The organism is Thermomonas sp., from assembly GCF_046293095.1.
Classification (GTDB): Bacteria; Pseudomonadota; Gammaproteobacteria; order Xanthomonadales; family Xanthomonadaceae; genus Thermomonas.
The window spans coordinates 1-55897 of sequence record NZ_JBKBPN010000006.1; the positions used below are offsets into that span (position 1 = coordinate 1).

Here is a 55897-nt window from a genome sequence, read left to right on the forward strand (position 1 = left end):
GGTAGCGTCGCGTTGATGACGTCCCCGTCCGCCACGCCACCCGATGCCCCCACGCCCCGGCCGTTCGTCGTGCCCTGCCGTCGCTTGGGCATGGACGCGCCCTGGCGCTGGCTGCGGCTTGGATGGCGGGACCTGCGGCGGGCGCCGGGGCTGAGCCTGCTGTTCGGCGCGTTGATCGTGGCGGTCAGCCTGCTGGTCAGTGCGCTGGCATGGTGGCTGGGCCGGTTCGCGCTGCTGGCCACGCTGCTGTCCGGTTTCGTGTTCGTGGCGCCGATGCTGGCGGTGGGCCTGTATTGCGTCAGCCGCGGACTGGAACGCGGCGAGACCCCGCGCCTGCGGCAGTCGTTTTCGCTGGCGCGCCGCGTGGCGGGCCAGGCCGGCATCTACGCGCTGGGGCAGGGCGTGGTCATCCTGCTGTGGTCGCGCGCCGGGATGATGTTGAACGCGCTGTGGCCGATCGAACAGGGCGACCGGTTGGCGCTGCTGGAATACCTGACGCTGGGGAGTGGCGTCGGCGCGGTGTTCGCCACCGTCACCTTCGCCATTTCGGCGTTTTCCTTGCCGATGGTGGCGGACCGTGACGTCGATATGGTGACTGCCTGCGTGTCCAGCGTGAACGCGGTGCTGCGCAACAAGCCGGTGATGCTGCTGTGGGCGGCGCTGCTGGTGGCGATCACCGTGCTGGCCTTCGCCACCGCCTTCCTGGGATTGGCGGTGGCGATGCCGTGGCTGGCCTACGCGACCTGGCACGCCTACCGGGATACCCTGAATCCGGAGGGCTGGCCCGCGCTCGACTGAGCGCGGGCTGCTTCCATCAGCGCAGGGTCGGCGCGGGCTGCGCCAGGCCGCGGGCGATGGCGTCGTCGATCAGCCCACGGGTCTTGCCGTCGGCGGCACGGGCCGCGCGCTCGATGTCATGGCCCAGTGCGTCCATGTCTTGGCCGATCGCCTGCATGGGTGCGGCGGCCAGCTGCATGCGGTCGCCGACCTCGCGCAGGCGTTCGCCTTCCGCCTGCATGCGGGCCGACTCGGCCTGCAGCTGCGCATTCTGCGCCTGCAGCTGCGCGGACAGCGCCTCGGATTGTGCGGACAGGGCATCGTGCTGGCGCTCCAGTTCGGCCCGTTCCGACGCATCGGCCTTGCGCATGCGATGCGCCAGCCGGGCCTGCTCGGCCGCCAGTCCGGCCTGGCGCCGTGCCAGTGTCGCAATGCGTTCCGCGGCGGCCTCCATGGTGGGGGAGGGGGTCGGCTTCGGCGCCCTGTCCATGTCCGCCTGCAAGGCCTGCAGACGCGCCTGATGGGGCGCCATCCTGGCCTGCAGGGACTCCATCCGCGCGTTCAGTGCATTCACCGGCGACCAGGCGGCTTCCACCTGGGAGAGCAAGGCCGGGTCGCGCAGCACGACGTGCTTGCCGCCCTTGCGCACCAGCAGGAAGTCGCCGTCGATGCGGCTGCGGGCGGCTTCCAGGGCGGCCCGGTCGTCGCCGTCACCGGAGAACATCGTGCGGGTTTCGCCCTTGCGCACGAGCGTGTAACCGCTGCCGTCGGCATGGTGCAGCGACACGTCTGCGGGCGGGGCCGGCGGGGCTGGCGGCGCCATCGGCGGGGCCGGCGGCAGCGGTGCGGGCGGCGGCAGCGGTGCGGGCGGCGGCGGGGCGTCCGGAGCGTGCAGGGCGCCGTTGGGTGCCGGCGGGGGCACCGGCAACGCCGGCGGCGCGGGGGGCGCCAAGTGCTGAGGCGCGGGAGGCGCGACGGGCGTCTGGGCATGGGCGTAGAGCGCCGCGCCGGCCAGAGCCAGGCCGAGCAGCGGCAGGCTGGCAATCGAGAGCAGCTGGCCGCGGGCAAGGGCGGGGGCGGTGCGTGGGCGGAGCAGGTGCTGGATGCGGGACATGAGCAGGCCTCCTTGGGCGGCGGGTGCGAAACGGGGGGCGACAGGGCATGCAGCGTCGAAGCTGCGATCAAGCTCGGACAGCGCCAGTGCCAGCCGGCGCCGATCCCCGAGGGCCTCGGCGGCGAGATCGTCGGCGATCAGCTCGCGCTCCTGGCGGATGCGGCGGGACAGCCACCAGACCACGGGGTGATAGAACAGCAGGGCTTCGGCCGCGCCCTGCAGCAGGTTGACCAGGTAATCGTGGCGGCGGATGTGGGCCAGTTCATGGGCGATCAGCGCTTCCAGCAGCGGCGCCGGCATGCGGGCCGCCAGCGCTGCCGGCAGCAGCACCATCGGCCGCCACCAGCCGATGGCCAGCGGGGTCGTCGTGCCGTCGGTCAGGCTGAGCGGGATCGCGCCCCGCAGGCCCACCGCCGCGGCCAACCGGTCGGCGGCGGCTTGCCACGGGCCGTCGGGATCGGCCCAGGCATGGATGCGCAGGCGGTGGATCCACCACAGCCCGCCGGCCATGCGCAGCGACAGCACCAGCACACCAGCCGCCCAACCGGCGACCAGCCACGGCAGCGCCCTCGACCCGTCCATCGACGCGGCATCGGCCAGCGTGGTCCAGCGCAGCGGGACAGCGGATGCGGCAAGGGGCGAATGGCCGGCGGCGACCGGCGAGGCCAATGGGGCCGCGTCCGGTGCCAGCAGGATGGCCAGGGTCATCAGGGGCAGCAGCAGCGCCAGCGCCAGCGCGGCGCAGGCCACGGCATAGCGGATCTGCGGGCGCGCGTTGCGCAGCGCGGCCAGCACCAGCGCCGCCAGCAGGCCCAGCAGCGCGCCTTGCCAGAGGAAGTGCAGCAGGCTGGCGCCCAGGGCGGGTACGAAAGCAGGCAGGAGATCATGCATCGCGGTGCTCCTCCAGGAAGCGCTGGATTTCCGCGCGCTCCTCGTCGCTGACCCGGTTCCCGCGCAGGGCGGCCATCACCAGCGCCTTGCCCGAGCCGGCAAACGCCTTGTGGATGAGGTCGTCCAACAATTTCCCCTGCAGTGAGCTTTGCGCCTGTACCGGGGCATAGACATGGGCGCGCTGGCGCTCGTCGCGCTGGAGCAGGCCCTTGCCGTGCATGATCTGCAGCAGCCGCAGGACGTTGGCGTAGGACAGCGCGGGACGTTCGCGCTGCTGGGCTTCGTGGACCTGGCGTGCGGTGCTGGGTCCCAGCGCCCACAGGGTGCGCAGGACCTCCAGTTCGGCGGGCGTGGGCTTGGGCAGGCGGGGCGTCGGCATCGGCGTGGTCCAGCAGGGGTGCGTGATGGTGGGATGCTGCCCGGACTAGAAAGGTTTGTCTAGAAAATATTGTCTATTTCGGACGGACGGTACGGGCGGCGTTCAGCCTGTCGTGGCTGGGTGCGGCGTGCCGGGTGTATGGTTTGGCCCGGATTCCCGGAGAGGCGGCACGAGGACGGCGATGGCGACCGGTTGGGCAGGCGATGGCGCGGTGCAGGAACAGATCGATGCGACCGTGCAGGACGGCATCGCGCGGGCACGCAGCCGCTTGCCCAGTGGGTCCGGGTTGGAGCATTGCGAGGACTGCGATGCGCCGATCCCCGAGGGGCGTCGCCAGGCGATTCCCGGCGTGCGCCTGTGCGTGGCCTGCCAGCAGGCCCGCGACGCGGAGGAGGCGGCTTTTGCCGGCTACAACCGGCGCGGCAGCAAGGACAGCCAGCTGCGCTGAACCCGCCACGCCCGGCGCGAGGCCGGGCGTGTGCGTGTTGAGGCGGAGCGGGGCGTCAGTCGATGGTGAATGCCAGGATCAGGCCCAGCAAGGCCGGCAGGATCATGGCGTCGCCGTTCTCGTAGCGGCCGTACTGGTAGCGCCCGTAGTAACCGTCGCTGTAGCCGCGCTCGAACCCTTGGCGGAAGTAGTAGCGGTAGTCGCTCAGCGCTACATACGGTCCGTAGTAACCATAGCTGCCGTCAATCCAAGCGTAGTTGGCGCGGTAGTCGAACCGCCAGCGGTCGGCGCGATCGGCCCGCCCGGCGTACCAGCCCTCGCGGTAGCCGTCGCGCACCGCCTGGCGGAGCAGTTCGGCGCCGTAGCGGTTGGTGCTGTACCAGCGGCCGTCGTAGCCATAGCGGTAGTTGTAGGGGGTGTAGAAGTACGGGTCGCGGACATCGAACCGGTAGGCATCCCAGCGGGCCTGCGCGGCCAGCCAGCGGCGCCAGTAGTCCTGCTGGTAGCGGTATTGCGCGTGCCGGCGCTGGCGTTCCAGCGCATGGCGTTGGCGTTCGTACTCATTCCTGCGCCGATCTTCCTCGTGCTGCCACTGGGCCTGCTGGCGACGCGCGGCTTCGAAGCGTTCGCGCTGCTGCTCCGGGGACACGCGATCCCGGCGGTCTTCCCGCCAATCCCGGTCGCGGCCGCGCCCATCGTCGCCACGCCAGTCCGGGCGCCCGTCATCGCGGCGGACTTGCTCGCGTTGGCGCTGGGCCTCCTGTTCGCGGGCGCGGGCGATCACGTCGGCCTGTGGGCTGGCGGCCTCGGGTCGCTCGCTGTCCGGTGCGCGCAGCCGCCGTTGCCAGTCGGCACGGCCGCTGCGTTCCACGGTGGGCAGGCCTGGCTCCGACCGCGGGCGTTCGAAACGCGGGCGCGGCAAGGAATCGGCGGTCGGGGGTGTGTCGATACTGCGCCCGGCGCGCTCGCCGAAGCGTTCCTGGCGCTGCTCGCGTTGGCGTTCCTGCTGCTGGCGCGCCAGCTGGCCCCAGTTCTCGCGGCGCTCGCTGTCGCCGTCCGGGGCCGATAGGGTTGCCGGCAGGGGCAGCTGGACGGGACGAGGCTGGGCGATGCGCGGCTCGAAGCGATGCTGGGGTGAGATGCCCGATTCCACGGACGGCTGGGGCGTGATGCGCGGCGCCGGGGCCGGCATCGGCATGGGCGTGGCCAAGGGAGCTGGCGCCACGGCCTCAGCCTGCGGCGTGCTGGACTGGGTGCGGCGTTGCCACCGCTCCGCACGTCGGTCTTGCCGGTCCTGCAGGTCCTGCTGCGCTGCCAGCGCGGGGAGCAGCGTGCTGCCGGCCAGCAGGAGGCCCAGCAGGGCGTTCGGCCAGCGGGGCAGTGTGGAGATGCGGTTCATGGTGGTCGTCCCCGGCGCGCGACCCATTCGCGGCCTGTGCGCAGTTAGCGGCGTGCGCGATGAATCGCGGCTGAGGTTCGCGGGCGCGCCGGGCGGTTGCTGGCAGGCATTCAGTTTGGCGGCGTGGTTGCCGTGACCAACGGCAGACCCTGCCGGTGGCGCCGCCGTGCGATGGTAACGGCATTGCCCCACGGGACGTCCGCCATGCCGATGCAACGCCGCCTCCTTTCCCTGCCGCTGTTGCTGGCCGCATGTGCGGCGGGACCGGCGGTGGCCGCCGAGCAACCGCCGCTGACCCCCACCACCGCGGCCACGGGCTTGCCGCGCACGCCCGAGCAGGCGGCCACGACGATCGAGCAGGCCGAGCTGTCGTTCCGGGTGGATCCGGCGCGCCAGTGGCTGGACGGCGACGCGACCTTGCGCCTGCGCGTGGCACGCGACGTCGCGCGGCTGGTGGTGGACCTGGACCGCAACTACGCCATCGAGCAGGTCGAGATCGATGGCACCCCGGTGGATGCCGCGCATTGGCGCAATCCCGAAGGCCGCATGCAGGTGGACCTGCCGCGCCCGCTGGCGGCCGGCGGGCGCGCCACCCTGCGGATCCGTTACGCCGGGCATCCGCACGTGGCCAGCAAGGCGCCGTGGGATGGCGGCATTGTCTGGGCCACCGCGCCGACCGGCGAGCCATGGATCGCCACGGCGGTGCAGGGCGAGGGCTGCGACCTGCTGTGGCCGTGCATCGACCATCCGATGGGCAAGCCGGAGGTGGTGGTGCAGCACGTCACCGTGCCTGCGCCGCTGGTGGCGGCGGGCAACGGCATTGCCGAGGGCATGGACGAGCGCGACGGCTGGCGCACGTACCACTGGCGCGCCAAGCTGCCCGACACCTACGCCATCGCGCTCAACATCGGGCCCTATGAACTCCTGCAGGCCGATTACGCCTCCCGCTACGGCAACACCATCCCGCTGCGCTTCTGGTACCTGAAAGGCAACAAGGCCAAGGCCGAAGGGCTGTTCGCCGAGTTCGCGCCGATGCTGGACTTCTTCGAGGACATGATCGGGCCATACCCGTTCGCCGACGAGAAGATGGGCGTGGTGGAAACGCCGCACCTCGGCATGGAACACCAGACCATCAACGCCTATGGCAACGGCTACCGCAAGGCGGAAACGGGCTACGACTGGCTGCTGCAGCACGAATTCGCCCACGAGTGGTTCGGCAACCAGCTGACCAACGTGGACTGGGACGACTTCTGGCTGCACGAGGGCTATGGCACCTACATGCAGCCGCTCTACCTGCAGTGGCTGCGCGGCGACATGGAGTACATGGCGGCGCTGATGAAGATGCGCGCCACGCTGATGCTGCGCCACCCGGTGGTGGCCGGCCGCAGCATGGTGGAGAAGGATGTCTCCAGCGCCGACCGCGGCCCCGGCAATGACGTCTACTACAAGGGCGCGCTGATGCTGCACACGCTGCGCGGACTGATCGGCGACGATGCCTTCTTTCGCGCGACCCGTGAACTCGTGTACGGCACCGACGCGCCGCGTCCCGGCAATTTCAAGCCGCGCTATGCGTCTACCACTGATTACATCGCGCTGGTGAACCGCATCACCGGCAAGGACTATGGCTGGTTCTTCGACGTCTACCTGCGGTCGGTCAAGCTGCCGGAACTGGTGGCGACCCGCGATGCCGCCGGCCTGGCGCTGCAGTGGAAGACCGAGGGTGACAAGCCGTTCCCGATGCCGGTGCAGGTGCGCATTGGCAACCGCGTGTTGGACGTGCCGATGGTCGGCGGGCGCGGCCGGGTGGCGCTGGCAGCGGGTGAGAGTTACACCCTCGACCCGCATTCGAAGGTGCTGCGCGACCTGCCCTACATGGCCGATTACCAGCGCGACACGGCCGAGCGGGCCGCGGCGGCCAAGCGCTGAACGCGGCATCGGCCACGCCGGAGGACCCGCGCGGCCGCCTGCCCGGTTACCAGTGCACCCCGCGCATCAGCGCGGCGAAAGCGATCTGTTCCTGGCTGGGCGTTTCATCGCGCAGCGCCTTCTTGTCGCCCTTCGCGGCCGCGGAATCCGGGAACAGCTCGAATGCAGTGCTCATCACTGCCTCGTAGGCCTTCGGCGCCAGGGCATTGACCAGCGCGGCGAAAATGCCCAGCCGCGTGGCGATCCGGCTGGGCTTCTCGATGATGCCCTTCACCACCAGGTCGGCCGCTTCGTCCGGCGTCAGCGTGGGCACGCTGTCATACATCTTGGTTGGCGCGATCATCGGCGTCTTCACCAGCGGCATGTTGATGGTGGTGAAGCTGATGCCCTTGCCGGACAGTTCGCCCTGCGCGCAGCGGCTGAACGCGTCCAGAGCGGCCTTGCTGGCGACGTAGGCGGAGAACCGCGGCGAGTTCGCCAGCACGCCGATCGAGCTGATGTTAATGATGTGGCCCTTGCGCCGCTGCACCATCGTGGGCATGAAGCCCAGGATCAGGCGGATGCTGCCGAAGTAGTTCAGCTGCATCGTCCGCTCGAAGTCGTGGAAGCGGTCGTAGCTCAGCTCGATGGAACGGCGGATCGAGCGCCCGGCGTTGTTCACCAGGATGTCGACGTGGCCGTGTTCCTTGAGGATCGTGGCCACCAGCCGGTCGCAGTCCGCCATGTCGGCCAGGTCGGCGGTGTACGCGAACACCTTGCCGCCCGCCGCTTTCATTTCGTCGCGCGCCTTGAACAGCTCCTCCTCGCCGCGCGCCACGATGACGGTAGTCGCACCCGCGGCCGCCACCTTCTGCGCGGTGGCAAGGCCGATGCCCGAGGAGCCGCCGGTGATCACCACCACCTTGCCCTTGACCTTGCTCTTCAGGCTGCGGTCGATGAACAGGTCCGGGTCGAGGTGGCGCTCCCAGTAGTCCCACAGCCGCCACGCGTAGTCCTCCAGGCGCGGCACCACGATGCCGCTGCCCTTGAGCGCGCGTTCCGCCTCGCGGTTATCGAAGCGGGTGGGGTAGGTGATGAACTTGAGCGTTTCCTTCGGGATCCTGAAGTCGCGCAGCAGCATGGCGATGAACCGCCGCACCGGCGGCAGGCTGCCCACCGCCATGCGCACGCTGCCCGGCAGGAACGCGAACATGCGCGCGTCGATGCGCATCGTCATCTCCGGCGCGTGGCCGGCACGGGCGAAGGTGTTCAGCACCTCGCCGACGCGCAGCGGCTCGGGATCGGTGAGGTGGAAGCAGTGGCCGTCCAGGCGCGGCTTGTGGGCGATATGGTCCATCGCATCGGCGACGAAATCCACCGGCACGATGTTGACCCGGCCGCCCTCGATGCCCAGCGTCGGCATCCACGGCGGCAGCGTCTGCCGCAGCTTCTTGAGGAAGGTGAAGAAGTAGTAGGGGCCGTCGATCTTGTCGATCTCGCCGGTCTTCGAATGGCCCACCACCATGCCCGGGCGGTAGATCCGCCATTTGATCCGGGTCTCCGCGCGCACCAGGCCCTCGGAGTCGTGCTTGGTGCGCAGGTAGGCATCATCCAGGCCTTCGGCCTCGTCGAACATGTCCTCGCGGAACACGCCGGGGTACATGCCGGCCGCGGCGATCGAGCTGGTGTGGTGGAAGCAGCCCACCTTCAGCGCGGCGGCCAGGTCCAGCGCGTTGCGGGTGCCGTCTATATTGGCTGCATGCATCGCCTCCGGCGTTGCGGCCATGTCGTAGATCGCGGCCAGGTGGAAAAAGTGCTTGACCTTGCCGGACAGGCTGCGCAACTGCGCGGCGGACAGGCCGCACTTCGGCGCGGTCATCTCGCCGGCCACCGGCAGCACGCGCTTGCGGTCCCAGCCGCGCTGCTTGGCCAGCGCCTCGAACTTCTTCATCGAGTCCTTGCGCACCAGCACGTGGATCGTGCCTTTGCGCTTGAGCAGGTTGTCGATCAGAAAGCGGCCGATGAACCCGGTGCCGCCGGTCACGAAATAAGCCATTGCGCATCCCCTTCAGGCTTGCCAGGCGCGTTGCGCGCCCGCGTGCCGCTACGTTGCCAGAGCCGCGCGCGCACGACAATTCCCCGCCGTATTGACCCGTCCGGGGGTGCGTGGTGAGATGACGGCCTCATTGCAAGGGGGAATGCCATGGCCGACCTGAAAGCCCTGTTCGAGCAAGCCGCCAAGGATGTGCATGCACTGGCGGAACGACCGGACAACGACACCCTGTTGCGCCTCTACGCGCTCTACAAGCAGGGATCGGAAGGCGACGTCAGCGGCCCCAAGCCGGGCTTCTTCGATTTCGTGGGTACCGCCAAGTACGAGGCGTGGGCGAAGCTGAAGGGCACCGCGCAGGAGGAGGCGATGCGCAAGTACGTGGACCTGGTGAAGAAACTGACCGCCTGAGGATGCTGCGCATGGCCAGGCAGACCCGCCAGCGCATCCTCGATGCGTCCCTGTCGATGTTCAACGCACAGGGCGAGCCCAACGTCACCACCAACCACATCGCCGACGAGCTGGAGATCAGCCCGGGCAACCTGTACTACCACTTCCGCAACAAGGACGACATCATCGAGCAGCTGTTCGCCGGCTACGAGGCGCGGATGGATGCCGCCCTGTCGGCGCCGGCAGGGCGGCTGCCGGAGCTTGAGGATGTCTGGCTGCAGCTGCACCTGGTTTTCGAGTGCATCTGGGACTACCGCTTCCTGTACCGCGATCTGGTGGATATCCTCAGCCGCAACCGCCGTCTGCGGCTGCGCTTCGCCCGCATCCTGAAACGCGCGGACGAGCAGGCGCATATGGTCATGCGCGGTCTGGTGCAGGCCGGAGTGATGCGTGCCTCCGCCGACGAGTTGGACGCCGCCGCCACCAATATCCTGGTCATCGCCACGTTCTGGATGAACTATGCCGCTGCGCGCGGCGACAAGGACGAGCATGCCTCGATCCGCGACGGTATCGTCCAGGTGATGATGCTGATCGCGCCGTTCCTGCGCGATGCCGAGCGCGTCCATCTCAACACGCTGACGCGCGCCTACCTCGACTGACCCCGAGCCGCGGGCGGTCAGCGCGCCGACGGTTTCCTCACGCGCGCCACCGTTGCGCGCAGCAGACGGCGTGCGGCCGGAAACAGCCCCAGCGCCGCCAGCCACACGTGGCGGCCGCTGGGCGTGAACAGGGCTGCACGCTGGCTGGCGGGATTCCGGCGGTCGGTCATGGCGGCTCCGGAGGATGGATTGCGAGCAGGCTGCGGCCGCCCCGTGGAGCAAACACACTACCGCCCCCTTGCCAGCCGTCGCGGCGCGCAGGATGCTGGGAACCACGTTTTCAACAGGGGGCATTGCCGCATGGCCAGCAAGAAATCCGCCGCGTCCACCTGGGCGCCGTTTCCCCACGACGCCAAGCCCTTCGCCTATGCCGGCGACGCGCTGAAGAAGATGTGGCCCAAGCTGCATGCGGGCGACTGCGAGCCTTATCCCGATGCCAAGCGGGCGGCCGCCCTGCTGAAGGCGGCGGGCAAGGCGGCGCCGAAGCTGGATGCCGACGCGCTGGCGGCGGCCCTACAGGAGGCGTGGCGGGCGTTCCATCGCGGCGATTTCCAGGCGGCGTTCGAGGCCGGTGAAGCGCTGGGACCGGTGGGGGGCTCGGTGGCGGTGAAGGCGCTTGGGATCCATGCCACCTACCTCGTCGATGACGAAGACGAGAGGCTCAAGCGCTTCGAGCGTGCCGCCGCGCTGGCGGAGGCGGCGATCGCGGCACTACCGGACGAGGCCAACAGCCACTATCGGCATGCCTTTGCGTTGGGCCGGTACAGCCAGGGGCTGTCGATCACCAAGGCGCTGAAGCTGGGCATTGCCGGCAAGGTGCGTGCATCGCTGGATGCCGCGCTCGACCTGGCGCCGAAGCACGCCGAGGCGCATACCGCGCTGGCGCTGTACCACGCCGAGATCATCGGCAAGATCGGCGCGATGATCGGCGGCCTGACCTACGGGGCCAAGGCCAGCGAGGCGGAAAAGCACATCAGGGAAGCGCTGAAGCTCACGCCGGCGTCGCCGATCGCGCACATCGAGTACGGCAACGTCCTGTTGCTGCTGGATCCGCGCCGCAACGAGGATGCAGCAGCCGAGGCCTACGAGCAGGCAGCCAATGCCAAGCCGCTGGATGCCATGGAGGCGCTGGACGCGGCCTACGCAAGCGCGCAGTTGGAGTAGGGGAAGCGCCCGGCGTTGCTTCGGTCCCACCGCAGGGCATTCCGGACGGTGGTCGCTGGTCAGTGCCTCAGTACGTCCTGCACTGCTTGAAGCGCACCGGCCGCTGGCTGCCCGCGGGGGGTTGCAACTGCAGGCGCGAGGATGCCAGCTCCGGATAGCGCTCCAGCAAGGGGCACAACGCCGGGATCGGGTCGCCGGTTTCGGAGGCGAGATAGACCAGCAGGGTGGATTGCGTGGACCACAGCGCGCGGTCGATGCCGGGCAGCGTGGAAATGGTGTTGGCCACTTCGCGACGACGCTGTTCGAGGGCTTCGGGATCGGTGGGGACCGGCGTGCTTTCCTGCGCTGCCGAGGCGGTCGAGGTGCCTGCCGCCGGCGTAGTGGCGGTATGTACAGGCGGTGGTGGCAGGGCATCGGCGTCCTGCGGTGGCGTCTGCAGGGCCTGGGCCAGCATCCAGGCCAGCAGGCCGATGATCGCGGCACCGCCCCAGGCCAGACCGATGTGCTGGCGCAGGGAGGCAGGGATATGTGAGGTGGAGGCCGATTCGCCGGCATTGCCCAGGTAGGGCCTGACCTCCGGCCACAGCTGCTGGCCGTCGATCAATTCGATGTTCTGTTGCCGTGCGATCCGCCTGGCTTCGTCATCGAACTGGCCGGGGGTCACCACGATGACATGCTGTGCACCGCGCAGGGTGGCTGACTGGGCCAGCCCCAGCAGCGCCTGCACCCCGACCACCGATGCGCTGCCGTATTTGCAGGACAGCAGGGTGCGGCTGCCATCCCGCTCCAGCACGATGTCATTGCCGTCGGTGGGGATTCCATCGGCAGGCAGCCCTTCGTCGGCGGCCGGGTGATACCCGCGGGCGCGCAGGACCTGCAGTACCAGCCGGGCGAACTCCCGCCACCGCAGCTTGCCCAGCTCGTCGGCGGTGCGTTGCCTGGTTTCCCGGGGCAGCCGGGCCATCTGGGTATGGCGCAGCCAAGCCGTCAGGCCAAGGCCGGACAGGACGAATACAAGCAGGGCAATCGCGATGGGAAGCATGGAAGGTGAAATCGCTTGCGGCCAGAGGGGGCGCCACTATACCGGCTGATACGCCAAAGGCGGGGCGGAACAGGCCAACGGGCGGTTGTGGCATGGCGGCCGGCGATCATTCCGCCTCATCCGCCAGCAATAAAAACGCCCCGGCGGGGGGGGGGCCGGGGCGTCGGGTGGTGGTCCGATCGAGGGGCTCAGGTGCTGCTGGCCGGGGACTCGGTCTGCGGCGCGGTGTTCGGGGTGGCCCGACGCGATCCGGCCGGTTTGCGCGCCGTCTTCGCTGCCTTGGTGGCCTTGGTTGCCTTGCGCGCCTGCTTGGCGGGTGCCTTGGGCGTGGCCTTGGCGGCCCGGGTGGTCCCGGGCGCCTTGGCCGGTTTGCGCGACGGAGCGCCCACATTGGCCTTGCGTACGGCTTCGGTCAGGCGCTCGACGCGCTCGGTCAGTGCGTTGATGTCGTCGCGGCCAGGCACGCCCAGCTTCACCAGCGCACGCTGCACGCGATCCTCGAAGACCTTCTCCAGTTTGTCCCAGGTGTCGGCGGCGCGTTCGCGGGCCTGGCCGACGCGGTCTTCGACGACGTCACGTACCGCGGTGGCACGGTGCCCCGCGATCTTGCGCGCGGTCTGCTCCAGCGACAGGCCATCGCGCACCAGGGTCTCGAACAGCTTGCTGCCTTCGGCCTGCGCGCGGTTGAACGCACCCATGCCGGCCAGCCAGATCTGCTGGGCGGATTCGGTGATTGATTTCGCGCCGGGCGCAAAGCGGGGCTTGCCAGCTGTCTGCTTGCGCGGGCTGCCCTTGCTGGTGGTCTTGCCGGCGGTTTTCTTGAGCTTGGCCATGGCTGTCTTCCCTTGCGTCGTGGCGACGCATGCTGTGATTGGATGGGCCGCAGGTTCGCGTGGATGTCTAGAGCATTCACACCATGTGGCGGCGGTCCAGCGCATGCTGGATATCGTCCAGCGCGCGGCCCAGGCTGGCGGTGGCATCGGTGGTCCGCGGCGCCGGCGGCAGATGCGCCACGATCGAGCGCGGCCGATCGGCGATGACGTCCTCGCGCAGGTGGATGCCGTGGCGCGCAAGGACGGGCTCCAGCTGCGCGCGGCGCTTGCGCAGGTCGTCCAGTGTGTTGCGGTACGCCAGCTGCGAAATCCGCCGCCGCGCCGAGAAGCTGAAAATGTTGGTGTAGAACAGTTCGCGGTCGGCGGCATTCGGCTCGAATACCACCTGGTCGATCTGCGGATACTGCTGCGGGTAGCGCGCCAGCCCTACCTGCATGCGGGATTGCAGCATGGTGCGCAACGTCTGCGACAGCACGCCGGGCAGGCCGCCTTGGGCGATGCGGCGGTCGCTGAAGCGATGCGCCTGTGCGGATTCGCCGGCGTCGGTGCCCGGGTTGAATGGCACCAGAGGATTGATGCCAAGCAGCAGGTCGACGCCGCGGTCCAGCACGATGGAGGCGTGCATGGTGCGGCGCAGGGCGCCATCGACGATGTGGCGGATGCGCCCTTGCTTGTCCCGCAACTCCACCGGTGGATACAGGCCAGGCAGTGCGGCGCTGGCCTGTACGGCGCGCGAAATCGGCACGTCATCCCAGCCCTTGTCACCGAAGCGCACCGCTTCGCCGCTGTCCAGGTCGACCCCGATCACATACAGCGGTCGCGCGAGCTTGCGGAAGTCATTGCTGCGTCCGCGGCGGGTGAATATATCGCGCAGGAAGTGCTCGACCGCATCGTTGTCGAACAGGCCGGTTGGCACCAGGCTGCCGGCGCGGGTCAGCAGGTCCGACCAGCGCGAGTCGGTGCGGCCGGACCACGCGTCGCGCATCAGCCGCGAAGCCAGGCCCGGCAGCGAAGCCGCCCGCTTGAGATATTCACCCAGCGCCGGGCGCAGAAAAGTTTCCGGCCGGAAGCGCACGTCGCTGCTGTCGCCGGTGATGAAAATCCGGCACAGCTCCGCGGTATCCATGCCGTTGGCCAGGCCGGCGGCGAAGAACGCGCCGGAGCTGACACCGACGTAGCAATCCAGGCGCGTCAAATCGAGGCCATCGCAGGCCTCGTCCAGCGCCCGCAACGCGCCCAGCTCGTACATCGCCCCCACCGGACCGCCGCCGGCGATCGCCAGGCCGATGCGCGGCGCGCTGCGGGTGGGACGGGCGGCATGGGCGGCGTGCAGGGAGAGCATGCAACAGACTCGCGAGGGCAGAGCCCGAGTGTAGCCCAGCGGGCTGGAGCCATGTGTCAGGCAGGGACGGGCACACTACAGGCATGCACAGCCGGTCCGACTTGCATGCCCGTCTGGCGCGTCGCCTTGCCCTGCATGGTCGCCTGTTCGATCCTGCGGTCGAGCCGCGCAACCTTCTGCCGTGGCTGAAGCCCTTGCAGGCCTGGCAGGCGCGCCGGCTGGAAACCAGTTTCTCCGCCTTCCTGCGCGACCCGGAGCGGCGCCCGGCCGCCCGTTTCTTCCTCGACGAGGTCTACGGCGATCAGGATTTCCGCCAGCGCGATGCGGACATCGCCAGGGTAGTGCCGATGATGCAGCGCGTGTTGCCCGCTGCACTGCTGGAAACGCTGGCAGATGCCATCGCGCTGGCGGCGCTGAGCCATGCCTTCGATCTGCGGATGGCGGCGGCCTTGCATGCACTGGCCCCTGCGTCCCATCCGCTGAACGTTGCGCTGTATGCGCAGGCCTATCGTCGCGTCGGCCATCCGCGCCTGCGCGCCCGCCAGATCGCTCTGATTGACGCGGTGGGACAGGGGCTGTCCGAAGCGGTACGCATGCCCGGGGTGGGAGCGCTGTTGCGGGTATCCCGGTTGCCGGCGCGCGCGGCCGGGCTGGGGACGCTGCAGTCCTTCCTGGAACGCGGATTCGCCGCCATCGTGCAGCTTGACGACATCGGGGCGTTCCTGGCTGCCATCCGGGGCCAGGAAACGCGGGTCATGCAGCGTCTGTTGGCCGGCCAGGCCGACCCCTTCCGGCTGTAAACGGACGTCAGCGGGCCCCGAAGACCAGCAGGGCCGCCAGGGCGCCGGCCAGCAGCAAGGCGCTGACCAGCAGCCACGGGATGCGCCGCGTCCAGTGCCGCGCCGCCGTGGGCACCGTGGCCTCGCTCTCCGCCGGTGCCCGCCCACCGTGGGCGGGCATGGCGGACGCGGCCGGTGGCGGGCCTTCCAGCACGAACCGATGCTGTACGTCAAAGACGATCTGATCGCCGTTGCGCAGCACCGCCTCGCGGACCGGATGTCCGTTCACCATCACCTCCTGCGCCGTCTGCCGCAACAGGACGCTGCCATTCCACGGCTCCAGCAGGGCATGCCGGGAAGCGATGCCGGTACCTTCGATGCGCAGGTCGGCATCGGCCGCGCTGCCCACCCGGCAGGGCTTTTCCAGGCCCACGCAGCGGCCGTGGAATGGGCCACCGATGCCACGCAGCGTCAATCGCAGATGGCCTGCGGGGATGCGGGGCGGTGTGCCGGGTGGCGGCAGGCGGTCATCGACGCCAGCCTGCAGGAGCAGTTCGCTGCCCTCGGCGTGGATGCTGTCGCCGGCGCGGAGCATGGCCACCTGGTGGACCGGACGGCCATTGACATGCACGCCGCGCACCCCTTCGGCCACCGTCATCCAGATACCGCGCCGGTCATTGCACAGGTGCAGCACCGCGTTCCCATTGCTGTCCACCGGGCCGATGCCGGCAGGCGTGCGTCCCAGCGCGTGGACGCCGGGATCCAGTCTCAGGTCGGGGTGGGTTCCATCGCAAAAGCGCAGGCGCAGGTCGTTCATCGCCGCGGAATCTAGCACGGGTCGAACCGCTGCCTGCTGTTCCTGCGCCTTGGTACGCGGCAGAATGCGCCGACGTCCGCCACCGCCCCGTTGCCAATGTCCCGTATCGATATCCGCCACGCCCATTCCATGCCCAAAGCACAAGCCCGCAAGGCGATCGACGAGATCGCGGGGAAACTGCACGAGCGCTTCCAGGTGGACTGTGGCTGGGACGGAGACGTGCTGAATTTCTCGCGCTCGGGCATCGATGGCCACATCGTCCTCGGGGAGCGTGAGCTGCACGTCAAGGCCAAGCTGGGCTTCCTGGCCGCGATGTTCAAGGACCCGATCGAATCCGAAATCCTGCGGGTGCTCAAGGAAAAGTTCTGATCTCGCGTCCGCGCGGGTGGCCCGGCGTGCACGCGCCTGCCGCGTAGGTTGCCGGCGTAACCAAGCGCCACGTGCGTGTTGCGCTGCGGCATACTGGGATCTGCCTCCTAGGAGCCTCCCGAGATGTCGCGCGCCTACAACTTCAGCCCAGGTCCTGCCATGTTGCCCGAGCCGGTGTTGCGGCAGGCGCAGGCCACATTGCTGGAATACGGGGAGGTCGGGGCCTCAATCCTGGAGATCAGCCACCGCGGGGCCGATTTTCTTGCCGTGGCGCGCCAGGCCGAAGCCGATCTGCGTACGCTGCTGGCGATCCCCGACGACTACGCGGTGCTGTTTACCTCGGGCGGCGCGACCACGGTGCAAGCACTGCTGCCGCTGAATTTCGCCGCGCCCGGCCAGGCCTGCGACTACGTGGTCAGCGGCCACTGGGGCAAGACCGCACTGAAGCAGGCCGCGCCCTGCGCGAATGCGCGCATCGCCGCCAGCAGCGAGGCCGGCGGGTTCCGCGACGTGCCGCCGCGCGAGCAGTGGCAGCTGTCGCCCGACGCGGCCTATGTCCACGTCACCGCCAACGAGACCATCCACGGCGTCGAGTGGCGCGACATCCCGGCCGTGGGCAACGCGCCGCTGGTGGCTGATTTCAGCTCCTCGATCGCTTCCGAACCGCTGGATGTCAGCCGGTTCGGGCTGATCTATGCCGGTGCCCAGAAGAACCTCGGGCCGGTGGGCATCACCGTGGTGATCGTGCGGCGCGATCTGTTGGAGCGCGTCGGCCAACCGCGTGCCCCGATCCTGGACTATCGCGCCATCGCGGCCGCAGAGTCCATGCTCAACACCCCGCCCAGCTGGAACTGGTACGTGCTGGGCCTGACCGTGCAGTGGATGCTGGAGCAAGGCGGGGTGGCCGAGTTCGCCCGCCGCAATGCCCGCAAGGCGGCGTTGCTCTACGACGCCATCGACGGCTCTGGCGGCTTCTACCGCAACGAGGTGGCGCCAGCGGCGCGCTCGCGCATGAACGTGCCGTTCTTCCTGCACGATCCGGCGCTGGATGCCCTGTTCCTGAGCGAGGCCAAGCAGGCCGGGCTGATCGGTCTGAAAGGCCATCGCGTGCTCGGTGGCATGCGGGCTTCGCTCTACAACGCCATGCCCGAAGCCGGCGTACAGGCGCTGTTGGAGTTTATGCACGGATTCCGGAATGCCCATGGCTAAGGACCGCAACAGGCCGGCGGGCAAGGCCGAGGCGGCCCGCAGCAAGCGGCGGAACGGTACGGACAAGGCCGGGTCTGCCGGGGCCGTCAAGGCACGCAAGGCCGCGTCCGTCGTACCGGCTGCGCCAGATCTGGCGCAGGTGCGCGCACGGATCGACGGGATCGACCAGCAGATCCAGGCGTTGATCGCCGAGCGGGCGCGCTGGGCGCACCAGGTGGGCAAGGCCAAGGGCAAGCTTGCGGCGGCGGTGGACTACTACCGGCCGGAGCGTGAAGCGCAGGTGTTGCGCCGGGTGGTGGACCGCAACGACGGCCCGCTGTCGGACGAGGTGCTGGTGCGGCTGTTCCGCGAGGTCATGTCGGCCTGCCTGGCCCAGCAGGAGCCGCTGAAGATCGGCTACCTCGGCCCCGAGGGTACCTTCAGCCAGCAGGCCGCGCACAAGCATTTCGGGCACTCGGCCCACGGACTGCCGCTGGGCAGCATCGAGGAGGTGTTCCAGGAAGTGGCGGCCGGCCATGCGGACTTCGGCGTGGTGCCGGTGGAGAACTCGGGGCAGGGCACCATCCAGGTGACGCTGGACATGTTCCTGACTTCGCCGCTGCGGATCTGTGGCGAGGTGGAGTTGCGCGTGCACCAGTACCTGCTGTCGCGCAGCGGTCGGCTGGAGGATGTCACCCGCATCTTCGGCCATCCGCAGGCGCTGGCGCAGGCCGCCGGCTGGTTGCGCACGCACCTGCCGGGCGTGGAGAAAGTGCCGGTATCGAGCAATGCCGAAGGCGCCCGGCGCGCGCGCAACGCTGACGATGCCGCCGCCATCGCCGGCGAAGCGGCCGCTGTGGTCTACGGCCTGCGCCAGATCGCAGGGCCGATCGAGGACCGCAGCGACAACACGACCCGGTTCCTGGTGATTGGCCGCCAGCCGTTCCCGCCGTCCGGCAACGACCGCACGTCGCTGCTGGTGTTCATCCGCGACCGCCCCGGCGCGCTGTACGGCGTGCTGGAACCGCTGGCCCGCCGCGGCATCAGCATGAGCCGCATCGAGTCGCGTCCGGAGCACGGGCGCAAATGGCAGTACGCCTTCTTCATCGACGTGGCCGGCCACTGCGAGGAGTCGCCGCTGAAGGACGCACTGGACGAAATCGCGGCGCAGGGTGACGCGGTGCGCGTGCTGGGCTCCTATCCGGTGGCCATTGCATGACCGATTTCGAAGCCCTGGCGCAGCCGGGCATCCGCGGCCTGCGCGCCTACGATCCGGGCCACGACCTGGTGGCGCTGCGGCGTGCCGCGGCGCGGCCGCCGCTGGAGCTGGGCTCCAATGAAAACCCCTACGGGCCCAGTCCATTGGCGCTGCGCGCGGCCATCGCTGCGCTGGCGGCCGCGCACGTCTATCCCGATCCACTGGGGGGCGACCTTAAGCGCGCGTTGGCGCGGCACCACGGCGTGGAGGCCGCGCAGGTGCTGCTGGGCAACGGCTCGCATGAATTGCTGATGCAGCTGGCGCAGGTGTTCGCTGGCCCGGGCGACGAGGTGGTGGCCTCGCAGTATGGCTTCGCCGTGTATGCGCTGGCCGCGCAGGCCGCGGGCGCGACGCTGCGCCTGGCGCCGGCCTTGCCGCGCGATGCCGCGATGCCGCGCGGCCACGACCTTGCCGCGCTGCGCGCCGCGATCACGCCGCGCACCCGGCTGGTGTACCTGGCCAATCCGAACAACCCCACCGGCACGTGGTATGCGGGCGAGGACTTCGCAGGCTTCCTTGCCACCGTGCCGGCGGACGTGCTGGTGGTGGTCGACGAAGCGTATGAGGAATTCGTCGACGCGCCGGACTACGCCAGTGCGCTGCCGCTGCTGCCGCGGCATCCGAACCTGGTCGTCACCCGCACCTTCAGCAAGGCTTTTGCCCTGGCGGGACTCCGGGTCGGCTACGCGCTGGCCCACCCGGGGCTGCTGGCGGTGATGGAGCGCGTGCGCGAGAGCTTCAACGTCAATGCGCCGGCGCTGGCGGCAGCCGAGGCCGCGCTGGACGACACGGCGCACCTGCAGGCCTCGGTGGAGGCCAACCGCGAGCAACGGGAGGCGCTGGCCGCTGCACTGCGCGCGCGCGGCTTTGACGTTGCGCCCTCGCAGACCAATTTCCTGCTGGTCCGCTGCGGCGAGACGACGGCCCGCATCGAGGCCGGGCTGCTGGCGCGCGGCGTGATCCTGCGCCCGATGGTCGGATACGGCTTGGCCGATTGTTTGCGGATCACCGTGGGCACGGCGGACGGCAACGCGCGGCTGCTGGCCGCGCTGGACGAGGTGATGGCGTGAGCGGAACGATGGATTGGGTGGCGCGCGCGGGCGCGCCGCTGCGCGGGACGCTGGCGATCCCCGGGGACAAATCGGTGTCGCACCGGGCAGTGATGCTGGCGGCGCTGGCCGACGGCGTGTCCACGATCGACGGCTTCCTGGAGGGCGAGGACACCCGCGCTACCGCGGCGATCTTCGCGCGGTTGGGCGTGCGCATCGAGACGCCGTCGCCGTCGCGGCGGATCGTCCACGGGGTGGGTATCGACGGCCTGCGCGCGCCGGACGGCCCGCTGGACTGCGGCAACGCCGGCACCGGCATGCGCCTGCTGGCGGGCCTGCTGGCCGCACAGCGCTTCGATTCGGTGCTGGTCGGCGACACGTCGCTCTCGAAGCGGCCCATGCGGCGCGTTACCGTGCCGCTGGCAAGGATGGGCGCGCGTATCGATACGGAAGAGGGTGGCACGCCGCCGCTGCGTATCCACGGCGGGCAGGCGCTGGTCGGCATTGACCACACGCTGGAAATCGCCAGCGCGCAGGTGAAGTCCGCGCTCCTGCTGGCGGGGCTGTACGCCAGCGGTGACACCGTGGTGCGCGAACCGCACCCCACCCGCGATTACACCGAGCGGATGCTGGCCGCGTTCGGCGTCGACATCGCCTTCGCGCCCGGCATCGCCCGCCTGCGCGGTGGCCAGCGCCTGCGCGCGACCGACGTGGCGGTGCCGGCCGATTTCTCGTCGGCGGCGTTCTTCCTGGTGGCCGCCAGCATCGTGCCCGGGTCCGAGCTGCGACTGCGGCAGGTGGGTTTGAATCCGCGCCGTACCGGCCTGCTGCAGGTGCTGCGGATGATGGGCGCGGACATTCGCGAGGAAAACGCCGGCAACCATGGTGGCGAGCCGGTCGCGGACCTGGTGGTGTGCCATGCGCCTTTGCGCGGCATCGAGGTGCCCGAGGCGCTAGTGCCCGACATGATCGACGAGTTCCCGGTGCTGTTCGCGGCTGCCGCCTGCGCCGACGGGCCAACCGTGGTGCGCGGCGCGGCCGAGCTGCGGGTCAAGGAGTCGGACCGGCTGGCCAGCATGGCCGCCGGCCTGTGTGCGCTTGGCCTGCGCATCGACGAAACGCCGGATGGCGCCACGATCTTCCCCGGCGCGTTGCAGGGCGGCGCAGTGCAGAGCCACGACGACCACCGCATCGCGATGGCGTTCGCGGTGGCCGCGCAGCGCGCCGCGGGCGAGGTCAGGATCCGCGACGTGGCGAACGTCGCCACCTCGTTCCCCGGCTTCGATGCCCTGGCGCGCGGCGCAGGTTTCGGCCTGGACGTGGCCAGCTAAACAGAGAGGCGCCCCGGAGCCGATGCCTTGCCGGGACGCCTTGGCGAGGGCCTGCCGGCGGCCAGCGGGCCGCCGGGAGCCTTCAGTTGCTGGTGACGGCGACGCCCTTGCCCTTCACGTCCTTGCCGCAGTCGTCGATGTCGCTCTGGGTCATTGTGGCGTAGGGCTTGAACGCCGGGATCGAGGCCGCCAGGGTCTGCTGGCTGGCCAGCAGCGCGGGCAGGCGGTGGCAGAGTTTCAGCGCTTCGGCTTCGATCTTCTTGCCCTCGGCTTCCATGCGCGCTTCGAAGTCCTTCTCCGCTTCGTTACCGCCGAAGATCACCCCGAACACGCCGCCGACCGCCTTGCCAGCCAGATCGGCGCCCTGGGAGCCGATGGCCATGCCGGCCTCCGCGATGCCCAGGATCTGCGCGCGGTAGTCCAGCAGCAGGCGGCGCTGCGCCGCATCCACCGGGACCGCCTTGCCTTCGATCAGCAGGTCGCCCTGCGGCGTCAGTTCGGCCTTGGGTAGCCCGTTGGCGTGGTGCTGTAGCCTCTTGCCATTGATGTTGATGTTGATATCGCCGTTGAGGCTGAGGTTGCCCTCGTGCAGTTCCTTGCGGGCTTCGTCCAGCGCGCGGTCCACCTGGCGGGCCAGGAAGCCCTTGGGGGCGGGCGGCGCCGTCGGGGCCGGCGGGGCGGGCGGCGCCGGCATGCTGCAGGCCATCAGGGGCGTGCACAGGGCGAGCGCGGCGGCGAGGGTGAGGGCGGATTTCATGGCCGGTGTCTCCGGGGTCAGCGGGTGGCGAATTCGCGGCGGACGCCGTCTTCGCAGTCGTCGATGTCGTCGCGTTCGAGGGTGGCGTAGGGACGGAACTGCGGCAGGCTGGCGGAGAGCCGCTGCTGGGATTCCATCACCCGCGGCAGCAACCGGCAGATCCCACGCACCGCCGGCTCCACTTCCTGGCGGACGGTGCGCTCGATGCGGCGTTCCAGGCTGCCGGTCATCGCGCCGAACATCAGCCCGATCCACGAGCCGTCGACTGCGGTGAGTGCGGCTTCGGCGCCACGCTGGCCGATATCGATGCCGGCCTTGGTAATTTCCACCACCAGTCCGCGATAGGCCAGCAGCTCGCGGCGCTGGCGCGCATCGATCGGCTGCGCGTTGCCGTCGATCAGGAAATCGCCGGCCGGGGTGATCTCCGCCCGCGCCAGGTTCGCCGTGGCCGTGCGGGCCTTGCGGTCGCCGTCCATGCCGAAGTGCAGGCTGTCGCGGTCAAGCTGCAGGTTGCCGGTATCGAGATCCTGCTTCGCCTTGGCCATCTCGACGCGCATTTCCTTGCGCGCATCGGCCAGTTCGCGGTGGATCTCGCCGCCGATGCCGGTGTCCGCGCCTTGGGCGGGCTGGGCCTGCGCTGCCAGCGGCAGCAGCAGGCACAGGGCGGCGGGCAGGAGAGGGGTCTTGGTCATGGTCGTGGCTTCTGGTCGGCGTGCGGGTCAGTTGTCGTCGCGCCAGCGGCGCAGGCGGATGGACGAAGCGATCATCGCGATGCCGGCGACCACGCCGACCCACAGCTGCGGCGCGCGTAGCACCGAGTAGATCGCTTCCAGCATCGCCATGTGGTCGCCGAGGTGGCCGGCCTTCAGGCCCTGCATGTCCATCGCGGGGATCCAGGTGCCGGGGAACACGCCGCCCAACAAATGCGCCACCACGTGCTTCCAGAACCAGCTGCTGTCGAGGTTGAACAGGTGCATCAGGTCGAACCAGCTGATGAACACGCCCGCGAACACCGGGATCATGATCGCCCACAGGAACGGCTTGCTCTTGGACCACACCGAGCAGAGCATCAGCCAGCCCACGCTGGGCAGCGCCCACAGCGCGTACACCGGGATCGCCGCGATCGCCACGCCAGCGTTGGCCAGCAGGTTGTCCGGGCTCCACAGCAGCGCGAACGGGTTGCCGTGGTGAAGCAGGACGAACAGGCTCATGACGACCAGGAAGGCGACCATGCAGGCGATGCCCACGGCGATCGACAGGGCGGGCGCTACCAGCAGCGCGCTGGCCGCCTTCGACAGGACGGTGTCGCGGTCGGACACGGGCAGCGACTTCCAGAACAGCACGCTGCGGTCCTTGCGCTCGTCGTACAGGCTGCCAAGGCAGTAGAAGAACACCACGAAGCCCAGCACCAGCAGGGGCCAGAACATCGCAGAGGCGGTGCTCAGGCTGATCCCGTCGGCCAGCTTCTGCATGTCCTCGGGCGTCATCTTGTCGGTGAGCAGGCGCAGGTCGAGGCCGTTGATGACCACCTGGCCGTCCACCTGGATACCACCACGCTCGGACACCGTCCGGCGCAGGCCGACCTCGGCCATCACCAGCGCCATGAAGGTCAGCACCAGGGAGATACCGCCGGCCCAGACCGGCGCCCACAGGAAGCCACCCTTGTGCTCCCAGAATTCGCGGCGCAGCAGCAGCTTCAGCTTGTGGGTGGGGTGGGGCGGGGTGCGCGGCACGGCGGACTTGCCGGCATCCATGCCCACGACGTCATTGGTGGCGTTCATGCGTAGGTTCCTTTCATGGTGGCGACGAACAGGTCGGCCAGGCCAGGCGTGCGGGTCTCGCCCAGTTCGTCCAGGCGGCGGCGGTCGGCGCCATCGAACAGCATCACGGTCTTGCCGAACGGCAGGCTGCGTTCATCGATGGGGCCCAGGGCGCGCGCGGCCTCGAGCTTGGCGACGTCCACCAGGACCTCGGTGTAGCGCTCGCCCAATGTCTCCATCGGTGCGTCGAGGACGATCTTGCCGTCGCGGATGAACATCACGTCGGTGAGGATGTGCTCGATCTCCTCGACCTGGTGGGTGGTGACGACGATGGTCTTGTCCTCGTCGAAATAGTCCTCCAGCAGGCGCTGGTAGAACTGCTTGCGGTAGAGGATGTCTAGGCCCAGGGTGGGCTCGTCCAGCACCAGCAGCTTGGCGTCGATGGCCATCACCAGCGCCAGGTGCAGCTGCACGATCATGCCCTTGGACATTTCGCGCACCTTCAGCCCGGGCTTCAGCTGGGTGCCTTCCAGGAAGCGGTGGCACTTGGCGGCATCGAAGCGCGGGTGCACCCCGGCGACGAATTCGATGGCCTGCGCCACCGTGATCCAGCGCGGCAGCACCGCCACGTCGGCGATGAAGCAGACATCGTTCATCAGCGCGTCGCGCTGGGTGCGCGGGTCCTTGCCCAGCACCTTCAGCTCGCCGTCGAAGGGGATCAGGCCGAGGATCGCCTTGAGCGCGGTGGTCTTGCCGGCGCCGTTGGGGCCGATCAGGCCGACGATGCGGCCGGCCGGGATTTCGAACGTGGTGCCGTCGAGGGCGACCTTGTTTTTGTAGGCCTTGCGCAGGCCGCGGGCGGAAATGACGGAGTCGGTCATGGCAGTACTCACTTCGGCCCCCACTTCTGCTGCGGATCCAGCAGTTCTTCGATGCTCAGGCCCAGGCGCTGGATGCGTTCCATCACCAGCGGCCATTCCTCGCGCAGGAAACGCTCGCGTTCGCTCTGCAGCAGGCGCGCATTGGCGCCATCCGTGACGTACATGCCCAGTCCCCTTCGTTTCTCGACGAGTTGTTCGTCCGCGAGCTCCTGGTAGGCGCGCGAGACGGTGATCGGATTCAGTTGGTACTCGGCCGCCACCTGGCGGACCGAGGGCAGCGCATCGCCCGGCTTGAGGACCCCGTCGAGCATCATGGCCACGACGCGCTCCTTGAGCTGGCGGTAGATCGGAGCGCTATCGCTCCATTCGACGGCACCCATGTGTCAGCTCCGCGGCAGGAAGAAAGAGAAGAACGGCATGCGCACCGACTGGTAGGCGTGGCGGGCGGCCGGGCGGAGATCGCTGGAGGCGGCGGTGAAGTCGCCGGCCGCATCCGCCTGCATCGCAGCCATGCCTTGCAGGGCCTGGACATTGGGCGGGGCGGGAACGCTGGCCAGCAGCGCGGCGGTCAACAAGATGCTGCAAGCCAGCGCGGCGGTCAGGGTGTTGTGGAGCTTGCGGTTCATGGTGAACGTCCTGCTCTGGGGGTTCGGTGTTGTAGTCAACTATAACACTGCAAATCTCCCCGTCAAGCGATCTGTGACCCAACCGATGGCATAGGCCGCGGCTTGCCGGGCGACGTGCCTGAACCCCCATGCGACCGGTGTCCCCGCAGGATTGCCGGGCGCGGCAGCGCGGACCACAATAGGCGCCTTCTTGCGCTTAACGCCGTCCCGATGCTGGAGACCGTCTTGTCGAAGTTGTCCCTGCGCGCACTTGCTGCGCTGTTCGTTGCTGCGGTACTGACCAGCCCGGTTCTTGCGCAGGGTGCCGCGTCGCTCTCCAGTGAGCGCGACAAGGTGGGCTACATGCTGGGGCAGGATGTTGCGCACTCCATCGGCCCGGGCCTGCCCGATCTGGATCTGGCAACGTTCCGCCAGGCGGTGGAGATGGTGCTGGCGGGCAACAAGCCAGAACTTGCCCCGGAGGAAGCACGTCAGATCTCGCAGACACTGCTGGCCAATATCGGTGCGCGCAAGGCCGGCAAGCCGCCGGCAGCGATCGATCGAGCCAAGGCAGGGCTGCTGGCAGGTACCAACATCGGTCGGTCGCTGACCAGGTTCCGCGGCGAGTTCGACGTGCCGATGTTCATGCGCGGCTTGCAGGACGGTGCCGATCCGGCGCGCACGCCGGCGCTGGATGCTGCCGAGACCAGCCGTGTCCGCAGCGCGCTTTCGGCCCGCATCGCCGCCGCGGAAGCCGCCGAGCGCAAGGCCCAGGGCGCGGCGGCGTCCAGCCGTGAGCAGGAATTCCTTGCCCGCAACAAACTCGTCAAGGGTGTGTTCACGACACCCAGTGGCCTGCAGTACATGATCCTGCGCCAGGGCGATGGCGTGCGTCCAAAGCCGGGCCAGCGGGTGAAGGTGCATTACGTCGGCACCCTGCTGGACGGCAAGAAATTCGACAGTTCCTACGATCGTGGCCAGCCCGCCGAGTTCGGGCTCGACCAGGTCATCAAGGGCTGGAGCGAAGGCGTGGCGATGATGCCGGTCGGCGCCAAGTACCGGTTCTGGATCCCCGCCGCGCTGGGCTATGGTGAGAGCGGGGCGGGCACCGATATTCCGCCCAATGCCACCCTGGTGTTCGACGTGGAACTGCTGGGCGTCGAATGAGTCCAACCTGATCGTGTGTCCGCCGGCGCCCGTCGCCGTTCCCTTTTCGCACCCCGGAGTTGCCTGCTGATGAAGCCTTTTGTCCGTCCCGCCATTCTTGCCGCCGCTGCGTTGCTGGCCCTGTCCGCCTGCAAGGGCGAGCACAAGCCCGTCGACGTCTCCTCCACTGCCTCCGAAGCGGGCAAACCTGCCTCCGAGAAGACCGGCTATCCGGGCCTGCCCACCGAGAAGGAGCAGGTCAGCTACACCATCGGCATGGCGATGGGCAAGCAACTGTCCGAGATCAAGGACGAGGTGAACGTCGATACCGTGGTCAAGGCCCTGCGCACCCAGATGGAAGGCGGCAAGGCGCTGATCAATGACGAGCAGGCGCAGCAGATCATGCAGGCGTTCGGCCAGAGGATGCAGGCCAAACAGATCGCCAAGATGATGGAAGAAGCCAAGGCCAATGCGGAGAAGGGCGAGAAGTTCCTGGCCGAGAACGGCAAGAAGCCTGGCGTGGTGACCACTGCGTCGGGCCTGCAGTACCAGGTCATCACCGAGGGCAAGGGCGCCAAGCCCGGCGCCGGTGATGGCGTGAAGGTCCATTACAAGGGCATGCTTCTGGATGGCACCGAGTTCGACAGCTCCTACAAGCGCGGTGAGCCGGCCGTGCTGCCGCTGCAGGGCGTCATTCCGGGCTGGTCCGAGGGCCTGCAACTGATGCCGGTGGGCAGCAAGTACAAGTTCTGGATCCCGGCCAAGCTTGCCTATGGCGAGCAGGCACCGCCGATGATCGGCCCGAACCAGACGCTCGAGTTCGAAGTCGAGCTGCTGGACATCGTGAAGGCGCCGTCCGGCAAGTAAGCCTCCGCGACACACGGGGGACGTATCCTTGCGATGCGTCCCCTTTTTCTTTGGCCTTACGGATACCCCCATGCGCGTCTGTATTTTCGGCACCGGCTATGTTGGCCTTGTCACCGGCACCTGCCTGGCCGAGGTCGGCCATGACGTGGTCTGCATCGACATTGATGCGGCCAAGGTCGATGGCCTCAACGCCGGCGTGGTCCCGATCTACGAGCCGGGTCTGGCGCCGATGGTGCAGGCCAACCACGGCGCCGGGCGGCTGCGCTTCAGCACCGATGCGGCTGAGGGCGTCGCGCACGGCGATGTACTGTTCATCGCGGTGGGTACGCCACCGGACGAGGACGGCAGCGCCGACCTGCAGTACGTGCTGGCGGTCGCCCGCACCATCGGCCGGCACATCGAACGGCCGGCGGTGGTGGTCAACAAGTCCACCGTGCCGGTGGGCACCGCCGACAGGGTGCGCGCCACGATCGCGGCGGAACTGGTGGCGCGCGGGACGGACATCGCCTTTGACGTGGTGTCGAACCCGGAATTCTTGAAAGAGGGCGCCGCGGTCGAGGACTGCATGCGGCCCGATCGCATCGTCATCGGGACAGACAGCGCTGCGGCGCTGGAGAAGCTGAAGCGCCTGTATGCGCCATTCAACCGCAACCACGACCGCATCGTGGCGATGGATGTGCGCTCGGCGGAGCTGACCAAGTACGCCGCCAACGCCATGCTGGCGACCAAGATCAGCTTCATGAACGAAATCGCCAACATCGCCGAGCAGGTGGGTGCGGACGTGGAGATGGTGCGCAAGGGCATCGGCTCCGATCCACGGATCGGTTGGCACTTCATCTACCCGGGCGCGGGCTATGGCGGCTCCTGCTTTCCCAAGGATGTGCAGGCATTGGCCCGGACCGCCCAGCAGCACGGCGTGCAACCGCGCCTGCTGGCCGCGGTGGAGGCGGTCAATGCGGCGCAGAAGCAGCATTTGTTTGAGTTGATGGTGCGCCATTACGGCAGGGCCGAAGCCCTGCGCGGCAAGACCGTCGCGGTCTGGGGGCTGGCGTTCAAGCCCAATACCGATGACATGCGCGAGGCGTCCAGCCGCACGTTGCTGGCCCAGCTGTGGGACGCCGGAGTGCGGGTGCAGGCATTCGATCCCGAGGCAATGCCCGAAAGCCGCCGCATCTTTGGCGAACGCGAGGATCTGCTGCTGTGCGATTCGGCCGAAGCCGCGCTGCAGGGGGCCGATGCGCTGGTGGTGGTGACCGAATGGAAGCAGTTCCGTAGCCCGGATTTCACCCGCCTTGCGGCGTCGCTGGGCGACAAGGTGGTCTTCGACGGCCGCAACCTTTACGACCCGGCGGAACCCGAAGCGGTGGGCCTGGCGTATTACGGCATCGGCCGCGGTCGTTCGCTGCGGCGGGAGGCACCATGACGAATGCACTCGAGCAGCGGTTGGTGGATCTGGAAACGCGCCTGGCGTTCCAGGAGCATGCCCTGCAAGAGCTCAGTGACGCCCTGGCCGCAGCGCGCAGCGAGGAAGCCGCCAATGCCCTGCGCCTGCATTGGGCGCTGGACGAACTACGCCAGCTGCGCCGAGCGCTGGCCGCTAGTCCAGTGACCGGCGATGCCGCCAGCGAACCGCCCCCTCCGCACTACTGATCTGTACCCGACACCATGAGCAATTCCCTTCGCGACCAGCTGTTGGGGCTGGGTTTCAAGGACGCCCCCAAGCCTGCCCAACGGCCCAAGCAGGAGGCCCGCAGGCTGCACGCCGGGCAGGCTGGCAAGCCGGCGGCGTCCGGTAAGCCGCCGGCGCGCACGCAGCAGAAACAGCGCTCCCGTGAGGACATCGACCTGGCCAAGGCCTATGCGATCCGCGCCCAGAAAGAGAAGGAAGAGCGCATCGAGGCCGAGCGGCTGAAGCAGGAGGAAGCCCGCCTGCGCCGCGAGGCCAAGGCCCGGCTGGAAGTGTTCCTGCAGGGCAAGGCGCTCAATGCCGCCGATGCCGAGCACGTCCGCCATTTCGAGTATGGCGGCAAGATCAAGCGTGTCCACGTCACCGCCGACCAGCTCAAGGCCCTCAATGCCGGCGCGCTTGGCGTCGTCCAGGTGAACGGACGGTATGTACTGGTGGATGCCGCCACACTGGCGGAGGCGGAGGCCATCTTCGCGCCGGCGGTGGCGTTGAAGGTCGACCCGGACGCGCCGGCCGCGGACGACCCGTACGCCGACCCCAAGTACCAGGTGCCCGACGATCTGATGTGGTGACCCGCCCGGCAGGCGCTCCAAAGCCGGCAGGGCATTGGCGTCTGCCGGACGTTGCCATCGGTGGCCTGGGCCGGCGTTACTCGGGGTCGTAGTCCAGATTCGAGGACAGCCAGCGCTCGGCCTGCGCCAGCGCCACGCCCTTGCGCCGCGCGTAGTCCGCCACCTGTTCCTTCGAGACGCGCCCGACCACGAAGTAGCGGCTGTCGGGATGGCTGAAGTAGTAGCCCGACACGCTCGCCGCCGGACTCATGGCGAAGTGCTCGGTGAGCGTGATGCCGGCGGACGCGGGAGCCCCCAGCAGATCGAACAGCACCTGCTTCTCGCTGTGCTCCGGGCAGGCCGGGTAACCGGGCGCCGGTCGGATGCCGCGGTAGGCCTCGGCGACCAATGCTGCGTTGTCCAGCGCCTCGTCGGGCGCGTAGCCCCAGAACTCGGTGCGCACGCGCTGGTGCAAGCGTTCGGCGAAGGCCTCGGCCAGCCGGTCCGCCAGCGCCTTGAGCAGGATCGCGCTGTAGTCGTCGTGGGCCGCCTCGAAGCGCGCCACGTGGGGTTCGATTCCCAGCCCGGCGGTCACCGCGAAGGCGCCGATCCAGTCCTGATGGCCGCTGTCGCGTGGTGCGATGAAGTCGGCCAGGCACAGGTTGGGGCGGTCAACGGGCTTGTCGGCCTGCTGGCGCAGGAAGCGCAGCCAGTGCTCGCCGTCGCGGGCCTGCAGCACCACGTCATCGCCCATGCTGTTGGCCGGCCACAGGCCGAACACGCCTTTCGCGGTCAGCCACTTGCCCGCGACGATGCGGTCGAGCAGGGCGCGCGCGTCGCGGTAGAGCTCGGTGGCCTGCGTGCCCACTACCGGGTCGGTGAGGATCGCAGGGAAGCTGCCGGCCAGTTCCCAGGCGTTGAAGAAGGGCGACCAGTCGATCCAGTCGACCAGCTCCGCCAGCGGGTAGTCGTCCAGTACGTGCACGCCGGGCTGCCGCGGCGTGGGGGGGACGTAGCTGGCCCAGTCCGGCCGGAACGCCCGCGCACGCGCCTGTTCCAGCGATACCAGCCGCTTGCCGTCGCCGCGCTGGCGGTGGCGCTGGCGCACGTCGGCGTAGTCGTTGGCCGCTGCCTGCACGAAGTCGCCGCGCAGCTCAGGACTCATCAGTGACTGCGCCACGCCAACCGCACGCGAGGCGTCCTTCACCCAGATCGTGGGCGCCTCGTAGTGCGGGTCGATCTTCAGCGCGGTGTGCGCCCGCGAGGTGGTGGCGCCGCCAATCAACAGCGGGATGGTGAAGCCCTGCCGCTGCATTTCCTTCGCGACGTGGCTCATTTCTTCCAGTGACGGCGTGATCAGGCCGGACAGGCCGATCATGTCCGCGCCAGCCTCGCGCGCGGTGTCCAGGATCTTCTGTGCCGGCACCATCACCCCGAGATCGATGACCTCGAAGTTGTTGCAAGCCAGCACCACGCCGACGATGTTCTTGCCGATGTCGTGCACGTCGCCCTTGACCGTGGCCATCACGATCCTGCCGTTGTTCCTGCCGGCATCGCCGGTGCGCAGTTTCTCGGCTTCGATATAGGGCAGAAGATGGGCCACCGCCTTCTTCATCACCCGCGCCGATTTCACCACCTGTGGCAGGAACATCTTGCCGGCGCCGAATAGGTCGCCGACGACGTTCATCCCGGCCATCAGCGGGCCTTCGATCACGTCGAGCGGGCGGGCGGCGGCCTGGCGGGCTTCCTCGGTGTCGGCCTCGACGTACTGGTCGATGCCGTGCACCAATGCATGGGACAGGCGGGCTTCAACCGGCTGCTGGCGCCACGCCAGGTCCTCGGTTTTCTTTTCGCCTTTTTTCTTCTTGTAGTTGTCGGCGATCTCCAGCAGGCGTTCGGTGGCGTCCGGCCGCCGGTTCAGCACCACGTCCTCCACCCGTTCGCGCAGCAGCGGGTCCAGGTCGTCGTAGATCGGCAGCGCACCGGCGTTGACGATGCCCATGTCCATGCCGGCGCGGATGGCGTGGTAAAGGAACACGGCATGGATCGCCTGCCGCACCGGCTCGTTGCCGCGGAAGCTGAAGCTGACGTTGGAGACACCCCCTGAAACATGGCAGTGCGGGAAGCGCCGGCGCAGCGCGCGGGTGGCTTCGATGAAATCGACTGCGTAGTTGTTGTGCTCTTCGATCCCGGTGGCGATCGCGAAGCAGTTGGGATCGAAGATGATGTCTTCGGGCGGGAAGCCGATCTCCCGGGTCAACAGCCTATAGGCACGCGTGCTGATCTCGATCTTGCGTTGCGCGGTGTCGGCCTGGCCTTCCTCGTCGAAGGCCATCACCACCACCGCCGCGCCGTAGCGGCGCACCAGCCGCGCCTGCCGTAGGAACTCGGCCTGGCCTTCCTTCAGCGAGATCGAGTTGACAATCCCCTTGCCCTGCAGGCACTTCAGGCCGGCTTCGATCACCTCCCACCTGGAGGAGTCCACCATCACCGGGACGCGGGCGATGTCGGGCTCGGCAGCAATCAGGTGGAGGAAATCCACCATGGCCTTGGTCGAGTCCAGCAGGCCCTCGTCCATGTTGACGTCGAGGACCTGCGCACCGTTCTCCACCTGTTGGCGGGCCACCGCCACCGCCTCGTCGTAGCGGCCTTCCAGGATCAGCTTCTTGAACTGCGCGCTGCCGGTGACGTTGGTGCGTTCGCCAACATTGATGAAATTGGAGTCCGGCGTGATGACCAGCGGCTCCAGCCCGGACAGCCGCGTATGGCGGGGCAGGACGGTCATGCACCCGCCTCCATGGAGATGGCGTCCAGCGTGGGCACCGCGCGTGGCGGCAGGTCGCGCACCGCTGCCGCGATGGCGTGGATATGCTCAGGCGTAGTGCCGCAACAGCCCCCGACGATGTTCAGCAGGCCCGACGCCGCGAAACCGCGCAGCACCTGCGCCATGTCTTCCGGCGTTTCATCATAGCCGCCGAAGGCATTCGGCAAGCCGGCGTTGGGGTGGGTGCTGACATGGGTATCCGCGATGCGCGCCAGCACGTCCACGTGCTGGCGAAGGTCCTTGGCGCCCAGCGCGCAGTTGAGACCGATCGCCAGCGGCTGCGCATGCCGCAGGGAGTACCAGAACGCCTCGGCGGTCTGCCCGGAGAGCGTCCGTCCCGACGCGTCGGTGATGGTGCCGGAGATCATCACCGGCAGCCTGGCGCCGATCTCCTCGAACACCTCGTCGATCGCGAACAGCGCGGCCTTCGCGTTCAGTGTGTCGAACACGGTTTCCACCATCAGGATGTCCGCGCCGCCCTCGGCGAGGCCGCGTGCGGCGTCGCGATAGGCGTCGGCTAATGCGTCGAAGTTGGTTGCGCGGAAGCCCGGGCGATTGACGTCCGGCGACAGCGAGGCGGTGCGGCTGGTCGGGCCCAGCACGCCGACCACGAAGCGCGGATGGCCGGGGGCGCGGGCCTCGGCGGCATCGCATTCGAGGCGCGCCAGCCGCGCACCCTCGCGATTCAGCTCGCGGACCAGGTGCTGCAGGCGGTAATCCGCCAGGGAGATGGACGTCGAGTTGAAGGTGTTGGTTTCCAGCAGGTCCGCACCGGCCTCGAGGTAGGCGCGATGGATGCCGCGGATGATGTCCGGGCGTGTCAGCGACAGCAGGTCGTTGTTGCCGCGCTGGTCATGCCCGGTGCAGCCGCAGCCGGGGCCGTGCGCATGGCCGGCGGGCGCGGCCAGGGCATCGAAACCCTGCGCGAAGCGCTCGCCGCGGTAGTCGGCTTCCTCCAGCCCGTGGCGCTGGATCATGGTGCCCATTGCGCCGTCCAGGATCAGGATGCGGCGGGCCAGCGCGGCTTCCAGCGCGGCGACGCGGGCCGGATCTTTCCAGGGCAGGATCATCGACGCACGCCTCTTACGGCTTCACGCCGGTCAGCGAGATCACCTCGAAATGCGGCGGCCGGCGCTCGCGCGTTACCGTTTCGCAATTGGCGATCGTCAGCCCCGCCTTCTGGGCGAACTTGCGCAGCTCCTTCTGGGTGAACCCGAGGTTCACATGGCCATAGGCCTGCACCACGCTGCGGTGTTCGTGGCGGGCCAGGCTGGACAGCAGCAGGCGGCCGCCCGGTCGCAGTACGCGTGCGGCCTCCGCCACCGCCTGCGCGGGCCGGGCCGCATAGGTCAGGGCGTGCATCAGCACCACCAGATCGAAGCTGGCATCGGGGAAGGGCAGGGCATGCATGTCGCCTTCCAGCACTTCGACATTGTCGAAGCGGCGCAGGCGTTCGCTGGCCGCCGCGACCACCCGCTGGCTGGAGTCGATGCAGACATAGCGGTCGGCATGCGGGCTGAGCAGCTCGGCCAGCACGCCGTCGCCGGAGGCGATGTCCAGCACGTCGCCGGGCCACAGCAGCGGAAGCGCGGTGCGCGCCAGCGCTTCCCAGGTGCGCCCCGGTGAGTAGTGGCGCTCCATGTCGCCGGCCACGCTGTCGGCCCAGTTCTGATCGGCCGCGCGCATGGCCAGCACCGCCGGCACGCGCTCGGCGTCCTGGCGCAGCAGCGGGTCGTCGCTGCCGGCGCGGATGGATTGCCACAGCGTACGCAGGGCGGAGTCCACCGCGGCGTCATCGAACCGGTAGTACGCAGACACCCCGGCGCGGCGATCGCGGACCAGGCCGGCTTCCTTCAGTTTGGCGAGATGGGTGGACACCCGCGGCTGCGCCAGCTGGGTGATGGCGGACAGTTCCGCGACCGTCAGCTCCTCGCTTTCCAGCAGCGCCAGCAGGCGCACGCGGGTGGCGTCGGCGAACACCTTGAGGCGTGCGGACCAGCCTTCCAGATCCATAAATATCTTTCCATCGCGATTTAAAGATAATTGTGGCGCGATGGTGTGCCGCGGTCAAGTCGAGGGGCGAGTGGCGTGCCCGGGCAGTGCTGGGCGTTTTGCCTTTGCCGCCGTGCGGAACGCCCAGTGTAAAGACCAGCATCCGGCGATTCGAATCGTCCCGGCAGCAAAGTGCCCACGCCGCCAGGCATGGCTACGGTTCGGCGCGCCGCGGGGCTACAATGCCGCTTCTTCGGAAAGACGCAGAGAGGCGGGTCGTGGATTTCGGATTCAGCGAAGAGCAATTGATGTTGCAGGACGTGGCGCGACGCATCGCGCGCGAGAAAATCGCGCCCAGCGCCGAGCACCACGACCGCACCGGCGAGTTCCCCCTCGACAACATCCGGGCCCTGGGCGAGAACGGCCTGATGGGCATCGAGGTGCCGGCCGAATACGGTGGCGCCGGCATGGATTCGATCAGCTACGTGTTGGCAATGATCGAAGTGGCGGCCGCCGACGCCGCCCACAGCACCATCCTGTCCGTCAACAATTCGCTGTTCTGCAACGGCATCCTGACCTTCGGCACCGAGGCGCAGAAGCAGAAGTACGTGCGCGCCATCGCCGAGGGCCGCGAGATCGGCGCGTTTGCACTGACCGAGCCGCAGTCCGGCTCCGATGCCACCGCGATGCGGTGCCGTGCGGTGAAGCAGGCTGACGGCACCTACGTGATCAACGGCAAGAAGAGCTGGATCACCTCCGGCCCGGTCGCCAAGTACATCGTGCTGTTTGCGATGACGGACCCGGACAAGGGCGCGCGTGGCATCACCGCCTTCCTGATCGATACCGACCGCGCCGGCTTCCACCGCGGCAAGACCGAGCCGAAGCTGGGCATCCGCGCCTCGGCCACCTGCGAGATCGAGTTCACCGACTACGTGGTCCAGGCCGACGAAGTGCTGGGCGAGGAGGGCCAGGGCTTCAAGATCGCCATGGGCGTGCTGGACGCCGGCCGCATCGGCATCGCCAGCCAGGCCATCGGCATCGCCCGTGCAGCCTACGAGGCCACGCTGGCCTACGTGAAGGACCGCAAGGCCTTCGGTCAGCCCATCGGCACCTTCCAGATGACCCAGGCCAAGATCGCCGACATGAAGTGCAAGCTGGATGCGGCGATGCTGCTGACGCTGCGCGCGGCCTGGCTGAAGGGGCAGGGCCAGCGCTTCACCACCGAAGCCTCGGTGGCCAAGCTGACTGCGTCGGAAGCCGCCATGTGGATCACCCACCAGGCATTGCAGATCCATGGTGGCATGGGCTACTCCAAGGAAATGCCGATCGAGCGCTATTTCCGCGACGCCAAGATCACCGAGATCTACGAAGGCACCAGCGAAATCCAACGCCTGGTCATCGCCCGCGCCGAAACCGGGCTGCGCTGAACCAACCCCTGTCCCGACGGCCGCGCGCAGCGCGGCCGTTTCCCGTCCCAAGGCCATGAATCCGATGAGCAAATCCGTGGATACCGGCAGCAGCATCGACCTCAAACCCATTCTCCAGGCTGTCGCCAAGCGCGTCGGCAAGGCCGGCCAGGCCGAGGCACAGGCATTTGCCGCCGCGTTCTATCGGCGCATGGATGCAGACGAGTTCGCCAGCCGCAGTGCCGCAGACTGGGCCGCCCTGGCGGTCGGCATGCTGGAGTTCGCGCGCAGCCGCAAGCGTGGCCGGGCCAGCATTCGCCTGTTCAACCCGGCCGATGCGGCGCACACCCTGCTGCAGATCGTCAACGACGACATGCCGTTCCTGGTCGATTCGGTGACCATGGCGTTGGCCGATGCCGGCATCGGCGTGCACGTGCTGGGCCATCCGGTGATCCGCATGCGTCGCGACAAGGCAGGCAAGTTGCTTGCGGTGGGCGAAGGCGAGGCGGAATCGCTGATGCACCTGGAGATCGACCGTCAGCCGCAGGATGCCATCGCCGCCATCAAGGCGCGCATTGCCGGCGTGCTGGACGACGTGCGCGCCATCGTCGCTGACTGGAAGCCGATGCGCAGCCGCCTGCTGGAAGTGGCCAAGGGGCTGGAGAGCCGCAAGCTTCCGGTGGACGAGGCCGCTCGCAAGGAAGCGCAGGCATTCCTGCATTGGGTTGCAGACGACCATTTCACATTCTTCGGCTATCGCGAATACGAGGTCGCCAAGCAGGGCAAGGAAGACGTGCTGCGCGCCGTGCCTGGCAGCGGGCTTGGTTTGTTGCGCGGCGACGATGGCGGCGCGCGTCCGGTGAAGTCGCTGGCTGCCTATGCAATGCGGCATGCGGGCGAGCGCGATGCGTTGATCCTGACCAAGACCAATGCGCGCTCTACCGTGCACCGCCCCGGCTACATGGACTACATCGGCGTGCTCGACTTCGATGCCAAGGGGCGTGCGGTTGGCGAGCACCGTTTCATCGGTCTGTACACCTCCAGCGCCTATACCCGCCGCCCCTGGGACATCCCGCTGGTCCGCCAGCGCCATGCCTACGTGATGGAGGCGTCGGGGCTGGACCCGCACAGTCACAGCGGCAAGGCGCTGCGTCACATCCTGGAGACGCTGCCACGCGAGGAGCTGTTCCAGTCGAGCGAGGAGGAGCTCTATCGCACCTGCATGGGCATTCTGGGGTTGCAGGAGCGCATTCACAGCAAGCTGTTCCTGCGGCGCGACCGCTACAGCCGCTTCTATTCGGCACTGGTCTATGTGCCACGCGACCGCATGAGCACGCAGGTGCGCCACCGCATCGAGGCGATGCTGATGGAGGCCCTGCAGGGCGAGCGGGTGGACGCCAACGTGCAGATTGGCGACTCTCCGCTGGCGCAGCTGCATATCGTGGTACGCCCACGCGCGGATGCCGGTGACGTGACGTTCGACCTGCCGGCGCTTGAAGCGGGGCTGGCGACGATCGTGCGGGATTGGCGCGACGGGCTGCGCGAGCAGCTGGTGGCCCGTTATGGCGAGGAGGCCGGGCTGCGCCTGGCCGCCCGCTACAGCAACGCACTGCCGGCGGGGTACATCGAGGAGGTCAGCCCGGAAATCGCCGCCGAGGACGTGCATGACATCGACGGTCTGCACCAGCCCGGCGACATGCACTTGAAGCTGTATCGCACCCCCGCCAGCCAGCACGATCGCCTGCGCTTCAAGGTGTTCCACTATGCCGCTCCACTGGTGCTTTCCGATGTGATGCCAGTGCTGGAGAACATGGGGCTGAAGGTGCTCTCAGAGCGTCTGTTCGAGGTCGAGGTCGGGCACGAATCGGTGTTCATCCAGGACTTCGAGGTAATCAGCCAGCAGGACCAGGTGGGCTTCGAGGCCCTGGACGTGGATGCCGTGCGCGCGGCGTTCGAGCAGGCGTTCGAGCAAGTGCTGCGCGGCGGCGCCGAAAACGACGGTTTCAACCGGCTGGTCCTGCTGGCCAAGCTGGACTGGCGCCAGGTGAGTGTGCTGCGCGCCTACTGCAAGTACCTGCTGCAAATCGGCGTGCCGTTCTCGCAGAACTACATGGAAGCCACCCTGGCCCGCTATCCGCTGCTGGCGCGGCTGCTGGTCGAGCTGTTCGAGGCCCGGTTCCATCCGGCCACGGGCAAGGAAAGCCGTGCCGAGATCGAGCAGGGCATGGCCCGCCTGCAGGCGCAGCTGCGCGCGCTGGCTGGCGACAATGAGGCCACCCTGGCGGCGTTGCAGCCTCTGCTGGAAGCGCGCGCCGGCAGTCGCGCCGACCAGGAGCAGGCCGCGCGCGAGGCCCTGATCGGCCTGCTGGACCGGGTATCCAGCATCGACGAGGACCGCATCGTGCGCAGCTTCATGGGGGTCATCGAAGCCACCCTGCGCACCAGCTTCTACATCCAGTATCCCGACGGTCGGCGCAAGGATGGCGGCCCGGCCGACTACATCAGCTTCAAGCTGGATTCGGCGCGGGTGCCGGATCTGCCCAAGCCGCGCCCGTACCGCGAGATCTGGGTGTATGGGCCGCGCGTGGAGGGCATCCATCTGCGCTTCGGGCCGGTGGCGCGCGGCGGTCTGCGCTGGTCCGACCGGCGCGAAGACTTCCGCACCGAAGTGCTGGGCCTGGTCAAGGCGCAGATGGTGAAGAACACGGTGATCGTGCCGGTGGGCAGCAAGGGCGGCTTCTACTGCAAGCAGCTCCCCGATCCGGCGCAGGATCGGGACGCTTGGTTCAACGAGGGCGTGGCCTGCTACCAGCGCTTCATCAACGGCCTGCTGGACATCACCGACAATCTCTCGCCGGACGGCAAGGTGCTGCCGCCCGTGGGTGTGGTCCGCCACGACGACGACGATCCGTACCTGGTGGTGGCGGCAGACAAGGGCACCGCGACCTTCTCCGATACCGCCAATGCGATCGCCCAGGCGCATGGCTTCTGGCTGGACGACGCCTTCGCTTCGGGCGGCTCGGTGGGCTACGACCACAAAGGCATGGGCATCACCGCGCGTGGCGCATGGGAGTCGGTCAAGCGCCATTTCCGCGCGCTCGGCCGCGACTGCCAGAAAGAAGACTTTACGGTGGTGGGCATCGGTGACATGTCCGGCGACGTGTTCGGTAACGGCATGCTGCTGTCCGAGCACATCCGGCTGGTGTGCGCGTTCGACCATCGCCACATCTTCCTGGACCCCAACCCGGACCCGGCGGTTTCGTTCAAGGAACGCCAGCGCCTGTTCAAGCTTCCGCGCTCGTCCTGGGATGATTACGACAAATCGCTGATCAGCAAGGGCGGCGGCGTGTATCCCCGCTCGCTGAAGTCGATCGAGATCAGCCCGCAGGCGCGTGAGGCCCTCGGCATCGACCCGGCCATCCAGTCGATGACTCCGGCCGAGCTGATCAGCGCGGCGCTGCGCGCACCGGTGGACCTGTTGTGGAACGGTGGCATCGGCACCTACGTGAAGGCCTCCAGCGAGGCCAACGCCGATGTCGGTGATCGCGCCAACAACGCGTTGCGCGTCAATGGCGCGGAGCTGCGTTGCAAGGTGGTCGGCGAGGGCGGCAACCTGGGCATGACCCAGCTGGGCCGCATCGAGGCGGCACTGGGTGGTGTGTTGCTCAACACCGACTTCATCGACAACTCCGCCGGCGTGGACACCTCGGACCACGAGGTGAACATCAAGATCCTGCTGAATGGCGAGGTGCAGAAGAAGCGCCTGAAGCTGGCCGAGCGCAACAAACTGCTGGCGGCGATGACCGACGAGGTGGCGCAGCTGGTGCTGGTGGACAACTACCGCCAGAACCAGGCGCTCAGCCTGATGGAGCGCATGAGCGCCACCCGGCTGGGCTCGAAGATGCACTTCATCGCCACCCTCGAGGCGCAAGGCCTGCTGGATCGCAAGATCGAGTTCCTGCCCACCGACGCGCAGATCGCCGAGCGCAAGCTGCGCGGTCAGGGCCTGACCCGCCCTGAACTGTCCATCCTGCTGTCCTACGCCAAACTGGTGGCCTATCCGCAGCTGCTGGAGTCGGACGTGCCGGAGGATCCGTACCTCTCCAAGGAGCTGGTGCGCTACTTCCCCGAGCCGCTGCAGAAGAAGTACGCCAAGGCGATGGAAGGCCATCGCCTGAAGCGCGAGATCATCGCCACCGCGGTCACCAACTCCACCATCAACCGGATGGGTGCGACCTTCCTGCTGCGGATGCAGGAAGACAGCGGGCGCAGCATCGGCGAAATCGCGCGGGCCTACACCATCACTCGCGAAACCCTGGATGCACGCGATCTGTGGGCGCAGATCGATGCGCTGGACGGCAAGGTGCCCGAATCCGTGCAGATCGATGCCCTGCAGGTCATCTGGGAGCTGCAGCGCGGCTTCACCCGGTGGCTGCTGTCGCGTCCTGGCGCGGTGCCCGCGATCACCACCGCGGTCGAGCGCTATCACGACGGGTTCCGTGACATCCGCTCGGGCGAAGGCATCCTGCCGCCGTCACAGCGTCCGGAGTATGAGGCCAGCCGCAAGGAATGGCGGGCCAAGGGCCTGCCTGCCGCGCTGGCCGACCAGCTGGCAGCACTGCCTTACCTGGAGTCCAGCGCCGACATCATCGAGCTGGCGCGCGAGCGCAAGCTGCGGCCGATCGAGGTGGCCAAGGTGTACTTCCGCCTGGCCGATGCGCTGCACGCGCCGTGGTTGCGTGCGCAGATCGAGGCGCTGAAGGTGGAGGGCCGCTGGCACGCGGTGGCACGCGGCGTGTTGCGCGACGAGCTGTTCGCCCAGTTGCGGGTACTCACCGCGCAGGTGCTTGCGGTGCCGGGCAAGGATGCCGATGCCAAGGTGCGGGCATGGCTGGCACGCGATGACGCCTCGCTGCGCTTCACCCTGGCGATGCTCACCGAACTGGCAGCGCAGAAGACCCTGGACTATCCCACCGCATCGGTGGCGGTGCAGCGGGTGGCGCAGCTGGCCCAGCGCGGCTGAATTCCCCTGCCACGGTTGGAGTGCGATGGGCGTCCCGCGAGGGGCGCCCATCGCGTATCCGCCGCTTGCCACATGGCCATCCCTGCGGGTACCCAGGCCGACCGCGCCCGGCGGGCTCTTGCTATCCTCGCGCCATGACCACGCATCGTCTCTGCCTGCTTGCCAGCCCGACGGAAGAAGCCCGCGCCGCGCTGGCGTTGCTGGAGCGCCGCCATGGCCGCCATGGGCCGGAAGAGGCCGACGTCATCGTGGCACTGGGGGGCGATGGCTTCATGCTGCAGACGCTGCACCGCCATGGCTATCTGGGCAAGCCGGTGTACGGCATGAAGCTGGGCACGGTCGGCTTTCTGATGAACCAGTACCGCGCCGAGGACGATCTGCTGGCACGGATCGATGCCGCCGAGCCTGCGGTTCTGCACCCGCTGGAGATGGTGGCGCAGACCGAATCCGGCGCCAGTGTAGGGTCGCTGGCCTACAACGAGGTGTCGCTGCTGCGCCAGACCCGCCAGGCGGCGCATCTGCATATCGAACTCAATGGCCAGGTGCGCCTGGACGAACTGATCTGCGACGGCGTCATGGTGGCCACGCCTGCCGGCAGCACCGCTTACAACTTTTCCGCGCACGGGCCGATATTGCCGCTGGGCGCCAATGTGGTGGCGCTCACCCCGATTGCGCCGTTCCGGCCCCGGCGCTGGCGCGGCGCGGTGCTGAAGTCGGGCACCGAGGTGCGCTTCCGGGTGCGTGATCCGCACAAGCGTCCGGTCAGCGCTACCGCGGATTCGCATGAAGTGCGTGATGTCATCGAGGTGCTGGTACGCGAGTCGCGCGAGCGCAGTGTCACCCTGCTGTTTGACCCGGAGCACAACCTGGAGGAACGCATCCTGATTGAACAGTTCGCCACCTGACCACGCGTTCCCGACGATGCGAAGAGCCTGATGACGTTCGACCGCCATGCTCCCGAGACATCCACCGCGACCGGGCTGCCTGCCGGGCCGCGCCTGTCCGCATGGGCCTCGGCGCTGGCGGCATTCCTGCTGGGGATGGTGCTGACGGCCTGGCTGGCGCACTCCGAAATGCGCAGGGCGCAGCAGGAAGCCCGCCGTCTGTTCGAGCAGGAAACGGCGCAGGTGGCGGATGCGATAGGCGGCCAGCTGGCGCAGTGCGGTCATCTGATCCGGTCGTTCCAGTTGCTCTTCCTGGCTTCGGACGACGTGACCCAGGAGGAGTACACCCGCGCCTACGAAAACATGGTGTCCAGCGCGGCCCTGCACGTCAGCCTGCAGGCGCTGGCCTACACCGAGCGCCGCCGGTTGCCCGACGGCGACCACTACATCACCACGATGTTCGTCCCGCGCGAGGGCAACGAGGCCATCGCCGGCCTGGATGTCACCACCCAGCCGGGGAACCTGCAGGCGCTGCTGCGTTCCCGCGATACCGACCAGGTGGCCATGTCCGAGCCTTTCAGGTTGCGCCAGCCTGGGCCCGGCGGGGAGCGCGCCAATGGCATCATCCTTCGCCTGCCGGTCTATGCGCAGGGACGGAAGCCGGCTGCGCGGCAGGCGCGGGCGGAGGCGATCGTCGGCTCGATCGGAGCGTCCTTCCGCATCGCCGACCTGATCGAGTCGGCTCTGCCTGGTGCGCCTGCGCGGCTTGCCGATATCCGGGTGGAGGACACGACGGGAGGCACTGCCAACGTGTTGTATGCGCGCACGTTTGCAGGTCGCGCCGCGGGAGCCGGCCATGCTGTGCGGCTGGATTTCGGCGGGCGTACCTGGAGGGTGGTTGCCCATGCCCGGCAACAGGTCTCCAGCACCTGGCAGTGGGTGCTGTGGACAGGCACCCTGGTCAGCGCGCTGCTGGCTGCGCTGGCATGGTCGCTGGTCAGTACCCGCGAACGTGCCATTGCGCTTGGCATTTCCATGGCGAGCCGATTCCGGGCCAGCGAGGAGCGCTTCCGTACCCTCAACGAGTTGCTGCCCAGCCTGGTCGTGCTGGCACGCAAGGACGACGGCGCCATCGTCTACCGCAATGCGGCGGCCCGCCGCCGGCTGGCCGCGCGCTTCGCAAGCGCGGGCCTGCAGGATCTGCTGGATGCCCCGGTGCTTGAACGCATGGCCAGCGATACCCACACCCCTGCGGCCATCCACGACCAGACCGCCGGCGAACAGCCCCTGCAGTCGCTCGAGGTGGAACTGGAGGGCATCGATGGCCAGCGGTTCTGGGCCAGCCTCCTGATCAGCAGCATCGAGATCGATGGCGAGCCGATGTGGCTGCTGGTGGCCAATGACATCTCCGAGCAGCGCCAGCTTACCCAGCGGCTGAGCTACCAGGCCAGCCACGACTCCCTGACCCGGCTGTACAACCGGCGTGAGTTCGAGGCGAAGGCGCAGGCCCTGCTGGGGGCGGAAGGCAGCGGCCAGGGGGCGCTGCTGTTCATCGATCTGGACCAGTTCAAGCTCATCAACGACACCTCGGGGCATGCCGCCGGCGACGAGCTGCTGGTGCAGCTTGCCGCGACGATGGGTGACAAGTTGCGTCCCGGCGACGTGCTGGGGCGGCTGGGGGGAGACGAATTCGGCGTGCTGCTGCAGGGCGTGCCCTCGCCGGAGGCTGCCCTCCTAGCGGCGGAGCGGCTGCGCCGCAGCATCGAGGAATTCTCGTTCAGCTGGCAGCAGCGCAGTTACTCGATCAGTGCCAGTATCGGGGTAGTGATGCTGGCCCATGCCGACTCGCTGAAGCAGCTGTTCGCCCACGCTGACGCCGCCTGTTACCAGGCCAAGGAAGCCGGGCGCAACCGCGTGCACCTGTACGCGCATGATGATGTGGCCATCAGCAGCAGGCTGGGCGAGATGGAGTGGGCCCACCGCATTCGCGATGCGATCCGCGACGGCCGCCTGTTGCTGGATTACCAGGAGTTGCGGCCGCTGCAGCCAAATGCCGGGCAAGGCGCGCATATCGAAGTGCTGTTGCGCCTGCGCGACGAGGATGGCGCCATCGTCCCGCCCGGCGCCTTCCTGCCCGCGGCCGAGCGCTACGGCCTGATGCCGCTGATCGACCGCTGGGTGGTGGAGAACACACTGGGCAATCTGGATCGCCTGCATCCGGACGGTGCCCGCCTTGCCACCTGCGCCATCAACCTGTCCGGGGCCAGCCTGGAGGATGATGCGCTGTTCGACCGCATCGAGGCCCTGGTCGGGCTGTACGGCATAAACCCTTCGCGGCTGGTGTTCGAGATCACGGAGACAGTGGCGGTGCGGAACTTCGAGGCCTCCCGTGCGCTGATCGCGCGCCTGCGCGCGCTGGGCTGCCGGGTGGCGCTGGATGACTTCGGGGCCGGCATGTCCTCGTTCGGCTATCTGAAGAACCTTGCGCTCGACATGCTCAAGATCGACGGCAGCTTCGTGCAGGCCATGGCCAGCGATCGCATGTCGCATTCGATCATCCGCGCGGTCACCGAGATCGGCCATCAACAAGGGCTGCTGGTCGTGGCGGAGTGGGTGTCCAGCCCGGAGCTGCTGGCGCTGCTGGCCCCCTTGGGCGTGGACTATGCGCAAGGCTTTGCCCTCCACCAGCCGCAACGTGCGGTTTTCCAGCGGGATGCCGATGACTGACTTGACCGCCCATGCGCCGGACCGGAGGGTGCCGCCGCTGGTGGTGGCAATCACCGCGCGGGCGCTGTTCCATATGGAGGACAGCCATGCGCTGTTCGAGCGCGAAGGCATCCAGGCCTTCGCCGAGTTCCAGCGCCAGCGCGAGGACGACGTGCTGCCGCCGGGCATCGCGTTCCCGCTGGTGCGCAAGCTGCTGGCGCTCAACCAGGGGGCACCGGCCGCGCCGCGGGTGGAAGTGATCCTGCTCTCGCGCAACTCCGCCGATACCGGGCTGCGCGTGTTCAACTCCATCCAGCACTACGGGCTGGACATCCGCCGCGCCACGTTTACCGCCGGCGCGCCGGTGTGGCCCTACATCAAGCCGTTCGGGGCCCAGCTGTTCCTGTCGGCCAATCCGGACTCGGTGCGGCGGGCGCTGGAGGCGGGCGTGGCCGCGGCCACCATCCTGCCGGAGCGGGCCAGCGAGCCGCGCCATCCGCACCAGTTGCGCATCGCCTTCGACGGCGATGCGGTGATCTTCGGCGATGAGAGCGAACGCGTGTCGCGGGAGCAGGGCGTGGAAGCGTTCGGCCAGCACGAGCGCGAGCGCGCCCGCGAGCCGTTGTCCGGTGGGCCGTTCCGCGGCTTCCTGGCGGCCCTGCACGATTTGCAGGCGGCATTCCCGCCGGGGCAGGACGCGCCGATCCGCACCGCGTTGGTCACCGCGCGCTCGGCGCCCGCGCACGAGCGGGTGATCCGCACGCTGCGCGAATGGGGCGTGCGTCTGGACGAGGCGCTGTTCCTGGGCGGGCGTGACAAAGGGCCGTTCCTGGAAGCGTTCGGCGCCGACATCTTCTTCGACGACTCGCCGCACAATATCGATTCCGCGCGGCGTCACGTCGCCGCCGGCCACGTGCCGCACGGTGTGGCCAATCCACCGTCGGGCTGATGCTTGCCGTTATTCCGGCAGGCGCAGCCCCGCCAGCTTCCAGGTCAGGCCGTCGCGGCGGAATTCGAATACCACCGGCCTGCCTTCGGCATTCGGCACCGTGGCGGTGAACAGCGAAGGGGATTCGAAGCGCGTCTGCGCATCGGCCAAGGGATCATTCAGCGGCGGCCGGCCGTCCTTGCCTGCCCTGGGGTGCACCCGCTGCGCCAGCGCGCTGCCGGTCAGCAGGGTGGCGATGCCCTGCGGCGACACCATGGTGTCGATGACGGGCTGGGCAATCAGGGCGGTCACCTGGCCGATGGTCCGAGCGCTCTGTTGGCCACCCACCCGCTGGATCATGCCTTCGGCGATCCGTTCCTGCAGCTGTGGCCGCAGGCTCTCGCGCAGACGCTGGTAGTCCACGAAGCGCCAGAGCTCATCGTACTGGCCGCTGGCCACCGTGCGGCGGAGTCCGTTGATGGCCAGATACGGACCGGCGGCCACGTAGCCAACCAGCACCAGCAGCAGGCAGCACGCAATCCACAGGCTCCACTTGGCTTTCTTCGACACGGTGATTCCTCCGGAAATCCTGCGCCAGTCTAGTCGGTCAGCCGCCCAAGCCTGCAGTGATGTGGTCGCCCCAGGCCGCCAGCTGGTCAAGCAGGGCCAGCGTGGCGGGGGCGTCGGCGTGCGTCGTGCGCAGGCGGGCGATCTCCTCCCGGTACTGCGCCAGAGTGAGTTCCGACAGCCCGGCATCGGTCAGCAGGCGCCGCGCACGGTAGGCATCCCACCTGCTGCGTTCGGAGGGCAGCAGGCTGTCGGGCCAGTTGCGGGCGCGGTAGCGGAACAACAGTTCCGGCAGGCGCGGATCGCGGAAGGCGAAGGTGGCGCCGGCCAACAGATGCGGCGGCGTGCCGCGCACCTGCGCGAACAGGCGCTTGTCGCCGTCGCCGATGAAGCCGTCGTACAGCGCGGCATCCGGGTCGGCCGGGGCGGCCGGCCTGTCCTGCGCGTAGACCCGGCGGATCTTCTCCGCCAGCGCCGGGCCGGCCTCGCGCAGGCGCGCGGCATGGGCCTCGGCGCGGGCGACGTCGATCCCCAGACGGGCGAAATCGGCGCCGCGCAGGTGGTCCCAGCGCACCAGCGCCGGGCATTTGTTGGTGTGGACCTCTTTCAGAGGAATGCGTGCCTCGCCTTCCGGAAGGTCCTGCTGCCGCACGTACAGGCGCGCCGCGATCGCCTCCGCGTCCAGCGCCAGCAGGGGCTCGGGATCGGCCGTAAGGTCGAACACCACCACCCGCGCGTCGATCCGCGGATGCCGGGCCAGCGGCAGTACCGGCGCCGCGCACAGGCGGGCGGCCGGGTAGCGTTGCGACACGTGCAGCAGCGGCGCCATCGCCACGGTGTCCAGCAGCGAGGCGGCGAAGCGCTTGTCGCGCAGGCGCAGCGCGTAGTTCCACAGCCCCGGCTGCGCCCGCTTGAACAGCCGGGCCACGCCGATGAGGGCGCGCACGTCGCTCAGCGCCTCGTGGGCCATGCCCTGGCGCAGGTCGTTGTCCTCGGCAAGGTGCTCCAACCGGAAGCTGGTGCCCTGGCCGTCGTCGCGGGTGCGCCAGACGATGCCCTCCGGCCGCAGGGCGTGCATCAGGCGCAGGGCGTCCAGCAGGTCCCAGCGCGAGTTGCCGCCGCGCCATTCGCGCTCGTAGGGGTCGAAGAAATTCCGGTACAGCCCGTAGCGGATGAATTCGTCATCGAAGCGCAGCGAGTTGTAGCCGGCGCTGCAGGTGCCGGGCCGGCCCATTTCCTCGGCAATGCGGGCGAAGGCCGTCGCCTCGTTGACGCCATCGCTCAGCAGTGCCTGCGGGGTCAGGCCGGTGACCAGGCTGGCAGCGGGCGAGGGCAGCAGGTCATCGGCGGGCTGGACCTTGAGGTCGATGGGCGCCTCGATCTCCTCCAGGTCGGGGGTGGTGCGGATCGCCGCGAACTGGGCGATGCGGGTCCGGCGGGGATCGGTGCCGAAGGTTTCCAGGTCGTAGAACAGGAAACTCTCGCTCATGCGTTGGCCCTGCCGTTGGCGTGGTGGTGGCCGTTGGCCGCGCCCGGCTGGCCGGGTGCAGCTGTCAGGGCAGTGTTCTGGATGTGGCGGTCACGCATCCTGCAGTGGCTCCAGCGCCGCCAGCACCGCGGCATCCAGCCTCGCCCAATCCACGTCGTCCAGCGCGGAAAGCCCGCGGGTGGCGTCTTCCAGGAGCCGGCGCTGGACCTCGCTGCGGTGCAGCGCCAGCGCATAGGGAATGCGCATGAAGGTGACCATGGCGTAGTGGGGAATGAAGCGCCCCGGATGCCGTGCCTGCAGGGCCAGTTCGAGTTCCCGCTGCAGCAGGTAGTCGGCATCGTCCACGCGGTCGCGCATTTCGATGTAGTTCTCCAGCGCCATCCGCTGGATCGCCTCGGCATTGGGCTTGCGTTCGGCCTCGAAGGCGGCGAATGCCTTGGCCAGCGTTGGCGCACGCTCCAGGTGGTCCGCCAGCGCCACGCAATCCTCGAAGGCGCAGTTCATCCCCTGGCCGTGGAAGGGCACCATCGCGTGGGCGGCATCGCCCAGCAGCACGGCGTCGCCGCCCAGGTGCCAGCGGTCCAGGTACAGCGTCGCCAGGTTGCCGACCGGATTGGCCTCGTAGTCGTGGCGCAGGGCGGGGATCAGCGGCAGGGTGTCGGGGAACTGCTGGCCGAACAGCGCCAGTGCCTCGTCGCCGGTCTGCACCGTTTCGAAGCTGGGGTGCGCGCCGCGGTGCGGCATGAACAGCGTCACCGTGAAGGTGCGCTCGTCGTTGGGCAGGGCGATGCACATGTAGTGACCGCGCGGCCAGATGTGCAGGGCATTGGGTTCGATGCGGAAACCGCCGTCGGCGGCCGGCGGAATCTCCAGCTCCTTGTAGCCGTGGTCCAGCCAGTCGGTGCGTTCGCCCAGCGGCAGCACCTTGGCCATCTCGGCGCGCAACGTGGAGCCGGCGCCGTCCGTGCCCACCAGCGCCCGGAACGGATGGGCCACGCGCTCGGCGTGGTGGCGGAAGGTGGCGGTGCGGGCGCCGAAATCGACCTGCTCCAGCGCGTGGTCGAAGTGCAGCCGCGCGCCATGGGATTCGGCGATGTCCAGCAGCACCAGGTTGAGCTCGCCGCGGTTGATCGACCAGATCACTTCGGAGTCGTCGCGGCCGTAGCGCTGCAGGCCGGATTCGCCTGCCAGCGGGTGCACGAAGCGGCCGCGCATCATCACCGCCTGCTGCAGCACGTCGCCATCCGCACCGGCCTGGCGCAGCGCGTGCAGGCCGCGTTCGGCCAGCGCCAGGTTGATCGAGCGCCCGCCGGCATAGCCTTCCACCCGCGGATCGCCGCGCCGTTCGAACACATCCACCGACCAGCCGCGCCGCGCCAGCAGGATGGCCAGCAGGGCGCCGGCCAGGCCGCCGCCGACCAGGGTGATGGACTTGTCAGCCGGCATGGTGCCACCCCCGGACGGTGCGGGCGAACCGCAGCACGTCGCCGTAGGTGTTGTACAGCGGCACCGGCGCAATGCGGATCACGTCGGGTTCGCGCCAGTCGCCCAGTACGCCGCGGGCCGCCAGGAACTCGAACAGCGCACGCCCGCGGTCGCGGCCACCGCGCACGCGCAGCGAGAGCTGGCAACCGCGACGCGCGGCATCACGCGGGGTCACCACCTGCAGGATGTCGTGCAGGTCGGCGTCGATCAGCTGTTCCAGGTAGCCGGTGAGCCGTTCCGACTTGGCGCGCAGGGCCGGCAGGGTGGCGCGGTCGAACAGCGCCAACGAGGCGCGCAGCGGCGCCAGCCCCAGAATCGGCGGGTTCGACAGCTGCCAGCCGTCCGCACCCGGCGTGGGCGTGAACGCCGGGCCCATGCGGAAGCGCGTTGCCTCGTCGTTGCCCCACCAGCCGGCAAAACGCGGGCGCTGGGTGCGGGCGTGGCGCGCGTGGACGAAGGCGCCGGCCACCGCGCCGGGACCGGCGTTGAGATATTTGTAGTGGCACCAGACCGCGAAGTCGGCGCCGTCGTCGTGCAGGCGCAGCGGCAGGTTGCCCACGGCATGGGCGAGGTCGAACCCGGCGATGGCGCCCACCGCATGGGCGAGGCGGGTGATCGCACCGAGATCGAACGCCTGCCCGGTTCGGTACTGCACGCCGGGCCACAGCACCAGCGCCAGGCGGTGCCCTTGGGTGGCGATGGCGTGCTCGATCGCCGCCATCGAGACGGTGCCATCGGGCGCGTCGGGTTCCACTTCGATGAGATCGGTCGCCGGGTCGAAGCCGTGGAAGCGCACCTGCGATTCCAGCGCATAGCGGTCGGAGGGGAAGCTGCCGGCTTCCAGCAGGATCGCCGGGCGTTCGCGGGTGGGCCGGTAGAAGCTCACCAGCAGCAGGTGCAGGTTCACGGTCAGCGAGTTCATCGCCACCACTTCGTCCGGTTGCGCGCCCACCACCCGCGCCAGGCCGTCGCGCACCAGCGCGTGGTAGGTCATCCACTGCGCGTCGCCGGTGAAGTGGCCCTCCACCGCTTCGGTGGCCCACTTCTCCAGCACCTGTTCGACGTGGGCGCGCGCGCCCTTCGGCTGCAGGCCCAGCGAATTGCCGACGAAATAGGCCTGCGGCGCACCGTCATGCAGCGGCAGATGGAATTCATCGCGGAAACCGCGCAGGGGGTCGGCGGCGTCGAGGGCGGCGGCGTGGGCGTCGGAGAGCAGGTCGGTCATGGGCATTGCGTGTCCGTCAACAGATCAGGCGAAGCGCGCGGCGGGCAGGCCCAGCCAGTCCAGCGCGGTGCCGTGGTACAGGCGGGCGCGGTCGGTTTCATCCAGCAGCAGGCGTTCGATGCCTTCGCCCGGTACCTGTTCGCCCAAGGGGAATGGATAGTCGGTGCCCAGCATCACCCGGTCGCTGCCGCAGGCATCCAGCAGGTAGCGCAGCGCCGCGTCGTCCGCCACCCACGAATCGAAGTAGAGCCGCTGCAGGTACTCGCGCGGATTGCGGAAGTTGTCGGTGGCCACCAGATCCGGGCGCATGTTGAAGCCGTGTTCGATCCGCCCGATGGTGTAGGGGAAGCTGCCGCCACCGTGGGCCAGCGCGATGCGCAGCTTGGGCAGGCGCTCCAGCACGCCGCCGAAGATCAGGCAGCAGGCGGCGCGCGCCTGTTCGGCCGGCATGCCGACCAGCCAGGGCAGCCAGTATTTCGGCATCGACTCGGCGCCCATCATGTCCCAGGGATGCACGAGGATGGCTGCGCCCAGGTCGCTGGCGGCTTCGAAGAACTCGAACAGCTCCGGCGCGTCCAGGTTCCAGTCGCCCACATGACTGCCGATCTGCACGCCTTGCAGGCCCAGCTCGTCCATGCAGCGTTCCAGCTCGCGCACCGCCAGCTGCGGCGACTGCAGCGGCACCGTGCCGATGCCGGCGTAATGACGCGGAAACGCGCGGCAAGTCCGGGCCATGTGGTCGTTGAGCGCCTTGTGCAACTCCAGCGCCTGGTGCCCCTTGGCCCAGTAGCAGAACATCACCGGCACCGTGGACAGCACCTGCACCTGCACGCCGAAGCCCGCGTAGTCGTCGATGCGGATCTGCGGGTCCCAGGTCTTCGGCCAGATCTCGCGGAAGAACTTGCCGTCCTTGTAGATCCGGTGGCGGCCGTCGTCGCCGTGGTGGATCACCGGGAAGCGGTGGTCGCCGTACTTGCTGGCGAGGTCCGGCCAGTCGCGCGGCAGGTAGTGGGCGTGGGTGTCGATCTTGAGCATGGGCCGATTCTAGGGCCATGCCGTCGCGCCGTCAGATCAGGAGACTTCCAGCAGCTTCTTCGCCGCAGCGCGGGCTTCCTGGCTGACATCCGCGCCGCCCAGCATGCGGGCGATCTCGTCCACCCGGCCAGCGGCATCCAGCGCGACCACCGAGGACTGGGTGATGCCGTCCTGCGCCGCCTTGCTGACCCGGTACTGGGCGTGGCCGGCGGCGGCGACCTGGGGCTGGTGGGTCACGCACAGCACCTGCTTCGATGCGCCCAGCGCGCGAAGCTTGGCGCCCACCGCGGCGGCCACCGCGCCGCCGATGCCGGCATCCACTTCATCGAACACCAGGGTGGCGGCGGCATCCTGGCCCTGCGTGGCCACTTCGATGGCCAGCGAGATGCGCGAGAGTTCGCCGCCGGAGGCGACCTTGCGCAGCGGGCGCGGCGGTTGGCCGGGGTTGGCGGAGACCAGGAACTCCACGCGCTCGCTCCCCAGCGGGTCGGGCGTCCCGGTGGCGTTGGGCTCCAGTGCCACCTCGAAGCGGCCGCCCTGCATGCCCAATGCGCCCATCAGGTCGGTGATCGCGTCGGCCAGTGCATCGCCGGCGCGGCGGCGCGAGGCGGACAGCGCGGCGGCTGCGGCTTGCCAGTCGGAAAGCGCCGCGGCGATGTCGCGGTCCAGCCGCTGCAGGCGCGCGTCGGCATCGGCCAGCGATTCGAGTTCGGCGGCCAGCGCATCGCGGTGCGCGGCCAGTTTGTCGGGGGGGACGCGGTGCTTGCGCGCCAGATCCTGCACGCGCACCAGCTGGCGTTCGATCTCCACCAGCGCCGCCGGGTCCAGATCGAGGTCGTCGCGGATCCGCTGCAGCAGCGCCAGCGCCTCATCCAGCTGGATTCCCGCGGCCTCCAGCATGGCGTCCACCTCGGCCAGTCGCGGCTCGTGGTCGATCTCGCGCTGCAGGCCGCCACGCAGGTGCTGCAGGCGCGCGCCCAGGGCGTCATCGCCACCCAGTGTTTCCAGCGCTGTCTCGCAGGCGCCAATCAGCGCGGCGGCATGGGCGTGGCGGCGATGGCTGGCGTCCAGCTCGGCCAGTGCCGCCGGGTCCAGCGGCTGCGCCCGCAACTCGTCCAGCTGGTGCTGCAACCATGCCTGGCGCTCGCCGACGTCGCCGCGGGCGAGCAGGGCATCGCGCTCCTGCTGCAGCGACTTCCAGCGCCGGGCGCTGTCGGCAGTGGCCGCCAGGAGGTCGGGATGGCGGGCGAAGTCGTCCAGCAGGCGGGTCTGCTGCGGGCGTACCAGCAGCGCCTGCTGGGCGTGCTGGCCGTGGATCTCCACCAGCAGGCCGGCTAGCTCGGCCAATTGCGCCAGGGTCACGCTGCGGCCGTTGATCCACGCCTTGGAGCCGCCGTCGGCGCGCAGGGTGCGGCGCAGCTGGCAGGCGCCGTCCTCGTCAAGGTCCGCCTCCGCCAGCCATGCCGCCGCGACGGGGCAATCATCGAGTGCAAACTCGGCGCACAGCTCGGCACGCTGGGCGCCGTGGCGCACCGCGCCGGCGTCGCCGCGGGCGCCGGACAGGAAGCCCAGCGCGTCCACCAGCAGCGACTTGCCGGCACCGGTTTCGCCGGACACCACGGTGAGGCCGGGGCCGAACTCCAGGTCGGCCTGGGCCACCACGGCGAAATCGCGGATCGAGAGTCGGGTCAGCATGGGGCTGCATTTTGCCTGCGCCCGCCGGCCGCGGATAGCAGTTGCAAGCTGGCGGGCCGGCGCTTACAACCATGGCATGCGCCGCCGGCCCCACGACATTACCCACGACCCCCGCGCACGCCAGCTGCTGCGCACGCTGGTGGCGCGGCATATCCGCAGCGGGGAGCCGGTGGGATCGCAGACCCTGGCCCGGCATGCCGGGCTGGATATCAGTCCGGCGACCATCCGCAACATCCTGGCCTCGCTGGAGGACGCCGGCCTGCTGGCTGCGCCGCACAGCTCAGCCGGTCGCGTGCCCACGGCGCAGGGCTATCGCCTGTTCGTGGACTCGCTGCTGCAGGTCAAGCCGCTGGCGGCTGAGGACGTGGAGCGTCTGCGCAACGGGCTGCCCGCCGGTGCGGGTACACAGGCCCTGCTGGGCAGCACCTCGGAACTGCTGTCGGCGATGACCCGTTTCGCCGGCATGGTCAGCGTGCCCAAGCGCGAGAGCTTCGCGTTCCGGCAGATCGACTTCGTCGCGCTGGACCCGCAGCGGGTGCTGGCAATCCTGGTGTTCGCCGACGGTGAGGTGCAGAACCGGGTGGTGCAGGTGCGGCGCGCGTTTTCGCCCCCGGAGCTGGAGCAGGCCGCCAACTACCTCAATGCCCATTTCGCCGGGCAACCGCTGGCACTGATCCGCACCGCGCTGCTGCGCGAGCTGCGCGACGCCCGGAGTGAGATGGAGCGGCTGCTGGCCAGTTCCGTGGAGCTGGCCGAGCAGGCCTTCGCGCCGGCGCGCGAGGACGACATGGTGGTGGCGGGGCAGACCCGGCTGCTGGGTCTGCAGGAGTTGGGCGACCTGGACCGCCTGCGCGCCCTGTTCGAAGCCTTTGCCGAAAAGCGCGAGCTGCTGCAGTTGCTGGAGCGCACCGCCAAGGCGCCGGGGATGCGCGTGTTCATTGGCGAGGAAACCGGGTTGGCGCCGCTGGAGGGCATGTCGCTGGTCACCGCGCCCTACGGCCGCGACGGCCAGGTGCTGGGCGTGCTGGGGGTGATCGGGCCCAGCCGGATGGCCTACGAGCGGGTGATCCCGGTGGTCGAGGCCACCGCCGAAATGCTCGGGGCTGCCTTGAATCCCGACGCCTGAAGCCCCATGACGCGGTCTGGTGCGGCAGTTCGCCGCGACAGTGAGCCGTGGACATGACCAACGAACCAACGCAGGACGTGAACGAGGAAAGCGCCGAGGCGGCGCAACAGGACGAGTTGGAGACGCTGCGCGCCGAAGTAGAGCAGCTCAGGGCGCAGTCGCTGCTGGAGCGCGCCGACCTTGAGAATCAGCGCAAGCGGTTGGCCCGCGACATCGAGCAGGCCCGCCGGTTTGCCAACGAGCGCCTGCTGAGCGACCTGCTGCCGGTATTCGACAGCCTGGACGCCGGCCTGGCGGCTGCGGGCGAGGGCGACGCCCTGCGCCAGGGGCTGGAGCTGACTTACAAGCAATTGCTGAAGGTGGCTGCCGACAACGGCATGACCCTGCTCGACCCCACGGGCCAGCCGTTCAACCCGGAGCAGCACCAGGCGGTCAGCCAGGGCGAAGCCGACGGCGTCCCGCCGGGCCACGTCATCAACGTCTTCCAGAAAGGCTACATGCTCAATGGGCGCCTGCTGCGCCCGGCATTGGTCATCGTGGCCAAGCACGACTGAAGCACATGCCGCGCGGCCCTTGAAGGCGCGCGCGGCACCCCCAGATAGCAGGCATGGGCGCACGGCGCCACCAGACATCCAGAACCTAAAGGACATCACCATGGGCAAGATCATCGGCATCGACCTGGGCACCACCAATTCCTGCGTCGCCATCATGGAGGGCGGCAAGCCCCGCGTCATCGAAAACAGCGAGGGCGACCGCACCACACCTTCCATCGTCGCCTGGACCAAGGACGGCGAGGTGCTGGTGGGCGCATCGGCCAAGCGCCAGGCGGTCACCAACCCGAAGAACACGTTCTATGCGGTCAAGCGCCTGATCGGCCGCAAGTTCACCGACGCCGAAGTGCAGAAGGACATCGGCGTGGTGCCGTATTCCATCGTCCAGCACGACAATGGCGACGCCTGGGTGGCGCTGGCCGACGGCAAGAAGCTGGCCCCGCAGGAAGTCTCCGCCAAGGTGCTGGAGAAGATGAAGAAGACCGCCGAGGCTTTCCTGGGCGAGACCGTCACCGAGGCGGTCATCACTGTGCCGGCCTACTTCAACGACAGCCAGCGCCAGGCCACCAAGGACGCCGGCCGCATCGCCGGTCTTGACGTCAAGCGCATCATCAACGAGCCCACCGCCGCCGCGCTGGCCTATGGCCTCGACAAGGGCGACGGGAAGGACCGCAAGGTTGCCGTGTATGACCTGGGTGGCGGTACCTTCGACGTGTCGATTATTGAAATTGCCAACGTCGATGGCGAGAAGCAGTTCGAGGTGCTGGCCACCAACGGCGACACCTTCCTGGGCGGCGAGGACTTCGACAACCGCGTCATCGACTATCTCGTCGAGGAGTTCAAGAAGTCCGACGGCGTGGACCTTCGCAAGGACCCGCTGGCCCTGCAGCGCCTGAAGGACGCGGCCGAGCGCGCCAAGATCGAGCTGTCGTCGAACCAGCAGACCGACGTCAACCTGCCGTACATCACCGCCGACGCCAGTGGCCCGAAGCACCTCAACATCAAGCTCACCCGCGCCAAACTGGAAGCGCTGGTCGATGACCTGATCAAGAAGACCATCGAGCCCTGCCGAATCGCGCTGAAGGATGCCGGTCTGACTCCGGCCGATATCAGCGAAGTGATCCTGGTCGGTGGCCAGACCCGCATGCCCAAGGTGCAGCAGGCGGTGGCCGAGTTCTTCGGCAAGGAGCCGCGCAAGGACGTCAACCCGGACGAGGCGGTGGCCATTGGCGCCGCGATCCAGGGCGGCGTACTGGCGGGCGACGTCAAGGACGTGCTGCTGCTCGACGTGACCCCGCTGAGCCTGGGCATCGAGACCCTGGGCGGCGTGTTCACCAAGATCATCGAGAAGAACACCACCATCCCGACCAAGGCCTCGCAGGTGTTCAGCACCGCCGAAGACAACCAGTCGGCCGTGACCGTCCACGTGCTGCAGGGCGAGCGCGAGCAGGCCCGCTACAACAAGTCGCTGGCCAAGTTCGACCTGACCGGCATCGAGCCGGCGCCGCGCGGCATGCCGCAGG

General features: G+C 68.7%; 49 protein-coding genes (1 of these 49 cut by a window edge). 25 read left to right on the plus strand and 24 right to left on the minus strand.

The window, feature by feature from the left end; translation table 11 throughout:
- A partial coding sequence (locus tag ACK4SG_RS10870) for a DUF2189 domain-containing protein (RefSeq protein ID WP_409601772.1) occupies positions 1-798 on the plus strand: 798 nt, incomplete at its 5' end.
- A gap of 16 nt (positions 799-814) precedes the next feature.
- Here the strand turns inward: ACK4SG_RS10870 and ACK4SG_RS10875 are convergent.
- A complete protein-coding gene (locus ACK4SG_RS10875; RefSeq protein WP_409601773.1) occupies positions 815-2782 on the minus strand; it encodes a M56 family metallopeptidase in 1968 nt (655 codons plus the stop codon).
- Entirely contained in the window at positions 2775-3161 is a 387-nt protein-coding gene (locus ACK4SG_RS10880; protein ID WP_409601774.1) for a BlaI/MecI/CopY family transcriptional regulator, read from the minus strand. The genes ACK4SG_RS10875 and ACK4SG_RS10880 overlap by 8 nt, the downstream gene beginning before the upstream one ends.
- A 181-nt stretch (positions 3162-3342) precedes the next feature.
- On the opposite strand from ACK4SG_RS10880, the gene ACK4SG_RS10885 reads away from it, so the two are divergent.
- Positions 3343-3609 carry a DksA/TraR family C4-type zinc finger protein gene (locus tag ACK4SG_RS10885; RefSeq protein ID WP_409601775.1) on the plus strand — a complete coding sequence of 89 codons (267 nt, stop codon included), beginning with the start codon at positions 3343-3345 and terminating at the stop codon, positions 3607-3609.
- A gap of 55 nt (positions 3610-3664) precedes the next feature.
- On the opposite strand, the gene ACK4SG_RS10890 is transcribed toward ACK4SG_RS10885, so the two are convergent.
- A complete protein-coding gene (locus ACK4SG_RS10890) occupies positions 3665-5008 on the minus strand; it encodes a hypothetical protein (RefSeq protein WP_409601776.1) in 1344 nt (447 codons plus the stop codon).
- A 210-nt stretch (positions 5009-5218) separates the two neighbouring features.
- Here ACK4SG_RS10890 and ACK4SG_RS10895 point away from each other — a divergent pair, with 210 nt between their 5' ends.
- Positions 5219-6934, plus strand: coding sequence for a M1 family metallopeptidase (locus tag ACK4SG_RS10895; RefSeq protein WP_409601777.1), 1716 nt, complete (start codon positions 5219-5221; stop codon positions 6932-6934).
- A 46-nt stretch (positions 6935-6980) separates the two neighbouring features.
- Here ACK4SG_RS10895 and ACK4SG_RS10900 read toward each other — a convergent pair whose 3' ends face one another.
- A complete protein-coding gene (locus ACK4SG_RS10900) occupies positions 6981-8969 on the minus strand; it encodes an SDR family oxidoreductase (RefSeq protein ID WP_409601778.1) in 1989 nt (662 codons plus the stop codon).
- 147 nt (positions 8970-9116) lie between these two features.
- Here ACK4SG_RS10900 and ACK4SG_RS10905 point away from each other — a divergent pair, with 147 nt between their 5' ends.
- On the plus strand, positions 9117-9374 hold the full coding sequence (locus tag ACK4SG_RS10905) for an acyl-CoA-binding protein (RefSeq protein WP_409601779.1): 258 nt from the start codon (positions 9117-9119) through the stop codon (positions 9372-9374).
- An 11-nt stretch (positions 9375-9385) separates the two neighbouring features.
- Positions 9386-10012, plus strand: coding sequence for a TetR/AcrR family transcriptional regulator (locus tag ACK4SG_RS10910; protein WP_409601780.1), 627 nt, complete (start codon positions 9386-9388; stop codon positions 10010-10012).
- A gap of 17 nt (positions 10013-10029) precedes the next feature.
- Here ACK4SG_RS10910 and ACK4SG_RS10915 read toward each other — a convergent pair whose 3' ends face one another.
- Positions 10030-10182, minus strand: coding sequence for a hypothetical protein (locus tag ACK4SG_RS10915; RefSeq protein ID WP_409601781.1), 153 nt, complete (start codon positions 10180-10182; stop codon positions 10030-10032).
- A gap of 130 nt (positions 10183-10312) precedes the next feature.
- On the opposite strand from ACK4SG_RS10915, the gene ACK4SG_RS10920 reads away from it, so the two are divergent.
- Complete coding sequence (locus tag ACK4SG_RS10920; protein ID WP_409601782.1) at positions 10313-11176, plus strand: hypothetical protein; 864 nt, start codon at positions 10313-10315, stop codon at positions 11174-11176.
- Positions 11177-11243: 67 nt separating this feature from the next.
- Here ACK4SG_RS10920 and ACK4SG_RS10925 read toward each other — a convergent pair whose 3' ends face one another.
- The 3 genes from ACK4SG_RS10925 to ACK4SG_RS10935 form a co-directional block, all read right to left on the minus strand.
- The gene (locus tag ACK4SG_RS10925; protein ID WP_409601783.1) at positions 11244-12218 is read right to left on the minus strand and encodes a restriction endonuclease; all 975 of its coding nucleotides are present in this window, start codon (positions 12216-12218) and stop codon (positions 11244-11246) included.
- Between the two features lie 188 nt (positions 12219-12406).
- Entirely contained in the window at positions 12407-13051 is a 645-nt protein-coding gene (locus tag ACK4SG_RS10930) for a phasin family protein (RefSeq protein WP_409601784.1), read from the minus strand.
- 76 nt (positions 13052-13127) lie between these two features.
- A complete protein-coding gene (locus tag ACK4SG_RS10935) occupies positions 13128-14393 on the minus strand; it encodes a patatin-like phospholipase family protein (protein WP_409601785.1) in 1266 nt (421 codons plus the stop codon).
- An 83-nt stretch (positions 14394-14476) separates the two neighbouring features.
- Between ACK4SG_RS10935 and ACK4SG_RS10940 the strand changes: the two genes are divergently transcribed.
- Entirely contained in the window at positions 14477-15193 is a 717-nt protein-coding gene (locus ACK4SG_RS10940; protein ID WP_409601786.1) for an FFLEELY motif protein, read from the plus strand.
- 7 nt (positions 15194-15200) lie between these two features.
- Here ACK4SG_RS10940 and ACK4SG_RS10945 read toward each other — a convergent pair whose 3' ends face one another.
- Complete coding sequence (locus ACK4SG_RS10945) at positions 15201-15989, minus strand: FHA domain-containing protein (RefSeq protein WP_409601787.1); 789 nt, start codon at positions 15987-15989, stop codon at positions 15201-15203.
- A 96-nt stretch (positions 15990-16085) separates the two neighbouring features.
- Here ACK4SG_RS10945 and ACK4SG_RS10950 point away from each other — a divergent pair, with 96 nt between their 5' ends.
- From ACK4SG_RS10950 to aroA, 5 genes are all read left to right on the plus strand, one after another.
- Positions 16086-16358 (plus strand): polyhydroxyalkanoic acid system family protein, encoded by a 273-nt coding sequence (locus ACK4SG_RS10950; RefSeq protein WP_409601788.1) that lies wholly within the window; start codon positions 16086-16088, stop codon positions 16356-16358.
- Positions 16359-16481: 123 nt separating this feature from the next.
- Positions 16482-17567, plus strand: coding sequence for a 3-phosphoserine/phosphohydroxythreonine transaminase (gene serC, locus ACK4SG_RS10955; protein WP_409601789.1), 1086 nt, complete (start codon positions 16482-16484; stop codon positions 17565-17567).
- A 130-nt stretch (positions 17568-17697) separates the two neighbouring features.
- Positions 17698-18765, plus strand: coding sequence for a prephenate dehydratase (pheA, locus tag ACK4SG_RS10960; RefSeq protein ID WP_409601896.1), 1068 nt, complete (start codon positions 17698-17700; stop codon positions 18763-18765).
- Entirely contained in the window at positions 18762-19874 is a 1113-nt protein-coding gene (gene hisC / locus ACK4SG_RS10965) for a histidinol-phosphate transaminase (protein ID WP_409601790.1), read from the plus strand. Before pheA ends, hisC begins: the two co-directional genes overlap by 4 nt.
- Before the next feature lie 8 nt (positions 19875-19882).
- On the plus strand, positions 19883-21184 hold the full coding sequence (aroA, locus tag ACK4SG_RS10970) for a 3-phosphoshikimate 1-carboxyvinyltransferase (RefSeq protein WP_409601897.1): 1302 nt from the start codon (positions 19883-19885) through the stop codon (positions 21182-21184).
- A gap of 82 nt (positions 21185-21266) precedes the next feature.
- On the opposite strand, the gene ACK4SG_RS10975 is transcribed toward aroA, so the two are convergent.
- The 6 genes from ACK4SG_RS10975 to ACK4SG_RS11000 are packed head-to-tail and all read right to left on the minus strand — an operon-like array spanning position 21267 to position 25208.
- Complete coding sequence (locus ACK4SG_RS10975) at positions 21267-21941, minus strand: DUF2884 family protein (protein WP_409601791.1); 675 nt, start codon at positions 21939-21941, stop codon at positions 21267-21269.
- Between the two features lie 17 nt (positions 21942-21958).
- On the minus strand, positions 21959-22633 hold the full coding sequence (locus tag ACK4SG_RS10980; protein ID WP_409601792.1) for a hypothetical protein: 675 nt from the start codon (positions 22631-22633) through the stop codon (positions 21959-21961).
- A 27-nt stretch (positions 22634-22660) separates the two neighbouring features.
- Positions 22661-23722 carry a hypothetical protein gene (locus tag ACK4SG_RS10985; protein WP_409601793.1) on the minus strand — a complete coding sequence of 354 codons (1062 nt, stop codon included), beginning with the start codon at positions 23720-23722 and terminating at the stop codon, positions 22661-22663.
- Positions 23719-24582, minus strand: coding sequence for an ABC transporter ATP-binding protein (locus ACK4SG_RS10990; RefSeq protein WP_409601794.1), 864 nt, complete (start codon positions 24580-24582; stop codon positions 23719-23721). The genes ACK4SG_RS10985 and ACK4SG_RS10990 overlap by 4 nt, the downstream gene beginning before the upstream one ends.
- Before the next feature lie 8 nt (positions 24583-24590).
- Positions 24591-24962 carry a GntR family transcriptional regulator gene (locus ACK4SG_RS10995; protein ID WP_409601795.1) on the minus strand — a complete coding sequence of 124 codons (372 nt, stop codon included), beginning with the start codon at positions 24960-24962 and terminating at the stop codon, positions 24591-24593.
- 3 nt (positions 24963-24965) lie between these two features.
- Positions 24966-25208: a hypothetical protein gene (locus ACK4SG_RS11000; RefSeq protein ID WP_409601796.1), complete on the minus strand. Its 243-nt coding sequence runs from the start codon at positions 25206-25208 to the stop codon at positions 24966-24968.
- A gap of 225 nt (positions 25209-25433) precedes the next feature.
- Between ACK4SG_RS11000 and ACK4SG_RS11005 the strand changes: the two genes are divergently transcribed.
- The 5 genes from ACK4SG_RS11005 (at position 25434) to ACK4SG_RS11025 (ending at position 29459) form a co-directional block, all read left to right on the plus strand.
- Positions 25434-26354: an FKBP-type peptidyl-prolyl cis-trans isomerase gene (locus tag ACK4SG_RS11005; protein ID WP_409601797.1), complete on the plus strand. Its 921-nt coding sequence runs from the start codon at positions 25434-25436 to the stop codon at positions 26352-26354.
- Between the two features lie 69 nt (positions 26355-26423).
- Positions 26424-27200, plus strand: coding sequence for an FKBP-type peptidyl-prolyl cis-trans isomerase (locus tag ACK4SG_RS11010; RefSeq protein ID WP_409601798.1), 777 nt, complete (start codon positions 26424-26426; stop codon positions 27198-27200).
- Between the two features lie 70 nt (positions 27201-27270).
- Positions 27271-28623, plus strand: a complete 1353-nt coding sequence (locus tag ACK4SG_RS11015) for a UDP-glucose dehydrogenase family protein (protein WP_409601799.1) — start codon at positions 27271-27273, stop codon at positions 28621-28623.
- Entirely contained in the window at positions 28620-28850 is a 231-nt protein-coding gene (locus ACK4SG_RS11020; RefSeq protein ID WP_409601800.1) for a SlyX family protein, read from the plus strand. The genes ACK4SG_RS11015 and ACK4SG_RS11020 overlap by 4 nt, the downstream gene beginning before the upstream one ends.
- Before the next feature lie 15 nt (positions 28851-28865).
- Positions 28866-29459 (plus strand): DUF2058 domain-containing protein, encoded by a 594-nt coding sequence (locus ACK4SG_RS11025; protein WP_409601801.1) that lies wholly within the window; start codon positions 28866-28868, stop codon positions 29457-29459.
- A gap of 76 nt (positions 29460-29535) precedes the next feature.
- On the opposite strand, the gene metH is transcribed toward ACK4SG_RS11025, so the two are convergent.
- The 3 genes from metH to ACK4SG_RS11040 are packed head-to-tail and all read right to left on the minus strand — an operon-like array spanning position 29536 to position 34275.
- Positions 29536-32223, minus strand: coding sequence for a methionine synthase (metH, locus tag ACK4SG_RS11030; protein WP_409601802.1), 2688 nt, complete (start codon positions 32221-32223; stop codon positions 29536-29538).
- On the minus strand, positions 32220-33332 hold the full coding sequence (locus tag ACK4SG_RS11035) for a homocysteine S-methyltransferase family protein (RefSeq protein ID WP_409601803.1): 1113 nt from the start codon (positions 33330-33332) through the stop codon (positions 32220-32222). The genes metH and ACK4SG_RS11035 overlap by 4 nt, the downstream gene beginning before the upstream one ends.
- Positions 33333-33345: 13 nt before the next feature.
- On the minus strand, positions 33346-34275 hold the full coding sequence (locus ACK4SG_RS11040; RefSeq protein ID WP_409601804.1) for an ArsR/SmtB family transcription factor: 930 nt from the start codon (positions 34273-34275) through the stop codon (positions 33346-33348).
- A 257-nt stretch (positions 34276-34532) separates the two neighbouring features.
- On the opposite strand from ACK4SG_RS11040, the gene ACK4SG_RS11045 reads away from it, so the two are divergent.
- The 5 genes from ACK4SG_RS11045 to ACK4SG_RS11065 all read left to right on the plus strand — a co-directional run bounded on the left by ACK4SG_RS11045 (position 34533) and on the right by ACK4SG_RS11065 (position 45222).
- Entirely contained in the window at positions 34533-35681 is a 1149-nt protein-coding gene (locus ACK4SG_RS11045) for an acyl-CoA dehydrogenase family protein (RefSeq protein WP_409601805.1), read from the plus strand.
- A 55-nt stretch (positions 35682-35736) separates the two neighbouring features.
- Positions 35737-40683, plus strand: coding sequence for an NAD-glutamate dehydrogenase (locus ACK4SG_RS11050; RefSeq protein WP_409601806.1), 4947 nt, complete (start codon positions 35737-35739; stop codon positions 40681-40683).
- A 134-nt stretch (positions 40684-40817) separates the two neighbouring features.
- Positions 40818-41588, plus strand: a complete 771-nt coding sequence (locus ACK4SG_RS11055) for an NAD kinase (RefSeq protein ID WP_409601807.1) — start codon at positions 40818-40820, stop codon at positions 41586-41588.
- Positions 41589-41618: 30 nt separating this feature from the next.
- Positions 41619-44294: an EAL domain-containing protein gene (locus ACK4SG_RS11060; protein ID WP_409601808.1), complete on the plus strand. Its 2676-nt coding sequence runs from the start codon at positions 41619-41621 to the stop codon at positions 44292-44294.
- On the plus strand, positions 44287-45222 hold the full coding sequence (locus tag ACK4SG_RS11065) for a 5'-nucleotidase (protein WP_409601809.1): 936 nt from the start codon (positions 44287-44289) through the stop codon (positions 45220-45222). Before ACK4SG_RS11060 ends, ACK4SG_RS11065 begins: the two co-directional genes overlap by 8 nt.
- 9 nt (positions 45223-45231) lie before the next feature.
- Here ACK4SG_RS11065 and ACK4SG_RS11070 read toward each other — a convergent pair whose 3' ends face one another.
- The 6 genes from ACK4SG_RS11070 to recN all read right to left on the minus strand — a co-directional run bounded on the left by ACK4SG_RS11070 (position 45232) and on the right by recN (position 52697).
- On the minus strand, positions 45232-45771 hold the full coding sequence (locus tag ACK4SG_RS11070; protein WP_409601810.1) for a DUF2939 domain-containing protein: 540 nt from the start codon (positions 45769-45771) through the stop codon (positions 45232-45234).
- 37 nt (positions 45772-45808) lie between these two features.
- Complete coding sequence (gene sbcB, locus ACK4SG_RS11075) at positions 45809-47257, minus strand: exodeoxyribonuclease I (protein WP_409601811.1); 1449 nt, start codon at positions 47255-47257, stop codon at positions 45809-45811.
- A gap of 90 nt (positions 47258-47347) precedes the next feature.
- Positions 47348-48703 (minus strand): FAD-dependent oxidoreductase, encoded by a 1356-nt coding sequence (locus ACK4SG_RS11080; RefSeq protein ID WP_409601812.1) that lies wholly within the window; start codon positions 48701-48703, stop codon positions 47348-47350.
- Positions 48693-49967, minus strand: coding sequence for a kynureninase (kynU, locus tag ACK4SG_RS11085; protein ID WP_409601813.1), 1275 nt, complete (start codon positions 49965-49967; stop codon positions 48693-48695). Before kynU ends, ACK4SG_RS11080 begins: the two co-directional genes overlap by 11 nt.
- 24 nt (positions 49968-49991) lie before the next feature.
- Positions 49992-51002, minus strand: coding sequence for an amidohydrolase family protein (locus tag ACK4SG_RS11090; protein ID WP_409601814.1), 1011 nt, complete (start codon positions 51000-51002; stop codon positions 49992-49994).
- 36 nt (positions 51003-51038) lie between these two features.
- Positions 51039-52697 carry a DNA repair protein RecN gene (gene recN / locus ACK4SG_RS11095; RefSeq protein ID WP_409601815.1) on the minus strand — a complete coding sequence of 553 codons (1659 nt, stop codon included), beginning with the start codon at positions 52695-52697 and terminating at the stop codon, positions 51039-51041.
- 76 nt (positions 52698-52773) lie between these two features.
- On the opposite strand from recN, the gene hrcA reads away from it, so the two are divergent.
- From hrcA to dnaK, 3 genes are all read left to right on the plus strand, one after another.
- Positions 52774-53823 (plus strand): heat-inducible transcriptional repressor HrcA, encoded by a 1050-nt coding sequence (hrcA, locus tag ACK4SG_RS11100; protein ID WP_409601816.1) that lies wholly within the window; start codon positions 52774-52776, stop codon positions 53821-53823.
- A gap of 53 nt (positions 53824-53876) precedes the next feature.
- Positions 53877-54377, plus strand: a complete 501-nt coding sequence (gene grpE / locus ACK4SG_RS11105) for a nucleotide exchange factor GrpE (RefSeq protein WP_409601817.1) — start codon at positions 53877-53879, stop codon at positions 54375-54377.
- Between the two features lie 100 nt (positions 54378-54477).
- Positions 54478-55897: the 5' portion of a molecular chaperone DnaK gene (gene dnaK / locus ACK4SG_RS11110; RefSeq protein WP_409601818.1), read on the plus strand. It continues 500 nt past the right edge of the window; 1420 of the gene's 1920 nt are visible here — the first part of the coding sequence; it begins with the start codon at positions 54478-54480; its stop codon lies beyond the right edge, outside the window.

Bases quoted from the DNA above. Each gene is read 5' to 3' on its own strand.
- aroA (WP_409601897.1), top strand. From the start codon at position 19,883: ATGGATTGGGTGGCGCGCGCGGGCGCGCCGCTGCGCGGGACGCTGGCG.
- ACK4SG_RS11060 (WP_409601808.1), top strand. From the start codon at position 41,619: ATGACGTTCGACCGCCATGCTCCCGAGACATCCACCGCGACCGGGCTG.
- ACK4SG_RS10995 (WP_409601795.1), bottom strand. From the start codon at position 24,962: ATGGGTGCCGTCGAATGGAGCGATAGCGCTCCGATCTACCGCCAGCTC.
- ACK4SG_RS10890 (WP_409601776.1), bottom strand. From the start codon at position 5,008: ATGAACCGCATCTCCACACTGCCCCGCTGGCCGAACGCCCTGCTGGGC.
- ACK4SG_RS11065 (WP_409601809.1), top strand. From the start codon at position 44,287: ATGACTGACTTGACCGCCCATGCGCCGGACCGGAGGGTGCCGCCGCTG.
- kynU (WP_409601813.1), bottom strand. From the start codon at position 49,967: ATGACCGACCTGCTCTCCGACGCCCACGCCGCCGCCCTCGACGCCGCC.
- ACK4SG_RS10930 (WP_409601784.1), bottom strand. From the start codon at position 13,051: ATGGCCAAGCTCAAGAAAACCGCCGGCAAGACCACCAGCAAGGGCAGC.
- ACK4SG_RS10990 (WP_409601794.1), bottom strand. From the start codon at position 24,582: ATGACCGACTCCGTCATTTCCGCCCGCGGCCTGCGCAAGGCCTACAAA.
- ACK4SG_RS10985 (WP_409601793.1), bottom strand. From the start codon at position 23,722: ATGAACGCCACCAATGACGTCGTGGGCATGGATGCCGGCAAGTCCGCC.
- ACK4SG_RS10905 (WP_409601779.1), top strand. From the start codon at position 9,117: ATGGCCGACCTGAAAGCCCTGTTCGAGCAAGCCGCCAAGGATGTGCAT.
- sbcB (WP_409601811.1), bottom strand. From the start codon at position 47,257: ATGAGCGAGAGTTTCCTGTTCTACGACCTGGAAACCTTCGGCACCGAT.
- ACK4SG_RS10935 (WP_409601785.1), bottom strand. From the start codon at position 14,393: ATGCTCTCCCTGCACGCCGCCCATGCCGCCCGTCCCACCCGCAGCGCG.
- ACK4SG_RS11080 (WP_409601812.1), bottom strand. From the start codon at position 48,703: ATGCCGGCTGACAAGTCCATCACCCTGGTCGGCGGCGGCCTGGCCGGC.
- ACK4SG_RS11015 (WP_409601799.1), top strand. From the start codon at position 27,271: ATGCGCGTCTGTATTTTCGGCACCGGCTATGTTGGCCTTGTCACCGGC.
- ACK4SG_RS10920 (WP_409601782.1), top strand. From the start codon at position 10,313: ATGGCCAGCAAGAAATCCGCCGCGTCCACCTGGGCGCCGTTTCCCCAC.
- ACK4SG_RS10885 (WP_409601775.1), top strand. From the start codon at position 3,343: ATGGCGACCGGTTGGGCAGGCGATGGCGCGGTGCAGGAACAGATCGAT.
- hisC (WP_409601790.1), top strand. From the start codon at position 18,762: ATGACCGATTTCGAAGCCCTGGCGCAGCCGGGCATCCGCGGCCTGCGC.
- ACK4SG_RS10915 (WP_409601781.1), bottom strand. From the start codon at position 10,182: ATGACCGACCGCCGGAATCCCGCCAGCCAGCGTGCAGCCCTGTTCACG.
- ACK4SG_RS10895 (WP_409601777.1), top strand. From the start codon at position 5,219: ATGCAACGCCGCCTCCTTTCCCTGCCGCTGTTGCTGGCCGCATGTGCG.
- ACK4SG_RS11055 (WP_409601807.1), top strand. From the start codon at position 40,818: ATGACCACGCATCGTCTCTGCCTGCTTGCCAGCCCGACGGAAGAAGCC.
- ACK4SG_RS11050 (WP_409601806.1), top strand. From the start codon at position 35,737: ATGAATCCGATGAGCAAATCCGTGGATACCGGCAGCAGCATCGACCTC.
- ACK4SG_RS10950 (WP_409601788.1), top strand. From the start codon at position 16,086: ATGTCCCGTATCGATATCCGCCACGCCCATTCCATGCCCAAAGCACAA.
- ACK4SG_RS10940 (WP_409601786.1), top strand. From the start codon at position 14,477: ATGCACAGCCGGTCCGACTTGCATGCCCGTCTGGCGCGTCGCCTTGCC.
- ACK4SG_RS11025 (WP_409601801.1), top strand. From the start codon at position 28,866: ATGAGCAATTCCCTTCGCGACCAGCTGTTGGGGCTGGGTTTCAAGGAC.
- ACK4SG_RS10875 (WP_409601773.1), bottom strand. From the start codon at position 2,782: ATGCATGATCTCCTGCCTGCTTTCGTACCCGCCCTGGGCGCCAGCCTG.
- ACK4SG_RS11010 (WP_409601798.1), top strand. From the start codon at position 26,424: ATGAAGCCTTTTGTCCGTCCCGCCATTCTTGCCGCCGCTGCGTTGCTG.
- recN (WP_409601815.1), bottom strand. From the start codon at position 52,697: ATGCTGACCCGACTCTCGATCCGCGATTTCGCCGTGGTGGCCCAGGCC.
- ACK4SG_RS10925 (WP_409601783.1), bottom strand. From the start codon at position 12,218: ATGCTTCCCATCGCGATTGCCCTGCTTGTATTCGTCCTGTCCGGCCTT.
- ACK4SG_RS11020 (WP_409601800.1), top strand. From the start codon at position 28,620: ATGACGAATGCACTCGAGCAGCGGTTGGTGGATCTGGAAACGCGCCTG.
- ACK4SG_RS10880 (WP_409601774.1), bottom strand. From the start codon at position 3,161: ATGCCGACGCCCCGCCTGCCCAAGCCCACGCCCGCCGAACTGGAGGTC.
- ACK4SG_RS11040 (WP_409601804.1), bottom strand. From the start codon at position 34,275: ATGGATCTGGAAGGCTGGTCCGCACGCCTCAAGGTGTTCGCCGACGCC.
- ACK4SG_RS10980 (WP_409601792.1), bottom strand. From the start codon at position 22,633: ATGACCAAGACCCCTCTCCTGCCCGCCGCCCTGTGCCTGCTGCTGCCG.
- ACK4SG_RS11090 (WP_409601814.1), bottom strand. From the start codon at position 51,002: ATGCTCAAGATCGACACCCACGCCCACTACCTGCCGCGCGACTGGCCG.
- ACK4SG_RS11035 (WP_409601803.1), bottom strand. From the start codon at position 33,332: ATGATCCTGCCCTGGAAAGATCCGGCCCGCGTCGCCGCGCTGGAAGCC.
- ACK4SG_RS10945 (WP_409601787.1), bottom strand. From the start codon at position 15,989: ATGAACGACCTGCGCCTGCGCTTTTGCGATGGAACCCACCCCGACCTG.
- ACK4SG_RS11000 (WP_409601796.1), bottom strand. From the start codon at position 25,208: ATGAACCGCAAGCTCCACAACACCCTGACCGCCGCGCTGGCTTGCAGC.
- ACK4SG_RS10975 (WP_409601791.1), bottom strand. From the start codon at position 21,941: ATGAAATCCGCCCTCACCCTCGCCGCCGCGCTCGCCCTGTGCACGCCC.
- grpE (WP_409601817.1), top strand. From the start codon at position 53,877: ATGACCAACGAACCAACGCAGGACGTGAACGAGGAAAGCGCCGAGGCG.
- serC (WP_409601789.1), top strand. From the start codon at position 16,482: ATGTCGCGCGCCTACAACTTCAGCCCAGGTCCTGCCATGTTGCCCGAG.
- ACK4SG_RS10910 (WP_409601780.1), top strand. From the start codon at position 9,386: ATGGCCAGGCAGACCCGCCAGCGCATCCTCGATGCGTCCCTGTCGATG.
- hrcA (WP_409601816.1), top strand. From the start codon at position 52,774: ATGCGCCGCCGGCCCCACGACATTACCCACGACCCCCGCGCACGCCAG.
- ACK4SG_RS10900 (WP_409601778.1), bottom strand. From the start codon at position 8,969: ATGGCTTATTTCGTGACCGGCGGCACCGGGTTCATCGGCCGCTTTCTG.
- metH (WP_409601802.1), bottom strand. From the start codon at position 32,223: ATGACCGTCCTGCCCCGCCATACGCGGCTGTCCGGGCTGGAGCCGCTG.